This is a genomic window from Psychrobacter sp. D2 (genome assembly GCF_013608135.1).
In the GTDB taxonomy this organism is placed as follows: Bacteria; Pseudomonadota; Gammaproteobacteria; order Pseudomonadales; family Moraxellaceae; genus Psychrobacter; species Psychrobacter cryohalolentis.
Genome location: NZ_JACDXZ010000007.1, coordinates 57,672 through 115,342, shown reverse-complemented (window position 1 = coordinate 115,342; position 57,671 = coordinate 57,672). Strand labels below are relative to the sequence as shown.

The 57,671-nt window shown below is 42.2% G+C and carries 54 protein-coding genes and 1 tRNA gene (2 of these 55 cut by a window edge); 21 read left to right on the top strand and 34 right to left on the bottom strand.

What is annotated here, in order from left to right:
- Together H0262_RS10045 and H0262_RS10040 are read left to right on the top strand one after the other, a co-directional pair.
- Positions 1 to 629, top strand: partial view of a UvrD-helicase domain-containing protein gene (locus H0262_RS10045; protein WP_020444415.1) — the end only. 871 nt of this gene lie to the left of the window's left edge; the window shows 629 of its 1,500 coding nt (coding positions 872-1,500); its start codon lies off the left edge, out of view; it ends in the stop codon at positions 627 to 629.
- A 104-nt stretch (positions 630 to 733) separates the two neighbouring features.
- Positions 734 to 1,756 carry a tRNA-dihydrouridine synthase gene (locus H0262_RS10040; RefSeq protein WP_181210651.1) on the top strand — a complete coding sequence of 341 codons (1,023 nt, stop codon included), beginning with the start codon at positions 734 to 736 and terminating at the stop codon, positions 1,754 to 1,756.
- 49 nt (positions 1,757 to 1,805) lie between these two features.
- On the opposite strand, the gene H0262_RS10035 is transcribed toward H0262_RS10040, so the two are convergent.
- Positions 1,806 to 2,231, bottom strand: coding sequence for an MAPEG family protein (locus tag H0262_RS10035; protein WP_133104915.1), 426 nt, complete (start codon positions 2,229 to 2,231; stop codon positions 1,806 to 1,808).
- A gap of 14 nt (positions 2,232 to 2,245) precedes the next feature.
- A complete protein-coding gene (locus tag H0262_RS10030; protein ID WP_181210650.1) occupies positions 2,246 to 2,659 on the bottom strand; it encodes an OsmC family protein in 414 nt (137 codons plus the stop codon).
- Between the two features lie 489 nt (positions 2,660 to 3,148).
- Between H0262_RS10030 and H0262_RS10025 the strand changes: the two genes are divergently transcribed.
- A complete protein-coding gene (locus tag H0262_RS10025; RefSeq protein ID WP_011514617.1) occupies positions 3,149 to 3,670 on the top strand; it encodes an RNA pyrophosphohydrolase in 522 nt (173 codons plus the stop codon).
- Between the two features lie 97 nt (positions 3,671 to 3,767).
- Here the strand turns inward: H0262_RS10025 and H0262_RS10020 are convergent, their stop codons facing one another.
- Positions 3,768 to 4,592 (bottom strand): NRDE family protein, encoded by an 825-nt coding sequence (locus tag H0262_RS10020; protein WP_181210649.1) that lies wholly within the window; start codon positions 4,590 to 4,592, stop codon positions 3,768 to 3,770.
- 197 nt (positions 4,593 to 4,789) lie between these two features.
- Positions 4,790 to 6,463, bottom strand: a complete 1,674-nt coding sequence (locus tag H0262_RS10015; RefSeq protein ID WP_181210648.1) for a DUF4139 domain-containing protein — start codon at positions 6,461 to 6,463, stop codon at positions 4,790 to 4,792.
- Positions 6,464 to 6,620: 157 nt separating this feature from the next.
- Between H0262_RS10015 and lgt the strand changes: the two genes are divergently transcribed.
- The 3 genes from lgt to H0262_RS10000 all read left to right on the top strand — a co-directional run bounded on the left by lgt (position 6,621) and on the right by H0262_RS10000 (position 9,079).
- The gene (lgt, locus tag H0262_RS10010; RefSeq protein WP_181210647.1) at positions 6,621 to 7,505 is read left to right on the top strand and encodes a prolipoprotein diacylglyceryl transferase; all 885 of its coding nucleotides are present in this window, start codon (positions 6,621 to 6,623) and stop codon (positions 7,503 to 7,505) included.
- Positions 7,506 to 7,578: 73 nt separating this feature from the next.
- Positions 7,579 to 8,451 (top strand): thymidylate synthase, encoded by an 873-nt coding sequence (locus H0262_RS10005; protein WP_020444421.1) that lies wholly within the window; start codon positions 7,579 to 7,581, stop codon positions 8,449 to 8,451.
- 55 nt (positions 8,452 to 8,506) lie between these two features.
- The gene (locus tag H0262_RS10000) at positions 8,507 to 9,079 is read left to right on the top strand and encodes a dihydrofolate reductase (protein ID WP_181210646.1); all 573 of its coding nucleotides are present in this window, start codon (positions 8,507 to 8,509) and stop codon (positions 9,077 to 9,079) included.
- A gap of 117 nt (positions 9,080 to 9,196) precedes the next feature.
- Here the strand turns inward: H0262_RS10000 and uvrC are convergent, their stop codons facing one another.
- Both uvrC and H0262_RS09990 read right to left on the bottom strand, forming a co-directional pair.
- Entirely contained in the window at positions 9,197 to 11,041 is a 1,845-nt protein-coding gene (gene uvrC / locus H0262_RS09995) for an excinuclease ABC subunit UvrC (RefSeq protein WP_020444423.1), read from the bottom strand.
- Between the two features lie 148 nt (positions 11,042 to 11,189).
- The gene (locus H0262_RS09990; RefSeq protein WP_149493089.1) at positions 11,190 to 12,710 is read right to left on the bottom strand and encodes a DUF3360 family protein; all 1,521 of its coding nucleotides are present in this window, start codon (positions 12,708 to 12,710) and stop codon (positions 11,190 to 11,192) included.
- Between the two features lie 452 nt (positions 12,711 to 13,162).
- On the opposite strand from H0262_RS09990, the gene H0262_RS09985 reads away from it, so the two are divergent.
- On the top strand, positions 13,163 to 13,720 hold the full coding sequence (locus H0262_RS09985) for a DUF4442 domain-containing protein (protein WP_149409727.1): 558 nt from the start codon (positions 13,163 to 13,165) through the stop codon (positions 13,718 to 13,720).
- Positions 13,721 to 13,931: 211 nt separating this feature from the next.
- Here H0262_RS09985 and rplS read toward each other — a convergent pair whose 3' ends face one another.
- The 4 genes from rplS to rpsP form a co-directional block, all read right to left on the bottom strand.
- The gene (rplS, locus tag H0262_RS09980; protein ID WP_011514626.1) at positions 13,932 to 14,360 is read right to left on the bottom strand and encodes a 50S ribosomal protein L19; all 429 of its coding nucleotides are present in this window, start codon (positions 14,358 to 14,360) and stop codon (positions 13,932 to 13,934) included.
- A 181-nt stretch (positions 14,361 to 14,541) separates the two neighbouring features.
- The gene (gene trmD, locus H0262_RS09975; RefSeq protein ID WP_011514627.1) at positions 14,542 to 15,306 is read right to left on the bottom strand and encodes a tRNA (guanosine(37)-N1)-methyltransferase TrmD; all 765 of its coding nucleotides are present in this window, start codon (positions 15,304 to 15,306) and stop codon (positions 14,542 to 14,544) included.
- A gap of 87 nt (positions 15,307 to 15,393) precedes the next feature.
- Positions 15,394 to 15,927 (bottom strand): ribosome maturation factor RimM, encoded by a 534-nt coding sequence (gene rimM, locus H0262_RS09970; protein WP_133104946.1) that lies wholly within the window; start codon positions 15,925 to 15,927, stop codon positions 15,394 to 15,396.
- Positions 15,928 to 16,106: 179 nt separating this feature from the next.
- Complete coding sequence (rpsP, locus tag H0262_RS09965) at positions 16,107 to 16,376, bottom strand: 30S ribosomal protein S16 (protein ID WP_011281274.1); 270 nt, start codon at positions 16,374 to 16,376, stop codon at positions 16,107 to 16,109.
- A 296-nt stretch (positions 16,377 to 16,672) separates the two neighbouring features.
- On the opposite strand from rpsP, the gene H0262_RS09960 reads away from it, so the two are divergent.
- On the top strand, positions 16,673 to 18,142 hold the full coding sequence (locus H0262_RS09960; RefSeq protein ID WP_181210645.1) for an ATP-binding protein: 1,470 nt from the start codon (positions 16,673 to 16,675) through the stop codon (positions 18,140 to 18,142).
- 178 nt (positions 18,143 to 18,320) lie between these two features.
- On the opposite strand, the gene H0262_RS09955 is transcribed toward H0262_RS09960, so the two are convergent.
- From H0262_RS09955 to H0262_RS09895, 13 genes are all read right to left on the bottom strand, one after another.
- Complete coding sequence (locus H0262_RS09955; protein WP_181210644.1) at positions 18,321 to 18,497, bottom strand: hypothetical protein; 177 nt, start codon at positions 18,495 to 18,497, stop codon at positions 18,321 to 18,323.
- 178 nt (positions 18,498 to 18,675) lie between these two features.
- Positions 18,676 to 20,361 (bottom strand): ATP-binding protein, encoded by a 1,686-nt coding sequence (locus H0262_RS09950; RefSeq protein ID WP_020444431.1) that lies wholly within the window; start codon positions 20,359 to 20,361, stop codon positions 18,676 to 18,678.
- Positions 20,362 to 20,613: 252 nt separating this feature from the next.
- On the bottom strand, positions 20,614 to 21,330 hold the full coding sequence (locus H0262_RS09945; RefSeq protein WP_011514631.1) for a response regulator: 717 nt from the start codon (positions 21,328 to 21,330) through the stop codon (positions 20,614 to 20,616).
- A 530-nt stretch (positions 21,331 to 21,860) separates the two neighbouring features.
- A complete protein-coding gene (locus tag H0262_RS09940; RefSeq protein WP_149493092.1) occupies positions 21,861 to 22,277 on the bottom strand; it encodes a F0F1 ATP synthase subunit epsilon in 417 nt (138 codons plus the stop codon).
- A 104-nt stretch (positions 22,278 to 22,381) separates the two neighbouring features.
- The gene (gene atpD, locus H0262_RS09935) at positions 22,382 to 23,815 is read right to left on the bottom strand and encodes a F0F1 ATP synthase subunit beta (RefSeq protein WP_011514633.1); all 1,434 of its coding nucleotides are present in this window, start codon (positions 23,813 to 23,815) and stop codon (positions 22,382 to 22,384) included.
- A 50-nt stretch (positions 23,816 to 23,865) separates the two neighbouring features.
- Positions 23,866 to 24,747 (bottom strand): F0F1 ATP synthase subunit gamma, encoded by an 882-nt coding sequence (atpG, locus tag H0262_RS09930; RefSeq protein WP_011514634.1) that lies wholly within the window; start codon positions 24,745 to 24,747, stop codon positions 23,866 to 23,868.
- A gap of 261 nt (positions 24,748 to 25,008) precedes the next feature.
- Positions 25,009 to 26,553, bottom strand: coding sequence for a F0F1 ATP synthase subunit alpha (gene atpA / locus H0262_RS09925; protein ID WP_011514635.1), 1,545 nt, complete (start codon positions 26,551 to 26,553; stop codon positions 25,009 to 25,011).
- Positions 26,554 to 26,644: 91 nt separating this feature from the next.
- The gene (locus tag H0262_RS09920; RefSeq protein WP_020444434.1) at positions 26,645 to 27,268 is read right to left on the bottom strand and encodes a F0F1 ATP synthase subunit delta; all 624 of its coding nucleotides are present in this window, start codon (positions 27,266 to 27,268) and stop codon (positions 26,645 to 26,647) included.
- A gap of 13 nt (positions 27,269 to 27,281) precedes the next feature.
- Positions 27,282 to 27,752 carry a F0F1 ATP synthase subunit B gene (locus H0262_RS09915; RefSeq protein ID WP_011514637.1) on the bottom strand — a complete coding sequence of 157 codons (471 nt, stop codon included), beginning with the start codon at positions 27,750 to 27,752 and terminating at the stop codon, positions 27,282 to 27,284.
- A gap of 117 nt (positions 27,753 to 27,869) precedes the next feature.
- Positions 27,870 to 28,118 (bottom strand): F0F1 ATP synthase subunit C, encoded by a 249-nt coding sequence (gene atpE / locus H0262_RS09910; RefSeq protein ID WP_010197960.1) that lies wholly within the window; start codon positions 28,116 to 28,118, stop codon positions 27,870 to 27,872.
- A gap of 33 nt (positions 28,119 to 28,151) precedes the next feature.
- Entirely contained in the window at positions 28,152 to 29,018 is an 867-nt protein-coding gene (gene atpB, locus H0262_RS09905) for a F0F1 ATP synthase subunit A (RefSeq protein ID WP_181210643.1), read from the bottom strand.
- A 681-nt stretch (positions 29,019 to 29,699) separates the two neighbouring features.
- Complete coding sequence (locus H0262_RS09900; RefSeq protein WP_011514639.1) at positions 29,700 to 30,098, bottom strand: ATP synthase subunit I; 399 nt, start codon at positions 30,096 to 30,098, stop codon at positions 29,700 to 29,702.
- Between the two features lie 294 nt (positions 30,099 to 30,392).
- On the bottom strand, positions 30,393 to 31,322 hold the full coding sequence (locus H0262_RS09895; protein ID WP_181210642.1) for a metal ABC transporter solute-binding protein, Zn/Mn family: 930 nt from the start codon (positions 31,320 to 31,322) through the stop codon (positions 30,393 to 30,395).
- A 287-nt stretch (positions 31,323 to 31,609) separates the two neighbouring features.
- On the opposite strand from H0262_RS09895, the gene H0262_RS09890 reads away from it, so the two are divergent.
- The 6 genes from H0262_RS09890 (at position 31,610) to gluQRS (ending at position 37,195) form a co-directional block, all read left to right on the top strand.
- Entirely contained in the window at positions 31,610 to 32,131 is a 522-nt protein-coding gene (locus tag H0262_RS09890; protein WP_020444437.1) for a Fur family transcriptional regulator, read from the top strand.
- 57 nt (positions 32,132 to 32,188) lie between these two features.
- On the top strand, positions 32,189 to 32,920 hold the full coding sequence (locus H0262_RS09885; RefSeq protein ID WP_259275453.1) for a metal ABC transporter ATP-binding protein: 732 nt from the start codon (positions 32,189 to 32,191) through the stop codon (positions 32,918 to 32,920).
- A gap of 75 nt (positions 32,921 to 32,995) precedes the next feature.
- Entirely contained in the window at positions 32,996 to 33,829 is an 834-nt protein-coding gene (locus tag H0262_RS09880) for a metal ABC transporter permease (protein ID WP_020444438.1), read from the top strand.
- A 309-nt stretch (positions 33,830 to 34,138) separates the two neighbouring features.
- Positions 34,139 to 34,978, top strand: a complete 840-nt coding sequence (locus H0262_RS09875) for a metallophosphoesterase (protein WP_133104953.1) — start codon at positions 34,139 to 34,141, stop codon at positions 34,976 to 34,978.
- 523 nt (positions 34,979 to 35,501) lie between these two features.
- Positions 35,502 to 35,942, top strand: coding sequence for an RNA polymerase-binding protein DksA (gene dksA, locus H0262_RS09870; RefSeq protein WP_011514645.1), 441 nt, complete (start codon positions 35,502 to 35,504; stop codon positions 35,940 to 35,942).
- Positions 35,943 to 36,205: 263 nt separating this feature from the next.
- Positions 36,206 to 37,195 carry a tRNA glutamyl-Q(34) synthetase GluQRS gene (gene gluQRS, locus H0262_RS09865; protein WP_181210640.1) on the top strand — a complete coding sequence of 330 codons (990 nt, stop codon included), beginning with the start codon at positions 36,206 to 36,208 and terminating at the stop codon, positions 37,193 to 37,195.
- A 47-nt stretch (positions 37,196 to 37,242) separates the two neighbouring features.
- Here gluQRS and H0262_RS09860 read toward each other — a convergent pair whose 3' ends face one another.
- Both H0262_RS09860 and murD read right to left on the bottom strand, forming a co-directional pair.
- Positions 37,243 to 38,367: an FtsW/RodA/SpoVE family cell cycle protein gene (locus H0262_RS09860; RefSeq protein WP_181210639.1), complete on the bottom strand. Its 1,125-nt coding sequence runs from the start codon at positions 38,365 to 38,367 to the stop codon at positions 37,243 to 37,245.
- Between the two features lie 441 nt (positions 38,368 to 38,808).
- Complete coding sequence (gene murD / locus H0262_RS09855; protein ID WP_181210638.1) at positions 38,809 to 40,224, bottom strand: UDP-N-acetylmuramoyl-L-alanine--D-glutamate ligase; 1,416 nt, start codon at positions 40,222 to 40,224, stop codon at positions 38,809 to 38,811.
- Positions 40,225 to 40,745: 521 nt separating this feature from the next.
- Here murD and H0262_RS09850 point away from each other — a divergent pair.
- The 4 genes from H0262_RS09850 (at position 40,746) to H0262_RS09835 (ending at position 45,363) form a co-directional block, all read left to right on the top strand.
- Positions 40,746 to 42,245 (top strand): SulP family inorganic anion transporter, encoded by a 1,500-nt coding sequence (locus tag H0262_RS09850; RefSeq protein ID WP_011514649.1) that lies wholly within the window; start codon positions 40,746 to 40,748, stop codon positions 42,243 to 42,245.
- Positions 42,246 to 42,390: 145 nt separating this feature from the next.
- Positions 42,391 to 43,245, top strand: coding sequence for a universal stress protein (locus tag H0262_RS09845; protein ID WP_020444443.1), 855 nt, complete (start codon positions 42,391 to 42,393; stop codon positions 43,243 to 43,245).
- A gap of 439 nt (positions 43,246 to 43,684) precedes the next feature.
- Positions 43,685 to 44,023, top strand: a complete 339-nt coding sequence (locus H0262_RS09840) for a P-II family nitrogen regulator (protein WP_011514651.1) — start codon at positions 43,685 to 43,687, stop codon at positions 44,021 to 44,023.
- 77 nt (positions 44,024 to 44,100) lie between these two features.
- Complete coding sequence (locus tag H0262_RS09835) at positions 44,101 to 45,363, top strand: ammonium transporter (protein WP_149493102.1); 1,263 nt, start codon at positions 44,101 to 44,103, stop codon at positions 45,361 to 45,363.
- A 293-nt stretch (positions 45,364 to 45,656) separates the two neighbouring features.
- On the opposite strand, the gene H0262_RS09830 is transcribed toward H0262_RS09835, so the two are convergent.
- From H0262_RS09830 to H0262_RS09820, 3 genes are all read right to left on the bottom strand, one after another.
- Positions 45,657 to 46,040 carry a DUF2147 domain-containing protein gene (locus H0262_RS09830; RefSeq protein WP_133104958.1) on the bottom strand — a complete coding sequence of 128 codons (384 nt, stop codon included), beginning with the start codon at positions 46,038 to 46,040 and terminating at the stop codon, positions 45,657 to 45,659.
- A gap of 271 nt (positions 46,041 to 46,311) precedes the next feature.
- A complete protein-coding gene (locus tag H0262_RS09825; RefSeq protein WP_181210637.1) occupies positions 46,312 to 46,575 on the bottom strand; it encodes a hypothetical protein in 264 nt (87 codons plus the stop codon).
- Between the two features lie 76 nt (positions 46,576 to 46,651).
- On the bottom strand, positions 46,652 to 47,503 hold the full coding sequence (locus H0262_RS09820) for a DNA/RNA non-specific endonuclease (protein ID WP_259275452.1): 852 nt from the start codon (positions 47,501 to 47,503) through the stop codon (positions 46,652 to 46,654).
- Between the two features lie 265 nt (positions 47,504 to 47,768).
- On the opposite strand from H0262_RS09820, the gene H0262_RS09815 reads away from it, so the two are divergent.
- Positions 47,769 to 47,859: transfer RNA gene (locus H0262_RS09815), tRNA-Ser, on the top strand.
- A gap of 270 nt (positions 47,860 to 48,129) precedes the next feature.
- Here the strand turns inward: H0262_RS09815 and H0262_RS09810 are convergent.
- From H0262_RS09810 to H0262_RS09795, 4 genes are all read right to left on the bottom strand, one after another.
- The gene (locus H0262_RS09810; RefSeq protein WP_181210635.1) at positions 48,130 to 48,900 is read right to left on the bottom strand and encodes a hypothetical protein; all 771 of its coding nucleotides are present in this window, start codon (positions 48,898 to 48,900) and stop codon (positions 48,130 to 48,132) included.
- Positions 48,901 to 48,976: 76 nt separating this feature from the next.
- Positions 48,977 to 52,036: a hypothetical protein gene (locus H0262_RS09805; RefSeq protein WP_181210634.1), complete on the bottom strand. Its 3,060-nt coding sequence runs from the start codon at positions 52,034 to 52,036 to the stop codon at positions 48,977 to 48,979.
- An 85-nt stretch (positions 52,037 to 52,121) separates the two neighbouring features.
- The gene (locus H0262_RS09800) at positions 52,122 to 52,730 is read right to left on the bottom strand and encodes a hypothetical protein (protein WP_181210633.1); all 609 of its coding nucleotides are present in this window, start codon (positions 52,728 to 52,730) and stop codon (positions 52,122 to 52,124) included.
- Positions 52,731 to 52,905: 175 nt separating this feature from the next.
- Positions 52,906 to 53,577, bottom strand: a complete 672-nt coding sequence (locus tag H0262_RS09795; RefSeq protein WP_181210632.1) for a hypothetical protein — start codon at positions 53,575 to 53,577, stop codon at positions 52,906 to 52,908.
- A 608-nt stretch (positions 53,578 to 54,185) separates the two neighbouring features.
- On the opposite strand from H0262_RS09795, the gene H0262_RS09790 reads away from it, so the two are divergent.
- Together H0262_RS09790 and cls are read left to right on the top strand one after the other, a co-directional pair.
- Positions 54,186 to 54,923, top strand: a complete 738-nt coding sequence (locus H0262_RS09790) for a YdcF family protein (protein ID WP_259275451.1) — start codon at positions 54,186 to 54,188, stop codon at positions 54,921 to 54,923.
- Between the two features lie 81 nt (positions 54,924 to 55,004).
- Positions 55,005 to 56,444 carry a cardiolipin synthase gene (gene cls / locus H0262_RS09785; RefSeq protein WP_181210630.1) on the top strand — a complete coding sequence of 480 codons (1,440 nt, stop codon included), beginning with the start codon at positions 55,005 to 55,007 and terminating at the stop codon, positions 56,442 to 56,444.
- A 70-nt stretch (positions 56,445 to 56,514) separates the two neighbouring features.
- On the opposite strand, the gene H0262_RS09780 is transcribed toward cls, so the two are convergent.
- A complete protein-coding gene (locus H0262_RS09780; protein WP_181210629.1) occupies positions 56,515 to 57,456 on the bottom strand; it encodes a putative RNA methyltransferase in 942 nt (313 codons plus the stop codon).
- A 158-nt stretch (positions 57,457 to 57,614) separates the two neighbouring features.
- Positions 57,615 to 57,671 carry the 3' end of a phospho-N-acetylmuramoyl-pentapeptide-transferase gene (gene mraY, locus H0262_RS09775; protein WP_011514680.1) on the bottom strand. The gene runs 1,062 nt beyond the window's last position, so the window shows 57 of its 1,119 coding nt (coding positions 1,063-1,119); its start codon lies off the right edge, out of view — the gene reads right to left on this strand; it ends in the stop codon at positions 57,615 to 57,617.

The following is a 57,671-nucleotide window of genomic DNA, read 5'->3' as shown; positions in this document are numbered from 1 at the left end:
CATTGCAAGAAGATGTCCCGTTAAAAGGCAATCCGAATAAGCAATCCTCTACTGACAAAGGCATGGTACACAGTAAAAAAGACGCCATTCTATGTCGCACCAATGCTGCTGCGATGTCGCAACTATTGACTGGACTCAAGCTCGGTCACCGCGTGGCGCTACAAGCTGATACCGATCGTATGCTTAAATTTTGTCAGGCCGCCGAAAACTTAAAAAATGGCAAGTCTGCTTATGGCGTGCCTGAACTGGCATACTTTTATAATTGGGGCGATGTACAAGAGTACTCTGAAACTAATGAAGGCAGCGATCTAAAAACACTGGTGAAATTGGTCGATGATCATGGCACCAATGTCCTGAGCCAAGCTGTCAATAGTCTTACCAGTATCGAAAATGCTGACTATGTTATCTCCACTGCCCATAAGGCGAAAGGGCTTGAATGGGGAAAGGTACAGTTAGATGATGACTTTTATTATGATGTGACGACCAATGCGGTCAAGATCAGCCCTGAAGAGTTGCGTTTGCTCTACGTTGCTTGTACACGTGCGCAGAGTAATTTGGACATCCATAATATCAAAGACTTGATATCAGGCTTACAAACAGGCAAAAAAGTTATTTTTGGTAATACTTAATCTTTCTAACTTCATCAATCTTTGTATTTGCCACTCTAAACCTCTAGCCTACCTTTCTTTATGTCAACCTTTTAATAGCAACCTTTTAGCAGTGAACAACAAGCATGAATACTAATCAGCAACTTCAAATACGTCAAAACACCATCCATCAGTTATTTGCCAATCCTGTCCGCTTACTTGCGCCAATGGAAGGTTTGACCGACCCGTTAATGCGGCAAATCCTCACGCAAATTGCATCAGACTTGGGTCGCCCTTATGATTGGTCGGTTAGCGAATTTATCCGTGTGACTCAGCATGTCTTGCCCGCGCATGTATTTTATAAATACGTTCCAGAATTGCGTCATGATGCCAAGACTGCCTGTGGCACACTGATTCATGTCCAGTTGCTCGGTAGTGAAGCTCAACTCATGGCAGACAATGCCGCTTATGCTGCCGAGCTTGGTGCACCAGCGATTGACATCAACTTTGGTTGTCCTGCCAAGACTGTCAATAGCCACCGTGGTGGTTCGATATTATTGGATGAACCCGAAACCATGTATCAGATTATAAGCGCGGTGCGTCAAGCGGTACCTGCCGACATTCCAGTCTCAGCCAAAATTCGTTTAGGTTATACCGATACCAGTCTCATGGATGATATTCGCGGCGCGATTAACGACAGTGGTGCTGATTGGCTAACTATTCATGCACGAACCAAAACCCAAGGCTATAAGCCACCAGCCTATTGGGACAAGATTCAAAGTTTTAATGCGCTCGATATTCCAGTCATTGCCAATGGCGAAATATGGAATGCAAAGCATGCGCAAAATTGTATGGTACAAGCAGGTACAGAGCATTTGATGTTGGGTCGCGGCGCAGTCACCCGTCCCGATTTGATTGCGCAGGTTGATAGAGAACATAGTCAGACTTTAAATAATGAAAAAACATTGTTATGGCAAGACCTGATTGCGCATCAGATTAAATTTCTGCAAGGCACGGCAAAAAGCGATATTGTATTGGTCGGTCGTTATAAACAATGGTTAGCGATGCTCACCAAAGGCTATAGCGAGGCGAAGATATTATGGAACAGTATTAAAAGAGAGAAAAATAAAGCAGCTATCATTAGCGCACTACAAATGAGTGCACAGTAACGTTAGCTGCTTTTATCTTATAAGCATTAGTTTTTTCAATCAGCTGCTACTATACACTGACTCGAATAGCTAAATAAAAGAGCATGAGACAGCAGGCAATAGAAAGACCCCAAAGGATAGAGCGGAACATCGCCAAATTAGTGATGTAAGCCACGCAAAAACCGATACGAATCAGCACGTATAGCCAAGCCAATGTATTCACAATCAGCTGTGGCACAAAAAACAGCATCGCTGCCAAGACTGCAGCTAAGAATACCGGTAAAGTCTCATAGCTATTCTGCTGCGCGGCATTAGCACGTGCAGCAGCGCCCGTCGTACCTTGCAAAAAATCACGTGGATGGGCATTGTCAGCCAAATTAAAGCCGCCGAGCATTTTTGCAGTCAATGCCATTGTTAATGGCAATAGACTTGCCACTACCATTGCCCAAATTGCTGACGATGCGGTATCAGAGACCAACCCTAAGAATAAATTCATCAATATACTCGCCTTTATCCTGCGATAACTTCAAAGTCATGCGTCACATTGACCCCGCCTTGTACCAACATACGACTGGCTGAGCAGTATTTTTCTGCGGATAATTTAATGGCTTTTTCTACTTGGCTGTCTTTGACGTCTTGACCGGTCACGACAAAATGCATATGAATATCAGTATAGACAGCCGGTACGGTTTCGGCACGTTGAGCAGTCAGCTCACAACGTACGTCAGTCACATTTTGACGCGATTTCTGCAAAATCGCCACCACATCATAGCTAGCACAACCACCAAGCCCTAGTAGAATCAGCTCCATTGGACTGGCGCCTTTTTCTTTATCAGCATCGATTTGTACATTATGCCCTGATGGCGATATACCCATAAAGGCTTTATTCTCTTGCCATGTAACGCTTGCTTTAGATTCTGACATTTTTAATATTCCTAGTTTTATTTAATAATAGGTTCTTATTTGTTCGATATTATTGGTTCAATATATAAGAATAGCTTTATCGATTTAATGCTTTATCGTTGATTAAGATAAGCAAAATATGACTAGTGTAGCATAAGCTAAAACCCGCATTAATGAATCAAAAACTCGTATTATTACTTATATTATTAAGTAAGCACTTATAACGATAAGACACTAAAGCAAAAACTTTGACAACAAAATAACTTAGCTAAAGAATACACAAAAGTCTGCTTAAATATCTTTATATAACCTCTTGATTTTAAATCATTAAAGCTGTGAAACATTTTATAGCAAAATACTGTTACACATTTTGCTCTTTTCTTGGTTTAATGATGGTAATGAATCTTATTTTGCCAAAGTATCGATAGCAATCACCCTATAATAATTATGATTGCTGTCACTGTGCCTTGTTGAAATAAGCTATTTTTAAACATTTTAAAAGGTTACGTCATGATAGATGCAGACGGCTTTCGCGCCAATGTCGGCATCATCTTGGCAAATACACAAGGGCAAGTTCTGTGGGCAAAACGTATTGGTCACAACGCTTGGCAGTTCCCTCAAGGCGGTATCGACCGTGGGGAGACGCCGATGGATGCGATGTATCGCGAGCTCTGGGAAGAGGTCGGTCTACATCCGCGTCATGTCGATTTGCTAGCGGTTACGCAAGATTGGTTGCGTTATCGTCTGCCAAAACGCTATGTACGTCATGGGCAGTACCCTTTATGTATTGGGCAAAAACAGAAATGGTTTTTGCTACGCTTAGATGAGCCAAATACCCAACACATCCGCTTTGATGAGGGAAAACCAGAGTTTGATAACTGGCAATGGGTCAGCTACTGGTATCCACTTGGACAAGTGATTCACTTTAAACGCAGCGTATATCGTCGCGCCTTGCAAGAATTGGTGCCCGAGCTACCGCTTCAACAAGGGCTTATTATTCCGGAACAAAACAACCATTTGTTGGTGGAATAAAGTCACTAATTTTTAATGCAATTAGCACAATAATGAATACCGTTAGTGATATCTAATATCATTAGCGGTATTTTTTTCACTGGATTTTTATAAAAAGCTAATGAGTACATTCACGGCTGACGATTTCAGCTTGAATGCCTGAATCTTTAATAGTATTTCGCCGTAACGTTAAAATACTTTGTGTCCTTGTACCGTAGCTTGGCACGGCATTATTGGCAGCCTCCTTACTAGCAATGCCAGTAAGATTGGCACCTTCAATATAAATCGAAGACAGCGCTTGCTCTATTTTGATATCGATACCAGTATTTGGTAACTCTTCTTCTGGTGCTTGAGTATTATCGGACAATACCTTAAAAGCAGCGTCTTGCCAGTATTCAAAATCACTATCTTCGCTAATTAATGGCAATATTTCTTGACGTAACCTGCCACGCAAACGCTCTGTCTTAAACCAACCCTCTTCTGGCTGTCCATTAGAGAATACGTGCAAGCCTCCATATAAGGGTGTTGGTGCATGACCACGGTTGTTAACGACAACCGCTTGTTTGCTATCGCCGATAATCAGATTAAACCCAGCATATTCTTGCAGACTGATTTTCCGTGCAAATTCCATCGGGCTTAAGCAACTGGTCAAAAAACCAGCGACCAATTCACCACGTGAGCGCTCATCATTACTTGCCTGCACACCATCGCGAAAGTTCAATACTGCCGCCCAGCGACCATTTTGCTTATAAAAGTCAGCATGCTGCTCTTGGTGAATTCCTAACCACGTACCGCCACTTTGCGCATCACGCCCTGCAAAAATAGGCTTATCTTCCCATTGATGTAGTAGCTCTGTCGGACGCTGTAAAAACTCATCGCGATTGGACAATAAAACCAAAGGCAGCTCATCAAATAACTGCCAAGCAATGGCGACAATACACATAGAATTCCTTTTATATGATTGGTATATAGTCATTTCAATATAAAATAGGCTCGTTCAAAATAGTGTTATGCTGGGATAAATTTTCCTCGCTTGCCGTGCGCTTTACACTCCAGAGGCTTCATAAAATTTATCCCAGCAGCATTCCCATCAGGATTGTATTTTTTAAATTGAATCGATTATATGGTTCTGATTTAACATTAATTCGTGCTTAATTTTTTATCCGCAGGATAGCTAATTTGATAGATTGACTGCACAACTTGAGATTGTTGACTCGGTAAATCGAACTCCCACGCTACCATTCCTTTGTTATCATTCCAATCTTTTTTGCTAATCGCTGGTGTATGCGTCGCGGTTACTTTAATGCTGTCATCGCTACTCAAGGGTTCTGCGCCTAACACTTGCATGCGCATACTACGATTGTGCTGATTGGTAAATTGATACGCCTGAGTGATGGTTTTGGTTTGTTGACGATTAAACACGCCTTTGTCGCCTTTTTTGTTTTCATCAGTCAGCGGTTTCACAAGCAAGCTCGGATCAACACCAAAACCAATCCCCTGCTCTTTTAGACTCTGATAATCATAGCGCGACTGACCAACATAGTTATCGTCGCGATACAGTTGCAATGAACCATCTGCCCAAGCTGGCGTCAAAAATGGCGCAGACGCATACCAGTAAGCGGCAGCTTCTACGCTCGGTGTACTCCGTAGCCACAGCTTACTGATGCCGGATTGTTCATCAATAATAGTGCGTACGCGTCTGCTATCACTTGGAATACTGACGCGCTGCGGTAAGCGATACTCGGTAATACCATTTTTATTTTGACTACTAACCGTAAAGCTCGGTAGCGGCGCCATACCACCTGCACCGCCATAGCTGTCGCTGGCAGAAACAACAACCACTGGAGCAGCTTCCATCATTGGTTGTGCATAACGGCTCAACTTAGCTTGCTCTTCTTCATATAATGACAAACGTTCAACTCTTGGTAGCTGGCTGGTCGTCGTTTGATTGGGATTGACAGTACTCAAAATAACGGGCACGTTGTTCCAATTCTCGCCTGTTTGTTGGGCAATGATGGCAGAGGCGGTGATATTGAGTTGTTTATTATCGGTATTTAAACGCGCTTGATAAGTCGGCTCCCAGCTGGCACCGCGTACTTGATAATGTAATTTAACACTACTAGCAGAACGGCTAGCGGTACGTACACTGACTTGGGTGACATTCCTTTGTACTGAAGAAGTACTGTCAGCGACCAGCTGATTTAAATCGTCTTTAGCACGAGCTTCTCGCTTTTGTAGCTCTACTATTTTTTTGTTAATACTGGCGGCTTGCGTTTCTAAGTCGCGTGCATTATTGGCAAGGGTACCAGTGGTGTTTATTTGCGTGACTTTGGTTAGGTTTTGCAAATAGGCTTTGGTCAGGCGTGCCGCTTCCAATTCGGCACTGATATCCGCTAGATTATTCTGCTGAGTCTGTACATTAGCTGCCCCTTGATACTGGCACTGCGCTGCTTGCTCGCCACTCAAGGTTTGAATACTGACTTCACCGATATTAACATTGCCCAGTGCTTGCACACTAATACTGTCAGGTTCAATCGCAGGCGAAAGACAGGAAAAAACCAGTGTCTGCTCACCTGTGCCACTGATGGGCAGTACACGCGTGACACTGGCTAAGCCTTGATAAATGGTAATTTGTTCGATACTACTGGTTGCTGCTTGCGCCGTCACTGGCACAAAAAAACTGAAGCCTGATGCGACTATACACAATAAAGATAATGGCAATCTGTTTAGCTTAAGGTTTGGCGATTGCACATCAACTGCGGTAGTTAACCGTTTATCGTGCAAAAATGATCGTGATGATACGGTAGCAGACATGATAATTCCTTAAAAGTTGATGCGCTTTTTTTCATCTTATCGGTTTTTTTAGCGCTTTGCTATTCATTCAATAAACCATACATTTATCATAGTGTTCGCAAGGGATGAATTTTGCTATTATAGACAGCATTTAATTACCAATAATGATGATGCCCTTATGATAATTCATCCTCAGTATAATCCTGTAGCGCTGTCCTTGGGTCCAGTAGAAGTACACTGGTATGGCTTGATGTATTTGCTCGCATTTGCTGCAGCTTTTGGTCTGGCTTGGTATCGCAGCAGCAAACGTGACAATTGGACCACCGATATGGTGTCCGATTTGGTCTTTTATGGTGCGCTTGGTGTCATTTTGGGCGGTCGTATCGGCTATGTGCTGTTTTATCAGTTTGGCGAGCTATTACAAAACCCTGCCTATCTATTAAAAGTCTGGGAAGGCGGTATGTCTTTCCACGGCGGTTTTATTGGTGTCATGGTAGGCATGTGGTTCTTTGCCCGTAAGTATAAGAAAACTGCCTTCCAAGTATTCGATTTTATCGTGCCTTGTGTACCAACCGGTTTACTATTTGGTCGCATTGGTAATTATATTAATGGCGAGTTATGGGGACGCGTATCAGACGGTGGCTATAACTGGCTGACTTATTTTCCGCAAGCCGCTGCCTTTGATATGGAGCAATTACAGAGTAATCCACAATTGCAAGAGCTAATGATTGAGGTTAATGGTCAGTATGTGCTGCCCCGTCACCCATCGCAGCTATATGAAGCCTTTGCCGAAGGTCTGCTGCTATTTATCTTCTTATGGTGGTATTCATCAAAGCCGCGTCCACGTATGGCTGCATCTGCTGTGTTCTTACTAGGTTATGGTATCAGCCGCTTTATCATCGAATTCTTCCGCCAGCCCGATGCTGACCAAGGATTTATATTGTTAGGCTGGATGACCAAAGGGCAGCTACTGAGTGCACCGATGATTATTGCTGGCTTGATTATGCTGATTTATGCTTATAAGCGTGGTATTTATGACTGGGGTAAGCAAGCCGCTTATTAAGCTTTATCTTCTTCATGCACCACGTTAAGAACTATATTAAAGATGCGTTTTAATAGCGCAGAAGAGTAATTTTATGACCATGAACAGCTCTATCATTAAAAACGAGCAAGCCTATTTAGACCTGCTACGCCTTGTCCTTAACGAAGGCACGGAAAAAGGTGATCGTACTGGTACTGGTACGCTGAGCCATTTTGGCGCGCAGCTACGTTTTAATTTAGCCGATGGCTTTCCATTGTTAACCACCAAAAAAGTTCATCTTAAGTCTATCACTTATGAGCTCCTATGGTTTTTAAGTGGCAGTACCCACGTTGATTATTTGCAACAAAACGGTGTACGCATTTGGAATGAATGGGCAACTACAGAGCAAACTGCGCGCTTTAATCGACCTGCAGGCGATTTAGGTCCTATTTATGGTCACCAATGGCGTAATTATGGCGCGACCACAACTGCAGATGGGCAGTATAACTCTGACGGTGTCGATCAAATCGCACAAGTGGTTGAACAAATAAAGACTAATCCTAACTCGCGGCGCTTAATCGTTTCTGGTTGGAATCCGGGTGAAGCAGATCAAGTTGCCTTGCCACCTTGTCATACGTTATTCCAGTTTTTTGTTGCGGATAATAAACTCTCCTGCCAACTCTATCAGCGCTCAGCGGATTTATTTTTGGGCGTACCCTTTAATATCGCAAGCTATGCCATGCTTACCCATATGGTGGCACAAGTTTGTAATCTAGAAGTTGGTGAATTTATTTGGACCGGTGGCGATTGCCATATTTATCAAAACCACCGTGAGCAAGTGGAGCTGCAGCTAACTCGCTCGCTTTATACGCTGCCGACATTAGCGCTTAACCCTAATGTAAAAGATATTTTTGCTTTTAATTATGATGATATCAGCGTTGATGGGTATGAGTCGCATCCAGCGATTAAGGCGCAAGTGGCGGTATAGCGCCTGTTTATTCGATTGTATTTAAATATATTTAAACATTAGCAAAGGATAATTTATGAGTTATGCCAACACCGAAGTTGCCCAAATCGCGGCTATCAGTAGCAATCGCTGTATTGGTAAAGATAATGAGCTACCGTGGCATATCTCAGCCGATTTGCAGCATTTTAAAAGTATGACAACCAAACCAAATGACGGTGCGATACAAGGTATCGTGATTATGGGTCGCAAGACGTTTGAATCAATGGGCAGCCGACCTTTGCCAAAACGCGTGAGCTTTATCATCAGCAGCCAGATAGATTATGCTGAGCAAAAGGGCTTGGTAGGTAGTGAAAAAGCTTATGTAATGCATAATTTAGACGATGCCTTAACCCAAGCAGCTAGCCTAGCGCATGGTGCGCATCTTGATACGATTTGGGTAATTGGTGGCGAGCGCGTGTTTAGCGATGCATTGCTGTACACCGACCGTATCGAACTAACTCACGTTGACACTGAAATCGTTGATGGCGATGCCTTTTATCCTGAGCTGCCAAGTGAGTTTGAAGTTGCGGAAGAATCTGAGCAGATGCATGATGAAAAAAGCGCGTTAGATTTTAGATTTGTAACTTATAAAATAAAAAGCGCTGAATAATAGTAAAATTTTAAACAAAACGTAAAAAGAGGCTATCCTAAATAACTCTAGGACAGCCTCTTTTTTCATGTTCAAATTTTATGAACATAAACCTAAATTTGACGAACATTACCTAGACTACTCATGCAGCACTTTATAAACAGTTTTCGCTAATACCGGACCAATTCCCTGCACACCTGCCAATTCTTGCTGCGAGGCACCAAGCAATTGCTGCATGCCGCCAAAGTGATTGAGCAAATCGCGGCGACGCTTTTCACCCAGCCCCGGAATCACTTCTAGCACCGACGATGAACGACGTTTATCACGCTTCTTACGGTGCGCTGTAATCGCAAAACGATGCGCCTCATCGCGGATATGCATTAATAAATGCAGCGCCTTGCTATCCATAGGCAAGTCAAGTGGCTCATGGTCAATAAAGTGCAGAACTTCAAGTCCAGCCTTACGACCTTCACCTTTTGCCACACTGATAAGCAAAGTATCACCAAGGATACCCAACTCAGTCAGCACTTCTTTAGCGATACCGAGCTGCCCTTTACCACCATCAATCAGCAATAAATCAGGCAATGGCTGCTTCTTATAACGCCGTGTTAACACCTGCTTCATCGCTGCATAGTCATCACCGCCGACAATGTCATGGATAGCATACTGACGATAATCACGACGACGCGAGCCACCTTGATCAAAGACCACACAGCTACCAATCGTCGCCTCGCCCATCGTATGTGAGATATCAAAACACTCGATACGGTCAATGGTACGATCCGTGACTTCGGTCAAGACATCTTTTAACGCCCCAAAGCGTGCATGTAACTCTAAATAATCACCAAGTTTGGTTTTTAGTGCATTATTAGTATTGAGTTTTGCTAAGTCTAACCATTCAGCACGGTGCTCACGTACGCTGGTTTTGATAACGACCTTACTACCAAAGTGTGTTGCCAACGCTTCACTCACTGCTAGCTGATCTGGTAATTCATCGCTCAATATAATCTCTGCTGGCAAATCATCCGTCACCTGAAAATAAAATGAGGTGATAAACGCTGATAAATTGTCTGCAAGAGGCTCACTGCTATCGACATCAGGGAAGTAGTTCTTACCGCCAAGCACGCGCCCACCACGTACCGTCAATACGTTGACACAGGTCATGCCTGCTTGACTGGCAATAGCAATCACATCTGCCTCACCCTGCACTGTATAAACGGCTTGCTTGGCTTGTACTTCACGCAGCATAGACAGCTGATCGCGATAAAAAACTGCCTTTTCAAAGTCTAGCTCTTCAGCAGAAGCTTCCATTTTTTCAATCAAAGCAGTATGGATATCACTAGAGTCACCTTTTAAGAAACGAATAGTATTATTGACGTCCTCGCTATATTCTTCTGGCGATACTAAGCCCACACAAGGAGCACGGCAACGCTTAATTTGGTATTCAAGACACGGACGCTTACGTTGCTTAAAAAAGGTATTGGTACATTGGCGCATTTGAAACATTTTTTGCATGAGCACCAGTGTTTCTTTTGCCGCATGCGCAGAAGGAAAAGGACCGAAAAAGCGACCCTTTTGGTGATTGCCTTTACCGCGACCATAAGCCAATCTTGGATAAGGCTTATCTGCTGAAATAAACACATAGAGATAGGATTTATCATCGCGCAGTAGCACGTTATAAGGCGGACGATATTCTTTAATCAGATTTTGCTCAAGTAACAGCGCTTCCGTCTCACTGCGGGTAATGATGGTTTCAATATTATGTATCCGTGCCACCAGTGCTCGTGTCTTAGGATGATCAATGGTTTTCGCAAAGTAGCTGTTCACACGGCTCTTGAGTGATTTAGCTTTGCCGACATATAAAATATCACCATTTTTACCCAGCATTTTATACACTCCCGGCAAGTTTGGCAGGCGCTGGATTAAATGTTTAAGACGGGCTTTCTTGTCATCGATGGGACTCGATTCTGAGACATTGACCATAGAATTTATTGCTCTCAAGATACTGATATACAGATGTTTATGGGGCGATGGTATCGGTTTTACAAGAACCCTTATCAGCTTAGCAATAACCATAAAAAAAGCCAGCACCAAGGCTGACTTTTTGCAGAAAAACAACCCTACAGTGCGACTAGTGACGGAAATTTGGTAATAGTGCTGGGATACCTGGCAACATACCGACGATAGCCATAACCCCGGTCAGTATCACAAAGGTGATCACAGGAATAATCCAGCGGCTCATTTTGGTTAGACTGGCACTACGCTCTTTAGAGCCAATTAATCCTAAATTATCAAGCACCAAAGTAATAGACCAACCGAAGGCGGGATTCACCAACGCAGATGCAAAGACGACAATGGCGGCAGACTGAGTAGTTTTACCCTCACGCGTCATCTCCATCCCAGCCTCAAGTAGCGGTATAAAGACGCCAACGATGAGTGCCACACACATCACTGGCTCCCAGATTGCCAAGTCCATAGGGTAACCCCAAACACCTGCGATAAGGCAAAATAGTCCTGTCAAAATCGCACCAGCTGGAATCGGACGCTTGGCAATTGCTGCAGGTACGATATACGTACCCCATGACGACGCAAAGTTCGCGCCACCGAGCACAGAACCTACGACCTGACGAAACGATGCACTGGTCATCGTATCATCAATATCCATCAGTACACGTTCAGTACGTTTGGGATAGCTGATTTTCTGAAAGACCTGATGACCTAAAAAATCTGGCGACCACATCGCCACTGCTAACACCGCAAAAGGTAATACCACGATAAAGCTCTCAACCGTCGGTAATCCTAACATCCAACCAGTATTTTCGCCCCACCAATACATAGGGCTCATATGCGGTAGACCGGGTGCGGTTTTAAAGGCAAAAGGCGCGCCCATAGCGAACGCCACGCCACCACCTAACAAACAGCTCAGCGGCACAGCCAGCCAGCGCTTTTGAAAATTTTCTAACACAGCATACAAGATAATCGTCAGCAAAATTACCACAAAAGCAATATGCGCCATGCCAATGCCCTCTGCCCATGCAAACAAGTTTTTAACTTGTGATATCGTACCAATAAAGCCCAAGTAGAGCAGCAAACCACCGCACACGCCTTTACTGGTCAAATTTGCTAGTAAGCTGCCCCCTTTACTGATTGCCAATAATAACCCAAAGGCACCGATGAGCAGACCAAAGGCCATCGGGTGACCACCAGCTGCGACCACAATAGGAATAAGCGGAATTAAAGGCCCATGAGTACCCGCAAGGTTGGCGGTCGGTAGTAGAAAACCTGAGAATAAAATGACAAAAAACGAAACAATCAATAATTCATAACGGACGTTTTCTAAGATAAAAGCATCACCCAAACCGAGTGGCCCTGCAAAAGTCGCCGCAATAGCACCCACCATCACAACTTTACCAATGGTCGCAGCCATTGCTGGAATGGTATCTTCGTACTCAAAACGATAATCACGGAACGGTAGGTTGGCGCGCCAGCGTTTCGGCTGCATGATTTGCAGTTCATGATTGAGATAGGCATCACGATTTTTAAAACTTGAATAGGGCTTATGTAATTCTACATAACTACTTTGAACATCATTATCAGAAGGGGTTGGCTGCTGCGGATTGGCATCTAAAGGGGGAAGCTGCGTGTTACTCATCACATTTCCTTGTGTCGACCGACGTTTTAGTGACTGCTTATTCACTTACTACTCTTACGATAAGTGTTCAGCCACTGAAGAAAAAATGCAGTCATTGTATGTCATGAGACTTTAGAACGCGAATGTATAACGATTCGAATAAACTATAAATATAGCGGCCATTAATAACATAAAGTTTCCTTTTAAAATAAATACAAACTTATTAACTACTTAGTTGCTAATAAAATAGTAGATTGTAGTCATTATGATGATGGTTCCTATAATTAATAATGCGTTATGGTACATAAACCATCGACAATCACGCATAGTCAAAAACAAAGCGCTAAGATGTGAATGAAGTTACGCTTTAGCTCTAGCGCCTTTATAAGTTTTTCACTATGATAAATACCTTTTTACCCATAACGATTGAATAATAGCAGTCTAAAAATCAAGAAGTACCCTAGGATAAGTTTATGAGTTTACTACCCAAAAATCTTGAGACGCTAAAACGTAATGCTAAAAAAAATATTATGCCATTGCTCACGCCTTATCTGCTCAAGCTACGTATCAACACTTATGCACCTTATATCGGTGCCGGCATCAAGATTGAGCACATAAACCTTGACCAAGGTTTATGTGTGGTCAATATGGGACTAAATAGTCTAAATAAGAACATTGTAGGGACACAGTTTGGCGGCAGCTTATATTCAATGGTTGATCCATTTTATATGCTCATGCTCATGCATCAACTGGGTAGCAGTTACGTCGTTTGGGATAAAAGCTCACATATTGAATTTATCGCGCCGGGTAATAGCAAAGTCACTGCTCGCATGAAAATCCCTAGCAGTGAGATTAAAGCTATTCAAGAGCTGGCAAAAGAGGGTGAACCCGTCTTTCGTGAATACCAAGTAGATATCGTGGACGATCAGCAAAAGACCATCGCTATCGTCACCAAGACGCTATACATACGCTTGCGTAAGTACAGCAAATCTAAAGACCAAAACAGCCGTATTGAAAATCTCGATGATTAAAGGCAACGTTTAAAGCCTTAATTTAATTCTGTGATTTAAAGTGCCAGAAACAAAAACCCCAATCTGGCATTCGCACAGATTGGGGTTTTGTCTTTTTTGGTATGACCCGCTTATTTATATGATAAACCTATGAATAAGGGTTTGTATCTACTATCGCCTTACTTTAATCGACTGTAAATCATACAGCTAACTAAAGATGGCAAACTTTTGCTTAAATACCAGGTGCAGTTTCAACTGCATCAGGAACGCGAGCATCAGTTTTTGCCTTAACAACTTTAGGCGCACGCGGAGCAAGCTTCTCGCGGATACGTGCTGATTTACCAGAGCGTTCACGTAAGTAGTATAGTTTCGCACGGCGAACAGCGCCACGGCGTTTCACTTCGATGCTATCGATAATTGGTGAATGCAATTGGAATGCACGCTCAACACCAACGCCACTTGAGATTTTACGTACGGTAAACGCTGAGTTTAAACCGCGGTTACGCTTAGCAATTACAACGCCTTCAAAAGCCTGTAAACGCTCACGCTCACCTTCACGTACTTTTACTTGAACCACAACGGTATCGCCGGGTGCAAAGCTTGGGCGCTCAATCAATTGAGCATTTTCGATGACCTGAACCAATGGATGCTTGTTGCTCATGAGAGTTATCTCCTCACATTAGATAATAGAGGCTTGACGCATATCACCTGTTTGTAATAATTAATTATATCTCTTTTTAATAAGACACAACGTAAGTAGGTTATGACAAACGGCCATTATGCTATGACTCGTTTTGTTATTGCTCAAAATTTTATTACTTAACTGTTTATCTTTTTAACCGCTATTTTTTATCAGCTTTTGCTAATGCCTTTAGCCACTTTGCTTGCTCTACCGTTGGCGTAAACGCCTGCCATAAGTCTGGACGACGCGCTTGCGTACGTTCGACTTGCTGACTAAAGCGCCACTTCGCGATATTGGCATGGTGACCTGAAAGTAACACTTCAGGCACTGCCATACCCGCAAACTCATGCGGCTTAGTATAATGTGGACAATCAAGCAAGCCATCGACGAACGAGTCTTGCTCAGCTGACTTATCATCACCCATAATATCAGGCAAACGACGTATCACACTATCCATTAGCACCATTGCCGGTAGCTCACCACCAGTAAGCACGTAATCACCAAGCGATATTTCCATATCGACATACTGCGACAGTAAGCGCTCGTCAATGCCTTCGTAACGACCGCATAATATAATCATGCCGTCATACTCGGTCATATCGACCACACTACTCTCACTCAGCGTCTGTCCTTGTGGCGACATATAAATCACCGGACAGTGCGCTTTGTCGACACGGCAGCCATGCTGACTTGCTCGTAGGCGCGCATCCTCAATCGCTTGGGATAATGGCTCAGCCATCATCACCATGCCAGGACCGCCACCATACGGACGTTCATCAATACGGCGATAGTTATCACTGGTAAAATCACGCGGGTTAATGCATTCTATCGTTACTTGCTTCTGAGTAACTGCCCGACCTGTGATTCCAAACTCACGAATCGTGGCAAACATTTCAGGAAAAATACTAATAACGGCAAAATACATCAGATGTCTACTTGCGCAGTGGCTAATATTGGCTAAATAAATCGGTGTTATTACTGATAAAGCTTAACCGCAAAGTTAAGATTATTATCAATAATCACTCGGCCATGCAACCAGCACTGTCTTTTCAGTCAGATCGACTTTCACTACAGTTTGCTTGTGCCATGGAATCAGGCGCTCATCGGCATCTAAGCTGTCTGTCGTTGCCGCAACCCGCATGATAGCGTGAGCGCCAGTTTCAAACATCTCAGTAATATCGCCTAGATATTCATCCTGCTCGTTCATTACGCGCAGGCTGACCAAATCCGACCAATAGTATTCATCTTCAGCAGGTTCTGGCAAGATGTCTTGCTCGACCCAAAGAGTTACCCCATTCATGGTCTCAGCAACATTGCGATCAGGAATCTGCTCAAACTGAGCCACAATTCCTGTGCCTTGCTCACGCCAAGCCTTTACTGTCAAAGGTTTCATACCGGTAGCGGTTTTCATCCACCAAGGCTTGATGTCAAATATCGCCGTACGATCGTCTGTTTCACTAAATACCCAAAGCCAACCTTTGATGCCATAAGGCTTTTTGAGCTGACCAATTTTCATAAGGGCACTAGCGTTTGGAGCAGACGACATAACGGCTAACCTAACAATGATAAAAACAGCGATGATAAATAAAAAGCCATTAAAAACGATAAACGTCGTTAAAAGCGATAAACAGTTAATGGCGTACCCTGGTTAGACCAGTTACGCTAGGTATTCTTAAGCCAACTGATGGATGCATAAATGCACTATCAGTCTATTGCAGCCAAAACTTAAGCAGTAGCTTCAGTTTGAGCAGCAGACTTATTATAAGCTTTTGCTAATGAAGCAACGCGATCAGAAGGTTGTGCACCTTTTGCGACCCACGCATTATACGCTTCCATGTTCAAGCGCACTGCTTCTTCAGAATCTTTAGCGAGTGGGTTAAAAAAGCCGATGTTTTCAATATAGCGACCGTCACGCGCGCGGCGTTGATCAGCAACAACTACTTGATAAAATGGGCGTTTCTTGGCACCGCCCCGTGCTAAACGAATAACAACCATGTGAATTCTCTCTTTCGCAGGTATACCAAAAAGGGCATAATTATACCACAGTCTTATTTTATTGAAAACATAAACTGTGCTTATTTAATTATTTATTAACAATAGCTTAAATCGTTCTGACTGTAAATAAGATTCATCATTCACGCTGCTAATATGATGGATACTCCTCTATCATATGCCTTTATCTTAAGCGGATGATATTGCCAGCGTTGTCGATGAAAGCTGGCAGCGTTATTAATGGGTTATGCTATCCTAACAATAGCATCTGTCACTGCCTCATTATAATTTGGATTCCTATGACCACGCCAAACCCACCATTGCCTCATAAAAGCTGGTTACCCCGCTCTTACTCTAATAGTCTGCTAACCACTCTAATGGTGGCTTTTATTGTTCTCATTAGCGTCGGGGTATCAATTTTGTTTTTTTGGCGCAGTCTATATTTACCCGAGCTCAAAAGCCATGCGCGCTATTTGACCAGCGAGCTTCGGCTGATGAACAGCGCCAATCGAGATTGGCGGGACAATCCTGAAGTCCGTCAGTGGATTTACCAGCACTCACATGTAGTAGTGGTGGATAATCCAAGTGACTTTCCAGAGGTTGCGGACAAAGCTTTTGTCAGTGTTTTTACGAATGTATTACAGCGAGAAATCAGTGCACAATTGGGGCGACCAGTTGAAGTATATTTTAAATTTAAACCAACCCCTCAGCTTTGGGTACAAGACAGTCGTGATAGCAGTTTTTGGATACGCGAACCTGTGGTCTATTACTCGCAGTACAGCCCTAGTTTATTGATCTTGTTTTTGTTTGGGCTACCCATTTTGACACTGTTGACGATTATTTTATTAGCCCGTCAATTAAATCGTCCTCTACGTTATCTTCAACGTGCTGCTACCAACTATATTCAGTTGGGTCATGCAACAACGCTACCGACCCGTCATGGTCCTACCGAGATTCGCCAAGTAAATATGGCTTTTAACCGTCTGTTTACTACTCTCAACCAAGCGCAAAAAGAGCGCACGATAATGTTAGCCGGCATCTCACACGATTTGCGTACCCCGCTGACTCGTATGCGCTTAACTGCTGAAATGCTGCCCGATGATTTTTTTCGTGAAGGATTGATTTACGATATCGAAGATATGGATGCTATTTTAGAGCAATTTATCTCATTTATGAAAGATGGCTCCGATGAGCCTGTACGCCTTACCAATTTAGATACCATATTTAATGAGATTATGGTGCAATTTGCGCCACTAGAGTTTATTTATCAGTCAGAATGCAGCAAGCTTGTGCCCGTACGTCCTATGTCGATTAAGCGCCTGATTATCAATCTGGTGAATAATGCCAAGCGTTATGGTGAGCCGCCTATTTATCTGTCTGCTGTTGTCATGCCAACCTTTGTAGAAAAAGAGGTGATAGAATACAGCGATGTCGTGACCGAAAATACAGTCAATAAAGAAGCAAAAGAGCAGTTGATTATATGTGTGCGAGACTGCGGCGATGGGGTGGCAGAAGACCAACTCGAGCGTGTCATGCAGCCGTTTGAGCGTGGCGAATCAGCGCGTACCACTCAGGGTAGTGGACTCGGCTTGGCGATTGTTGACCGTATCGCGCGCTTGCATCATGGAACAGTTGAGGCTATTAATCATCCAGATGGTGGTCTACAAGTCTGTATTCGCATCCCTCTCATCTCAGAAGTTGCCGGAGAGCAACCTTTGGATGTCGATCCCGCTACAAAGTCATTTATTGAGAAAGTTGATACTAAATAAAATAGATACGTGATTTTATGGGGCGAGACTGGGACGAATTTTTCTCGCTTAATCATTTTTATATTGAACTGATCATAATAGTGTCAATCAATAATATTAAAAAAGCAACGACTGGCTATCGTTGCTTTTTTAGTACTATTTTTTTTAGATATAAAAACTTCAACGGTTATAAAACTTATTACTTGTTGCCAATAGCAGGCGGAATATACTCAGCACTGTTAGTGAACGCTAAAGGCTGGGTAATCTCATCCTGCGCTACCTTTAGCGTCTGAGTAGTACTCGGCTGCTGTAAGAATAAATAATATCCTAGTGTCACAGCATTTAATACCACCAAACCCCCAAATAAATACGGCATCCGTTGCCCTCCTCCATTAAAGACTGAATAACTGATCATAAATAACTTGTTAGCGTCATTTATGATCAGTTAAAAATAACATAGCTACAAGTAAAATAGTATTTCGATAAGCGTTTTGATACCTTTATAAAAGTCATCTTAACAGCACTGTTTTATTTCAAAAGTATATTGATGATGCTTATGCATCAAACTCACGCTCACTCTTATCTTGGGTTAATTCATCGGCTGCTAGAATTTGTGTCAGTGGCTTGATAGGCCATGTCATCACAAACCGCGCGCCACCAAGATCTCGGCTCTCATCAACCTTCATACGACCATTAAACCAAAAAGCAATGCGTGATACGATAGACAAGCCCAAACCGTAGCCACCTGAGGCACGCGTCCGACTATCGTCTAAGCGGGAGAATGGAATAAAGACCTTTTCGCGATCTGCTTCTGGAATACCGTGACCATCATCTTCAACGCTGACAAAGGCATTGCCCTTTTTGACCCCAGCACTAATGATAATCGTAGTCTCCGCATAACGCAGAGCATTACCAGCCAAATTCTGAATCACGCGATGTAAGTAGCGTCTATCTGCTATCGCCTCTACTTTAGCATTTGGCAGTTTGGTGACAATTTTAATCGGTTTACCCAAGGCATTGGTTTCACGCTCAATCTGCTCAAGCAGCTCTCGAAGATTGACTGGTTCCAAATCTAGTTTGGGCGAGCCTTCTTCAAGTTTCGCATAGGTGAGAATTTCATCAATCAAGCCATTAAGCGCTTCGATATCTTCATCAATAAAGTCACGCTGCATAAAACGCGAGTCTTCATCATCAGTATCTGCCAGCATATCAACAGCAAAGCGAATACGGGCAACGGGCGTACGTAGCTCATGTGACACCGCTCGCGTCAGCTCTCGCTGCGACTCAATCAAACGCTTAATATGAGAAGTCATGGCATTAAAGGTCGCAGCTAAACGGGCAATTTCATCTTGACCAATCACCTGTACTTGACTTTCAAGATTACCTTTACTGACCTCATTCACCCCGACCTGTATCAGTTGTAACTTGCGCTCAAGCGGGAAAATCAGTGCATACACACCCAAACTAATTAAAAACATACTGATCAAAATCATACTGACGATCAAGTTTAGTGGAAACCAATTAAATAAAGGTACTGGACCGATCAAAATTGCCATATCACTAATTTCAGACGGCACAATGACTTTGATAGACGAGTTACTTTTACTGGTATTGGTATCTTGCAATAAGATAACCACCTCATCACGGCGCAAGCGTGCCATCTGATCAGGATCCAAATTGAGCGCCGCTACTGCTTTAAATGCTAAAGGAAATGAAAACTTTTCTTCTAACTGTGCCAAACGTGCACGTTTATCAGACAAAGTAATATAATAGGACAAATCATCTAGCAAAAATACGGCGATAGCTCTGACTTGCTGCTCAGTCACTTGTGAGATACGCGCAGTCAAAACACCTTGATTGTCTGGTAGGCGATAATAGACATCGGCAGTGGTCAGTTGGCTGATATAGCGTACGACCGTGTTTTCTTTCTCAAAACGGCGCAGCTCGCTGGCATTAAAATCAACTTCATCGATAGACACGATCTTAAATTCTGAGCCAAACAAACTACTGGCATCAGACAACCAATAATCACGTTGCGCCTCGTTTTCTTGGTGAGCCAAACCCTCACTCACGATATGAAACGCCCCTGTCGCCATATTTTCACGATAAGATTGGACACGCTCTTTATTGATAGTATCCATCAATAGCTGGGCAAATAGTGCCACACACAAGCAGACTATCAATAGCCCTGCATAAATACGAACAAAAATACTGTGTTTAAGAGAAGAGACTAATGACATACGTGCCGTGACCAACCTGATGAATAAGCGTTATTAATAGATATAATATCTATTATAACCACTATAGGATAATATTTGCTGTGATATATATTTATATGATAATTAAACTGGTACATAAAATTATCGCTTAATTAAACCACATAACGCAGCAATTAAGGTTAAAAACTTAATATTTAAACCCTAAAAAACCAGCTTTACGCTGGTTTCTTATTGCATAACGGAACAATCAAGACTTATAGCAAAAGTCGGCGATTAGTTGCCTTCTTTTACGAACAGATAGCCTTTACTACGTACGGTTTTAATACGTTTTGGGTTTTCTGGATCATCACCGATTTTTGGACGGATACGTGAGATACGGACGTCAATAGAGCGATCTTGACCATCATACTCAATACCACGTAGACGCTCAAAGATATCTTCACGTGACAAGATACGTCCAGCATTAGAAGCAAGCAACCATAGTAGATCGTATTCTGCACTGGTGAAATCTACTAACTCATCACCTAGATTCACTGAACGACCACCATTATCGATAACCAATTCACCAAACTCTAGACGCTGTGGCACATCTTCTGACGGGGCGTTTTCTGAACGGCGTAATAATGCACGAATACGCGCTAATAAAACACGTGGTTGAGCAGGCTTAGCAACATAATCGTCGGCGCCCATCTCAAGACCCAATACTTGATCCATATCTTCTGTGCGTGCAGTCAGCATCAAGATAGGGTTTTGGTAATGTGGACGTACTTCACGGCAGACTGTCAAGCCATCGCTACCTGGAAGCATGACATCAAGTACAACCAAATCTGGCTGCTCACTGACAATACGACGAATGGCGCGATTACCATCCGTTTCAATCGCCACTTCTAGACCGTTTTTGACCAAATAATCTTGGGTCAACATGGCCAGACGCTCATCGTCCTCAACAATCAAAATTCGGGGGGTGTTGTCATCATCATTCGTTGTCATTGTTATATCCTCTAATACATCTCATTTAAAAGTAGTCAAAATAAGAGCAGTAAAATGAATAGCACTACAAAATAGTGCAACTGCTGTTTATATAGCTGTTACAAACTTGGCAGCACAGTATACTATTAATCCTGCAGCTTCCTATACTATAGCTTATAGTCGTTAACAAAACCTATAAACTACGACCATTAAAACTTTATTTTACGTGCAAAAATCATACCGTTTATCGTATTCAAAAAGCGTCAAATAACTTTATTTACTCATAACCGTTCCGCTATGTCTAAAGCTTTCGATCATAAGCCTGATCATTAAGTAAAGCGCATAAAACAGCTCAACTCTATAAGTTAGCAAACTATTTTTCAACCCTTAATATAACCATATATTGCCATTGTTGCTAGTAGCTTTTTGGCTAAAAGCTAAAAACCATCACTATCCAATAAAACCAACAACCATAAAAAAACAGCCCATAAAGGACTGTTTTTTTATTATTGCTTACAAGAGTAAATATTTACTCTTACAAACAAAAAATATTAAGCACGGTTTTTGTACTTACGGATGGTCTGTAGCTGTGCAACAGATTCCGCCAATGACGCCAAGGCAGCATTAGTTTGTACGGTATCCGACTGGTTGACCAGCATTTGCTCCGCTTTCTTACGTGCTTCAACGATTTTACTTTCGTCAAGGTTATGTGCACGCATGGCAGTATCAGCAAGTACGGTGACCATTTTTGGCTGTACTTCTAGTACGCCACCTGAGACGTAAATCACTTCTTCTTCGCCATTTGGCGTTTGTACGCGCATTGCACCTGGCTTTAGCAAAGTAATAAGCGGAGTGTGACCTGGCAATATACCAATCTCGCCTTCGGTACCACTAGCTATTAACATGCTAATTTCGCCTGAATACAACTCTTCACGAGCACTTACGACGCGACATTGTAACGTTGCCATACTTAATTCCTTACTATCAAAGCGCGATCAAAAACGCAACACGTTACTAAAGAGTAGATATAAAGTTTATATTACACCTACTTTTTAGCGAATACTAATACCACTTACGCAGCAGAAGACTTCATTTTTTCAGCTTTAGCAACGACTTCGTCGATACCGCCAGCCATATAGAAGGCTTGCTCTGGTAAGCTGTCATATTCACCTGCGATGATTGCTTTGAAGCTAGCAATGGTATCGCGTAATGGTACATATTTACCAGGTGCGCCAGTGAAGACTTCAGCGACATGGAATGGCTGTGATAAGAAGCGCTGAATTTTACGAGCACGATAAACAACCAGTTTATCTTCTTCTGATAACTCATCCATACCCAAAATCGCGATGATGTCTTTTAATTCTTTATAGCGCTGTAGAACTTCCTGAACACCACGAGCAACGTTGTAATGCTCTTCACCGATAACCAATGGATCAAGCTGACGTGACGTTGAATCTAGTGGATCAACCGCAGGGTAGATACCTTGTGAGGCGATATCACGGCTTAGTACTACTGTCGCATCTAAGTGAGCAAAAGTAGTAGCAGGTGATGGATCGGTCAAGTCATCCGCAGGTACATATACCGCTTGTACAGAAGTAATAGAGCCTGATTGCGTAGAAGTAATACGCTCTTGCAGCATACCCATCTCTTCAGCAAGTGTCGGCTGATAACCAACCGCTGATGGCATACGACCTAGCAGTGCTGATACTTCAGTACCGGCTAGTGTATAACGGTAGATGTTATCAACAAACAACAATACGTCACGACCTTTGCCAGTAGCAGGATCTTTCGTATCACGGAAGTATTCAGCCATGGTCAAACCAGACAGTGCAACACGTAGACGGTTACCCGGTGGCTCATTCATCTGACCGTATACCATTGCTACTTTAGATTTGCTAAAGTCTTCGGTGTTTACAACGCCAGCTTCTTGCATTTCGTGATAGAAATCGTTACCTTCACGCGTACGCTCACCAACACCCGCAAATACTGACAAACCTTCATGCTTAAGCGCGATGTTATTGATTAATTCCATCATGTTGACGGTTTTACCAACACCAGCACCACCAAACAGACCAACTTTACCACCTTTAGCAAATGGGCAAAGTAAATCGATTACTTTAATACCAGTCTCTAACAGCTCAGTACTGTTTGATTGTTCTGCATAGCTTGGCGCTTCACGGTGAATTGACCAACGCTCATCTGCTTGTACTGGGCCTTCTTCATCGATAGGACGACCAAGAACATCCATGATGCGACCTAGCGTACCGATACCAACTGGCACAGAAATTGGGCCACCAGTATTGGTAACTGGAAGGTTACGCTTGAGTCCTTCAGTAGAACCCATAGCAATCGTACGTACGATGCCATCACCCAGCTGTTGCTGTACTTCTAAAGTAGTTTCGGTGCCATCAACTAGCAAAGCATCAAAAATCTTAGGTACTTCATTACGGTTGAACTCAACGTCAAGAACCGCGCCAATAATCTGTACAATACGACCGCTACTCATTGCGTTCTCCTGGAAATTCTGTATATATTGGGTTTTATAAAGGGTTTCAATTATGAAACAGCAGCAGCACCGCCAACGATTTCCGATATTTCTCGGGTAATCGCCGCTTGACGCAGCTTGTTATAAACCAACTGTAAATCGTTAATTAGGTCGCCAGCATTATCTGTCGCCGCTTTCATCGCAACCATACGTGAGGACTGCTCAGAGGCAATGTTTTCCATTACCGCTTGATAGACGATAGACTCAATGTAACGTCCAAGCAATTCATCAATCAATGTTTTGATATCAGGCTCGTAGATATAATCCCAGCTAAGTTCAGTCTGAATGCCGCTCTCTTCTTCACCAAACGCACTCTCTGGTAAAGGCACCAACTGATTGACCGTTGGCTTTTGGGTCATTGCATTGACAAACTTATTATAAACCACATAAATGCGGTCTATTTTACCGTTAGTATAATCGTCAAGCATCGCTTGAACTGGTGCATTTATCTGCTCAAAAGTAGGTTTATCACCATAATCAGTTACGGCTGAGGTGACTTTACCACCAAAGCTTTTAAAGAAGCTGACACCTTTAGCGCCAATGACAGCAAATTCAGCTTGCACAGACTGCTCTTGGTATTTCTGGATATTCTTAGATAAGGCTTTGAATAAGTTAATATTCAAACCACCCGCTAGACCACGGTCAGATGTGATGACAATATAGCCAACTCTATTGACTGGACGGCTTACCATATACGGATGTTTATAATCGGATGAGGCATGCACCAAATGCGAAATAACCCGGCGCATACTATCAGCATACGGGCGACCCACTTCCATGCGCTCTTGGGCACGGCGCATTTTACTGGCGGCTACCATTTGCATAGCGCGAGTAATTTTCTGGGTGCTTTGAATACTGGTGACTTTGGCACGTATTTCTTTTAAGTTTGCCATAATGATTCCAATATAAGAGGGTTAAAAAAGCATTGGCGCATGCAACAATATTTCAATATAAAACGGTATTCTCATTAACAATGTACCATTTAGCATTGCATCATTGTTTAAATGTTTTAATATCTTGTGGCATGACGCAACCATATACCATGAGTTGTGACTAAAGTGGCGCTGCTGTCTTAATAAAAAGCTTATCAGACAACGCGCCACTCCATAAGCTCTAACACTAAAGCCACAACAAAACTGGCTTAACCCGTTAAATTAATAACTGTGATTTTGTTTAAAAGTCTCTAAAGAAGACTTTAAACGACCTGCGATATCATCGTTATAATTCGCAGTGTCATCAATCTCTTTCATTAAGTCAGCTTGCTCATCATGCATATAGCGTAAGTAAGCTTCTTCAAAAGAACCGATTTTTTCAACTGGTACGTCTGCTAAGAAACCTTCGTTTGACGCATAGATAACAGCGGCTTGCTCAGAGATTGACATTGGCTGATACTGCTTTTGCTTCATCAATTCAGTCACACGCTCACCGTGGTCAAGCTGTTCACGAGTTACATCATCAAGATCTGATGCAAACTGAGCAAATGCTGCAAGTTCACGATACTGAGCCAGTGCGGTACGGATACCACCCGATAGCTTTTTAATAATCTTAGTCTGAGCCGCACCACCAACACGTGATACCGAAATACCAGCGTTCACAGCCGGACGGATACCTGAGTTGAATAGGCTTGACTCTAAGAAAATCTGACCATCAGTGATTGAAATCACGTTAGTCGGTACAAATGCAGATACGTCACCTGCTTGGGTTTCAATGATAGGTAGCGCAGTTAAAGAACCCGTTTTACCAACCACTTCACCATTGGTGAACTTTTCTACGTACGCAGCGTTTACGCGTGATGCACGCTCAAGTAAACGTGAGTGTAAGTAGAATACGTCACCAGGATACGCTTCACGACCTGGCGGACGACGTAATAGTAGTGAGATTTGACGATACGCTACTGCTTGTTTTGATAAATCATCAAATACAATCAGTGCATCTTCGCCGCGGTCACGGAAGTATTCACCCATCGTACAACCTGAGTACGGTGCGATATATTGTAGTGCTGCTGGCTCTGATGCTGACGCTACTACAACAGTAGTATATTCAAGGGCGCCAGTTTGCTCAAGCTTACGTACGACGTTGGCAATGGTAGAACGTTTCTGACCGATTGCAACATATACACACTTAATACCAGATGATTTCTGTGCAATGATCGCATCGATAGCCATCGCGGTTTTACCCGTCTGACGATCACCAATGATAAGCTCACGCTGACCACGACCGATTGGAATCATAGTATCAACAGACTTATAACCTGTCATTACTGGCTGATCAACTGACTGACGATCGATAACGCCTGGGGCGATCTTCTCAACTTTATCAGTCATTTTGGCATTAATAGGACCTTTGCCATCAATAGGGTTACCTAAAGCATCAACAACACGGCCTAGCAACTCAGGACCTACCGGAACTTCAAGGATACGACCAGTACAATAGGCTTTTTGACCTTCTTGTAGTTTTAGGAAGTCACCCAGTACTACTGCGCCAACAGAATCACGCTCTAAGTTGAGCGCCATTCCGTAGACTTCACCTTCAAACTCAATCATTTCGCCGTACATGGCATCTTCAAGACCATGAATCTGCACGATACCGTCAGATACTTTGACAATCGTGCCTTCATTCTTTGCAGTTGCACCCGCATCAAGGTCTTGAATGCGCTGCTTAATCAGGTTACTGATTTCCGCTGGATTCAATTGTTGCATTGCCTTGTTTCCTTTAATTTATGATAACCCGCCACTGACGTAAATGCTCTTATATCACGCATGCTTAATTAAGCTACGTTAATGATTGGCATTAGGCCGTTAGCTGTGTTTTTAACTGTTGTAACTTGCCGCGCATCGAATCATCGATGACTTTGTCACCGACTTTGATCGTAACGCCTGCCAAAAGACTGGCATCCACCGATTCATGAATCACTACGCTAGCATTTAGCGAAGCAGCAAGACGTGCTTGTAGCATATCACGCTGATCATCGGTTAATGGATAAGCAGAGGTCACATAAGCGTCAAGCTGCTTTAAGCTTACTGCCTTGTGACGGCGATAATGCTCATAAACTTCAGGAAGCAGCGCCAGACGCTCTTGTTCTGATAACTGTTTAACGAAGTTACTAAATGCTACTGATACTTTTGGATAGCTGGCGTTGCTGTCAGGGCGAACCCCTTTATTTGCATCTAACAACTGCTTAAAAGCAGAATCATTAGCGCTAGCTACTTGCGTATCATAAAGATCGACCAAAGCAGCTGACTTATGCTCAGCAGAAACAGCTGGATTGTCTAGCCAAGTACTGAACGACTTGTCATTGACAACGGTGGCGGCAACAAATAAGAAGTCTTCCCACTCATTTACTGCCCCGTTTTCATTGGCATAGTCAAACGCGGCTTTAGCGTACGGTCGTGCTAAGGTTGATAAGTCAGCCATTATATCCTCACAATTACAGCTTCGCCGCCAGTTGGTCTAACATGCTGGCATGTTTTTGCACATCGACTTTGTCTTGCAAAATCTTTTCTGCACCAAGTACCGCCAATTCAGCAACTTGGGCACGTAATGATTCACGTGCTTGATTGATTTCTTGGTCGATAGAGGCTTGCGCTTGTTGACGAATGCGCTCGCCTTCCACTTGGGCTTGCGATTTTGCATCTTCAACAAGTTGATTGGCGCTTTTATTTGCTTGCTCGATCAGAGCAGCAGCTTTAGTCTTTGCAAGATCAAGCTCCTGCTGTACATCTCGCTCCGCGGTCGCCAAATCTGCTTTTGCTTTTTCTGCGGCATTTAAGCCTTCAGCAATTTTACGCTGACGGTCATTAATTGCGCCGATAAGTGGTGGCCACACGAATTTCATGCAGAACATCACAAAGATTGCAAAAGCAATGGCTTGACCGATGAGGGTAGAATTGATATTCACGTGATCACCTCTTTGTTAATGAAAAATCAGTTTCATTGATCATATTTGATAGCCAAACTTTGGCTATGGTTAAGATACAAAATTTGACTACCAAACATTTACAACTGAGCTTTCTGATTAACCTGCTAGAGGGTTAGCGAACAACAATAGCATAGCAATACCAACACCGATCATCGGAATAGCATCAAGAAGACCTGCTACGATGAACATACGAGTTTGCAACTGTGAACCAAGTTCTGGCTGACGTGCAACGCCTTCTAGGAATTTACCACCTAGAATAGCAAAACCAATACCTGTACCTAGTGCACCTAAACCGATAAGTAGTGCTACTGCGATAACTGTGTAACCACCTAATACTGGATCCATGGATGTATCCTCATTTACCTATTGAATGTCTAATTAATGTTCAGTTGATGATGCAAGTGACATATAAACTATCGTCAGCATCATAAATACGAACGCTTGAAGTGTAATAATTAAGATGTGGAAAATAGCCCACGGTACTGATAACGCCCATTGAATCCAAAACGGCATTAAGGCAATCAGTATGAAAATCAACTCACCAGCATACATGTTACCGAATAGTCGTAAACCTAAAGAGATAGGTTTCGCTATCAAAGTAACAAACTCTAAGATAAAGTTGATGGGTATTAAAATAATTTGTACGATAGGGTTTTTGGCACTAAACGGATGCAGTGTTAGCTCGCCAACAAAGCCGCCCAAACCTTTTTCTTTGATACTATAAAATAGAATCAGTATAAAGACAGAAAAAGACATGCCAAGCGTGATATTAGGATCCGTGGTTGGAACAATCTTAAAGTACACATGATGTGGATCATGTCCCATCATTGCGCCGATTTGACCAGCAATCATAGGGATAAAGTCGACGGGTAGTAAATCCATCAAGTTCATTAAGAATATCCATACAAAGATAGTCAACGCCAAGGGCGCAATCAACTTTGAGGTACCACTATACGAATCACGAACGTTGTTATCAACGAACTCAACGATCATCTCAACTGCAGCCTGAGTTTTACCCGGCACGCCTGAAGTGACTTTTCTAGCGACCATCCAAAAGATGGCGCAGAAAACAATGCCTAGACCAATTGACCAAAGCATAGAATCAAGGTGGATAGCTTTAAAGCCCATTGCACTAGCTTCTTCAGCATTATAGGCAACTTTCCAACCTTCGCCCGGCAGATAGCCGTACGTCCAGTTCGTTAAGTGGTGAGAGATATATTCTGTTGTTGTTTGCTCGCCTGCCATAATGTCAGCTTCTTATTAATCAACGATTTAATCAACTACCAAAAATATGGTTGTCATCTGATGAGATTTTAGTATGTTTATCTGCCTTACAACAAAGCAAGCAAATGACTCATGCTAACACGCTCATGTAACCAATAACATCCAACCCATAGTTCTATGACTCATGCTGATTTGATAGCGTAAGATAAATTTTAGCTATCAAAAAAGGGCTTATGATAGTTCAGTAATAGCCCTTTACATGTGTACGCAAAATTCTTATGTATATGTTTACTTATTATCACTGTGTTTTGACAGTTGACGCTTAATACAGCGCTGTTAAGTAAAATATTTAGCTGCATATATTAATGCAGGGTTGTATTCGTGTAAAGTCAATTGTGACTTTTTTATCCGCTGTATGAATAAGTTAGCTGCTAGTGACGTTTAATACCGTTGCTTCGCATCTATAATTAAATTGTAAGAATTTAATTATAGATAGTAGTAGACGCTCATTTCGCGCTCCCCTACCCGCACATTACTGCACGCTACCTTATATCAAACGCTCATATCACGATAGTTGGTACTGTCCTAAGACAATTATTATGCTTCGACTTTCTAAAATCAGTCATAGAGAAGCTGGACGGCAGGGTGACTTGCTAAGCGCAATGAATACTGTAACTATGTATATAGTTATCATTTATTACACTAGCGTATATGCCACAACATCCAACTGTGACTAATTTGCATTACCATAAAACCGATAAACAGCGCAGGCGCTGATAGGGGTTGTACGGTAATAAAAATTAGTGCGAAACCAAACACAGTCAATAGCCATTTGGCCATCTGACCCCGATAAAGCTGGCTAACAATATGTAAGCGCGCGCGATAACCGGTATACCAAAAGATAAAAAAGGCAAAGACCGCTTGCGTGGCAAAACTTAGCAAGGCACCAATAGCGGTGCTTTTTGCAACGGTTAGCGCACTGTGCAGCCACATCGTATCTACAAGCCAAGCAATAATAATAAGGATAAACAGTATCCATGCTTGACGTTTGATATAAATACCAATCTTATCTTTCTGTGTGCGTTTGGCAGGCTTGGTCATGGTATTTCTATAGCCTTAAACATTTGGATTATATCGCTATCTAATATCATCGCGACACTATTATCCGTAAATGGCTCACTCTACAGATGTTACCTTTTAACCAAAATTAAACGCCACTTATTATAGGGAGCGAGCCCCTTTTAAGCAAGTAAAATATACCTTTTATCAGTCACCTAGCTCAATCATCAAGAATTCAGATACTTAAGCGTAGATAACTAGTCTTTGACCGGCACTATATCACAGTCTTTAGGGATTCTTAATTAACAGTTTCAATCACTTATTCTAATAAGTCCATTATGATATACATTGGCGAATTTGCTGTGCCATCGTTTGCCACCCACTGACAAAGTCCTTACTATTACTCATATCTTCTGCCTGAACGGTTTCTTGAACGGGCTGTAACTTGGCAAGTAAACCTTTGGCAGGCGCACTTGGACTGACCAGACACATTTTCTTAGCGGGGCGCTGCTCGTTAAGCCAGCGTAATTGACTGGCTTTTGGTGCTAAATGATCGTCAGTACTTAAGCTGCCAATGAGCTGTAGGTTGATGCTGTTTTCCATATATTGATAAGCATCATGATAAGCCCAATACGGCAAAGGTTTTTGTTTAGCACTACTGTTTGCCACTGCTGCATCCATACGTTGGGCAAATTTTTGTGCATTGGCATGATAAAGTTTTTTATATTGCGGATTGGCATGACTATGTATGACGGCAAGCGCACGGGTAATGGCTTTGGCGTTGTTAGGATCCAACCAAATATGTGGATCAAGCGTGCCAGCGATAGGCTTGCCTTTGATATCACGCAAAGGATGGCGATTAAAAGCATCAAACTTAAATAAAGCGATAGAGTTAGGCGCGTCGTTTAAATTTGCTGCCAAGTTATTTTCTAGTGACTCACCAAACCAAACCACAAAGGTACTGTCTTTAATTGCCTTAATATCACCCGGGCTGATACTGCCATGATGCCCAACCTCCCCTGCTTGTAGCAATTGCTTGGCAGGGGGTGCGCCTTCAGTAACTGCTTGGCTTAACAAAAATAATGCATAATTACTCACACTCACCGTTGCCGCTTGAGCTGGTAACGCCAAAAACCCTAACATCAACAAGCTAGCTATTAAGAAGTACTGCTGTGTTAATTGCTGCACCTTATGCAAAAGTTTCTTTTCTTGAACGTTTAAGCTGTTATCTACAATCGGCGTGGCTTTATGAGCATTGGCAATCATGCGTTATTGATCCTATTAAGTCATTGAACTGCGATATCTTTAATATATTAAGTTTCCAATCATTATGTTATACTATAACATAATGAAATCCCACTTTTATTTTGCATTTCAGCTATCCTGTTTTTGCTAACCGCAGTCCAACCTACAAAAGCGATGTTGATTAAAAGTAATAGTAAGGTTTGGCAAATCTACGTATTGATATAGCCATTTACCGTTATACTGTGCGGAATTTAATTAAAACCGAATGCTTTCTGCATTTATTGAAAATGCTTTTGGGAGTTTGTGCTATGCCGACCACTTCATCGAACTGTGAGCATGCTCATGACGTGCAAGATTTTACGCCACAGGATGTGACCGAGCGTTTAGAAGCAGCAAAAGAGCAGTCTCGTATGCGAGGTGTGCGTTTTACCCCCTTACGGCAGCAGATATATACGCTGGTATTGCAAGCCAATAAACCAGTGGGCGCTTATGATTTAATCACTCAGTTACAGCAAATGCGACTCTTAGATAATGATAGTGAGCTTGAGGGCAAGAAAAATGTCGCACCGCCAACTGTATATCGCAGTTTAGAGTTTTTATTGAGCGAAGGCTTGATTCATCAGCTGACCTCTATCAATGCTTATGTACCTTGCTGTCATCCACGCGCTCATCATACGGCAGCCTTTTTAATTTGTGAGCAGTGTCAACGCGTACAAGAGTGTAGCAGCTTACCTGTGCAAGAGATGATGAGCTTTGCTGAAGAAGATATCGGCTTTACCGTTGCTCGTAGTGTGATTGAGCTGAGCGGTCGTTGCCAAGCCTGTCAGTAAAAATTTAGATTACTGTTATATTTAAACCTATTCCCTATCCATATGCGCGGTCATCTGATGAATAATACAAGTAAGCTGCTGAACTTAAGCAATGTCAGCTACTATATTGGTCAACAACGTTTACTGTCTAATATTAATATTGACATTGCAGTCAATGAGACGGTAAGCGTTATTGGTCCCAATGGTGCGGGCAAGTCGACGCTGGTTAAGCTTGTTTTGGGACTGATTGTACCAACATCTGGACAGGTCACGCCTTCTGAACCTTTACAGATAGGCTATGTGCCGCAAAGATTTTCTGTGCCACCAATACTGCCATTACGTGTCAGCGACCTTTTATCGCAAGCCCGTAAAAAACGCCTTACGGCAGAGCAGCGGCAGTTTATATTTGATAAATTATCATTGACCCATTTGCTCTCGCGGCAGATGCTGCACCTCTCTGGAGGTGAAACTCAACGGGTATTATTGGCACGGGCGTTATTAGATAAGCCCAACTTATTGATTTTAGATGAGCCGATGCAAGGTCTTGATCCTGAAACGGAGGTTTGGTTGTATCAATTTATTGATGAACTACCGGAATTTTTACGCTGTGCTATGTTAGTAGTCTCGCATGATTTGCACTGGGTCATGAAAGGCAGTCGAAGAGTGATTTGCTTGAATAAGCATATTTGCTGTGAAGGTCAACCGAGCGAGCTTGCCATCAGCAGTGAGTTTCAAAAGCTATTCGGTCATCATTACGAGCAACCGTATGTCCATCAGCCGCATGCCTGCGAGCATCACGCACCAAGCTAGATATAATAAAAATCAAATGACTTAAATCAAAAACGACCTGATTACCTTTTTTATAAAAATTTACGGATATGTACTATGAGTGCTTGGTTAGCCATTATTGCGCCTGCTTGGATTGCCGGTAGTATTTTAGCATTGCTTTCAGCACCTTTAGGATGCTTGGTGTTGTGGCGACGTATGGCTTTTTTCGCTGATGCATTAGCACATGGGACATTACTAGGTGTGGCACTGGCGGTATGGTGGCAGATGCCAATGGGTATCGGTATTGCGTTGGTAAGCGTGATGGTGGTATTGGGACTGGTATTTATGGATGATGAGCGCTTACCAGCCGATGCTGTACTAGCAGTGGTTGCCGTATCCTTACTGTGTCTGGGATTATTAACTTTAACCCAACTAACCGATCAGCAAGCAAACGTCTTAGGGTTCTTGTTTGGTAACTTGCTTGAGCTTGATTGGGCAGATTTGCCCTTAATTGCTGGCAGCGTACTAGTCGGATTAGCATTACTCATTTATATATGGCCTGCCCAAATTAAATTGGCAACCCATGAAGCTTTGGCACGTATACAAGGCATTAACCCTACTCGCCAACGTCTGTTTTTTATGGGCGTATTAGCAGGGTTCTGTGCCATCGCTTTGCAAGCTGTTGGCAGCTTATTGATCAGCGGCTTATTGGTATTGCCAGCTCTTACTGCCCGCCTGTGGTCAGCATCACCAAAACAGATGGTGATTATCGCCTTATTTACAGCACAACTTGGTGTGACACTCGGTGTATGGGGTAGTATTTGGCTTGATATCCAAACTGGACTCTCTATCGTCTTGGTCTTAGCCAGTTTATTCTTTACCGCTTTAATCATCTCAAAACTGACCACATCAAAATCCATATTGGCAAAGTTTTGGTCGCCACGCCGTTAGAAGGTAGGCTATTTGCCATAACACACTATAGCCATTAGTAATGCTCTCAAATATCTCTTTCCCTTGCACAACTTTATTTCATTAAAATTGATAAAGCTTTCATACGTTTAATGTTGTAAAATTTCACTAGTGCTATCAATATGATAGTTAATAGCGCTTTACGCAAGAGGGAACACCCTTCTTATCAGCAGTCTAAAATGCGCTCTATAAAAACGACATTAAGAAATCAGATGAGCTGCCATAGTGCATTTAATTATCTGAATATCCTAAAAGTGTTCATTGTTAGTCTTCGATAAGGGACAAAATTTAATGCCAAGCTATCCTGTGAGTGCCGTCAGCACGCCAGACGGACAGGTGAATGTATTGCAAATCACTGATTTGCATCTATCATCACATGTGCCGGCTTCTGCTGATGAAACCAGTAGTGAAGTCGCTGTTTGCCAATATAGTTTTGAGGCAATTATCAAGCAAGCATTGAGCAAAGAGATACGGTGTGATTTAATTATTGTAACAGGCGATTTGGTCAATAAAGTAGAGCCTGCTATATATGACCATATTTTTACAGTATTGAAGGAGACGGGCATTCCCTTTGCCTGTATTGCTGGCAATCATGACGTGACTGATGAAATGGATGAGGATTTACCTTTTTACCAACGGACGCTGATTGCGAGGGCTTCTGACCCACGTCTGCTTAGCCGTCATTTGATTGAATCTGAGCATTGGCAGCTGCTTTTACTAGACTCGTCGATCACTGGCAAAGTAGAAGGCGAGATTACGGCGACCGACATTGATTGGGTACGTGAGCAGCTAGCATCTTGTGCTAAGCCCGCGCTCATCGCGCTCCATCATCATGTATTGCCCGTAGATTCCGAATGGATTGATAGCCATATGGCAGAGAATGCAAAGGAGTTCTGGCAGCATATAACCCCTTTTGAAAATCTTAGCGTTATTATCAATGGGCATACCCATCAAGAGCAAACACGCCATCATCAAGGTGTTACTGTATATAGTACTCCTTCTACCTGCTATCAATTTAAGCCGTTTGAAGACAATTTTGCCTACGATAAAAATATGCGCCCAGGGTATCGTTGGTTGCAATTAGCCAACAATGGAAAGGTTGCAAGCTGGGTTGAAAGACTAGATACTTGACGACCAGTTTTATTGACTAGAATTGATTACTTGTCTGGCTATAATGGTGCTTTGAGGCTGTCGGCTATATTGCTCGCTGATTTTGCTTGATTCATTATAGAATGGCTGGCACAGTATAGGTTGATATCAATATAACTAATCGCATTTTTGTCTTGAGAGCTATATTTTGAAGACAGCATTACAAACGATAAATAGTGATAAAAATCACAACAGTTTAATATATCATTAGGCAATATTATAATAGCTAGGATGGCTACATCGACCACAATTTAAGTGTTCACAGTCAGTGACTTATTATTTTATTTAGGCATAACCATTTAAATAAAAATATTTATGACAATATACTTGACTATTGATACGTCATTATCAGCATATTGAGACAAACATTTTAATCAGATCAGCTGTGTTACTAAGTGGTAAAACGTTTTATAAAGGGAAAATTTATAGCGTTTGGTAAATTGATAACGTCTGGTCTTTTGACAGCACGTTTTATTGAATTAATTTGAAAAAGTAGGATACCCATATGAGCACCCTGACCACGAATCCAAGTGATGTTAAGTTTACGCCTTATGCACCTGCCAAAGACGAAGAGTATATGTCTGATGAGCAGTTGGCACATTTTAAGGCAATGTTATTAGACTGGAAGCATCAGCTTATCGGTGAAGCGGATCGCACTAAGACTTATATTCAAGATGAGTCGAGCGCCATGCCAGACATCAATGATCGCGCCACTCAAGAAGAAGAGTTTGCGCTGACTTTGCGTACGCGTGACCGCGAACGTAAGCTTATTCGCAAAATCGACAAGTCTATCTCAGAAATAGAAAATGATGATTATGGTTTTTGTGAAACCTGTGGCGTAGAGATTGGTTTGCGTCGTCTTGAAGCACGTCCAACAGCAACTCAGTGTATTGATTGCAAAACATTGTCTGAGATTAAAGAACGCCAAAACCAAGGTCATACCTAAAAGCGCTTAGGTTTGCTAAATACAAGATATAGTGAACTGAAGCGGTTTTGATTCAGCATGACAATAACGACGAGCGACCATTGATTGGTCGCTCGTTGCGTTTTATAAATAGGCTTTACGCAGGTTGACGAGTCACCAACAAAATAAGCGTATTTGTTAAATATCTTTTTATAGTGGGATTGTTTATTCTATTTATCTCTCCAGTCATTTTACAATAACTGTCTATGTTGAAAACGTCTACCCCGTCTAAGTTAGAAAAACCTATGCCAACCAATATTGAATTGACGCAGCCTATCGGCCGTTTTGCGCCTTCACCTACAGGCGAGCTGCATCTAGGTTCGTTAACGACCGCGCTTGCCAGCTTTTGTCATATCAAATCACTCGGTGGCAAATGGTTATTACGTATTGAAGATACGGACACCGAACGTTGTGACAGACAGTTTACCGAGCAAATTTTGATAGATTTAGAGGCGCTTGGGCTCAACTGGGATGACGATGTTATTTTTCAATCTGAGCGCATTGATATTTATAATGATTATGTCTCTTCAATATTGAGTCCTTTGACTTATGGCTGTCAGTGCTCACGTAAGCGTTTAGAGCATTATTGGACACAGCAAGAGCAGCAAATAGCGCTTAATGATGTAAAATTATCTACTGACTTAACTATTAACGATGATAGAAAAACAGATAGCGATCTACAGCCTAATAGGCAACGCTATCCACGTTTTTGTATTGAGGAGGATTTAAGTCCTACACAACATAAACTGCGTATACAGCTGCCAGATTACTGTATTGGATTTAATGATGGTATTCAGGGCATACAGTGGGATAATCCGCAGCAAACCTTAGGGGACATGGTGGCTCGACGTCAAGATGGCATGATTAATTATATTTTGGCGGCAAGTCTTGATGATGGACTACAGCAAGTCACCCATATCATGCGTGGTTTGGACATCTTACCGATGACGACTGCTCAAATCAGTATCATGCAAGCAGCACGCTTACCGACGATCAGTCATTGGTATCATCTGCCCTTGATATGCAATTCAGATGGTCAAAAACTTTCCAAGCAAAATCTTGCGCAGCCTATCGATACTCGTCATCCAAGTAAATTACTTGCGTATGCGTTAAAGCTATTAGGGCAGTTACCAGTCGAGCATGACTCGCCAGAGCGTATGCTAAATCAAGCAATTGCTCAATGGGATAATATGCCATTACAAGGTAGGCAGTCTTTAAATATGCCCGCTATTTAACAAAAAACGCCGCTATAAGCGACGCTTCTCTAAATCAAAAACACCAATTAGTAATAGCGACATTGGCTCTTTTCAATCTCAGGGCTTTCTTTATAAATCTTTAGTAGCACCGCCACCATCACTAAGCTAATCAGCATTGATGAGCCACCATAACTAAAGAAAGGCATTGTTAAACCTTTAGTCGGAATTGCACCCATATTCATTGCAGCATTGATAATGGTCTGCGCAATAAACACGACTGCAATGCCAAAAGCAGTATAGCTCATGCGCATCTGCCGACGCTTTAGAGCGGTATAACTAATACGCATGGCACTACCGATAATCAGCGCTTCAAGTATTAGAATCATCGTCACCCCAACGAAACCCAATTCTTCACCCGTAATGGCTAATAAAAAATCAGTATGCGCTTCTGGCAAATGCGACAGTTTTTGCACGCTTTCACCATAACCAACGCCGGTAAACTGTCCACGACCAAAGGCAATTAAACTGCGTGCCAACTGATAATCCGTATCTTGCACATCATCAAATGGATCTAGAAAAGACATCACTCGTATCAATCGGTACTGTACTGTCGCAACCATTAATACTGCGCCGCCAACAGCGACCGCACCCAAGGCGATGAACTGTTTGTAGGGAGCACCAGCGATATAAAAAATCGCAAAGACCATACCAATAATAACCACAAAGGAGCCAAAATCTGGCTGCGCTAATAATAGGAAGGTTATCATCCCAACCACCAACGCAATCCTTAAAAAGCCATCCCAACCGTTACGAACTTCGAATGAGCGCCGTACGACAAAATCTGAGACAAATATAATCATTACAAGCTTTGCAAGTTCTGCTACTTGGAAGTTAAATCCCGCTAAGGTTAACCAGCGCTTCGAGCCATTAATGGGCGTGCTAAATAAGGTCGCAAATAGCAAGGCTCCCGTAATGGCTAAGAGTATAAATTGGGTTTCGGTCTTATATAAGGTCTTTAAGGACACAATCCGATAAGAAATCGCTGCGATAGCCAGTCCAATGCCCATGTATAGAAGCTGATTATAAAAAAACTTTAGCTCTGTCATGCCGCGACTGAGCGCAAAAGGAATAGACGCCGAAGCCACCATTAATAGGCTCAGAACCAACATACAGCCAACGCTAGATAATAAAATCGCACGCGCAGATGGCATAGATAAAACGCCATCTGAACCGTTAGGTTGTCGAGATTGAAAAGAAGAACGAAAGAGAGAAGAGAGCGCCATAATTTTATATACACTAGCAAACGAAAAAACACGGCGTTTATGCAACGCCACCGTTTAAAAATTAAAAAGAGATATTGGTGAATAGACTTGACTAAAAAGTTGTGCATAAGCAACACAGTGACGATTAGAAAACCTTCAATGAATACTCATCAAAGTATTCACTGTCTCTGCTACAGCCTGTAATTCTTGACCGTAATGCTTGTCTTTGACAGTAGCAGCAATTTATAAGCAAAACAATCATTTATCCAGAAAATGCTTGTTGTGTTTACGATTATAAAGCGCAGGTCACATAATATTGTAACAAGGCGCTTTATAAGACTAAATACGACGATATAGATGCTTGGGTTTTGCCGTTCATGATAGAAGCCTTTAAGACACAACATCCAATTGTTTAACGAGCTGGCTAAAGTGCTCGCCGCGCGCGACAAACCCATCAAACTGATCGAAGCTTGCACAAGCAGGTGACAATAACACTGCCTGTACTTGCGACAAACTACTTGCTGTTACTTGCTCAATCGTCGCAAAAGCATTTTCTAATGTCTGACACTGATGCAGGCTGATCTCATCACTGAGACCCGCTGCGCGTAAATGCTGCTCAATCTGCTTACCATCTTCACCAATAAACAGCACTTGACTCACATATTGATTGATAAAGGGCGAAAGTTCACCGAACTGCTGACCTTTACCTTGACCACCCAATATTAATAGCAGCTTACCGTCTTTTGGCGCATAAACTGCACCTAAACCTTCAACAGCCGCCATAGTTGAGCCAATATTAGTGCCTTTAGAGTCATTAAAATAATCAATGCCAGCGACTGTAGAGACATATTGGCAGCGATGCTCAAGCCCTGCAAACTGCTGCAAAGTAATGAGCATACTTTCAAGCGGCAAACCAGCAAGCTCGCCCAATGCCAACGCTGCTTGGGCATTGAGCAGGTTATGACGCCCTTTTATCTTAAGTTTGTCTGCCGATATTAGACGCTCTGTGCCGCGTGCCAAATAAGTCTGTCCGGCGGTATCCGTAATAAGTCCATAATGTCCCTTGTTAGGCGCATGGATACCAGTACTCAATCTTGGCAAACTGTCTGATACCAGTGGCCGCGTCAAGGCATCTTCTCGATTAATCACTACTGATTTGGCGCCTTGAAAGATACGATGTTTGGCTTGGTGATAGCCGAGCATATCGCCATGACGATCTAAGTGATCAGGCGACATATTGAGGACTGTCGCGACCTGCGCTCCTAAGTTGGTGACCGTTTCTAACTGAAAGCTGGATAACTCTATAACCGCCAGCTCCATCTCTTTATTACTCAGTAGGCTCAGCGCTGGCACACCAATATTACCGCCTACGCCAACATTGATACCTGCATCTGCCGCCATCTGTCCGACCAGTGTCGTAACAGTGCTCTTGGCATTTGAACCTGTAATCGCAACGATTGGTACCGTACAAGCCTCACAAAATAGCTGAATATCACTGACCACTGGAATATTTGCAGCTCGTGCAGCAGCAATGGCGACATTATCTAAAGAGATACCAGGGCTGATAATAATCCGTGCCGCTTGTTGTAATAATTCGGCATCGATCGCACCAAACTGCCTGATATCAATAGTAGCAGGTAGCTTATCTGCTAACGCAGGATTTTCCTGATTGTCAGTGACGGCAACTTGGTAGCCTTGCTCGGCCAAATAATGCGCGACCGATAGCCCCGACTGCCCCAAACCGACCACGACTTGTAAACCACTGCCTTTATGAAGTAAGGTTTCTGTTGCGGTGCTAGCGGTCATGGCTTTTCCTTTTATAAAACGAACAAATAAACGAACAAAATGATATCAAGAAAACAGACAATCAATGTACTGCACATATCGCCTGAACCATTTGATTAAAATGAATAGCATGATAACGGTATCAACCATATTTCGGTACTGATTTTTCAATACTTTATACAATGAGACGGCGGTTTTTATATTGAGTGGCTAATGCTATAATAGCGACCTTAGTAAGAGCGACTATATTGACGACAACTTCAGCATAGCATTTTAGTTTAGCATGTTGTCACGATTATCGTGCGACTGTCGCCTCTTATTGGCAATGTTTCATATTACGCTAATAGTATGATAGGCATGTTCTCCCTTATTTTTCATCATATGTATTTTTATAATTTTTCTGACGGTTTATCTGTCTTCTTCTACCGCAGACCATGATTGCGGACACAGTTTTATCATTCTAGAAATGCTCATCACAATGCAATCATTCTGTCACTGAGTAATGATTGCTTTTTTTGTCCCCAACTATATGCAGTTTACTTATGACATCTTTTTTTGGTAATTTACGTGAAGAGTGGTTTTCCAATATTCGTGGCGATACCTTATCGGGTTTAGTCGTTGCTCTGGCACTGATTCCAGAGGCCATTGCCTTTTCTATCATCGCCGGTGTCGACCCAAAAGTTGGTTTATATGCCTCATTTTGCATCGCAGTAGTCATCAGTTTCGTTGGTGGACGTCCGGGTATGATTTCGGCAGCTACAGGAGCCATGGCACTGGTCATGGTTGACTTGGTTGCCGACCACGGTCTGCAATACCTACTTGCTGCAACCTTGTTGTGCGGTGGTATTCAAGTCGTTATGGGCATCTTAAAGCTGGGTAATCTGATGCGTTTTGTATCGCGCTCAGTCGTTATCGGTTTTGTGAATGCGCTGGCAATTTTGATATTTGCCGCGCAGTTGCCTGAGCTCAACCCTGCCACTGAACGCGTTGGTCTGACGGTTTATATAATGACTGCCGCAGGTTTGGCGATTATTTATTTATTTCCCCTCATTCCTAAAATTGGTCGCGTTATTCCATCGCCACTGATTTGTATTGTAGGTTTGACAGCTGTTGCCATGTATATGAATCTTGATATTCGTAACGTTGGTAGTATGGGCGACTTGCCAGATTCATTACCGATGTTTTTGCTTCCTGATATTCCCCTAAACTTGACTACCTTACTTATTATCGCGCCTTATTCTATCGCGCTTGCCATCGTAGGTTTGTTGGAATCTATGATGACAGCAACCATTGTCGATGAGCTGACCGATACGCCAAGCGATAAAAACCGCGAATGCCGTGGTCAAGGTATCGCTAACGTCGTATCGGGATTCTTCGGCGGTATGGCTGGCTGTGCAATGATTGGGCAATCAATGATTAACGTAAAATCTGGTGGGCGTACCCGTTTATCATCGCTCATCGCTGGTGTCGTACTACTGATTATGGTGGTGTTTTTAAATGATTGGGTCAGCTTGATACCGATGGCGGCGCTGGTAGCTGTGATGATTATGGTATCTATTGGTACGTTTAACTGGCAGTCTATTCGTGAATTTAAGACCCATCCTATGTCATTTAATATCGTCATGCTAGCGACAGTTTTGACCACCGTTTTTACTCACAACTTAGCATATGGCGTCGGTGTTGGCGTACTATTATCTGCTTTAGCTTTTGCTAACAAAATTGGTCAATTCTTAACCGTATTTAGCGAATATGATGACAGTAGCAACACGCGTTATTATTACGTTCAAGGGCAAGTGTTCTTTGCATCTACCACGCAGTTTTTGCAAAGCTTTGATACCAAAGAGGCATTAGATAATGTTCACATCGATGTGAGCCAAGCGCATTTTTGGGATATCAGCGCAGTAGATACTTTAGATAAGCTGGTGATACGCTTGCAGCGCGAAGGTATTGAGGTAAAAGTCGTTGGGTTGAACAGTGCCAGCCGTACGCTTATCGATCGTTTTTCGATTCATGATCGCCGAGATATTGGCTTATTAGATTAGCACCGTATGTGTGTTATCAAGCTGATATAAACGAGTGGTTTATTGATCAGTAATTATATTGGTATATAAATCAGGTTGGGCAGTTGAGCGCCATATCTCGACTGCCCAGCTTGCATTTAAGTTATTGAAATGATGTGATGCCTTTATGAGTAATTTGAAGCCAGATAGCGTGATTGCCTGCTTAGACTGCCCAAACCATGTGCAAGCTGTATTGGAAGCAAGCATGTGGGCGTCTATCCGCTTGCAAGCCCCGATTGGACTACTGTATTCGGTACCAAGCTTACAGCAAAAGGCAGCCGTTGATTATTCAGGCTGCCTCAATATTGATGATGAAAATACCTTACTAGATCAATTCACTACAAAAGAGCACTTGAGTAATTGCGAGTTAAAAGCGCAAGGTAAGCTTCTTTTACATCAAGCAAGCAGCTATTGCGAGCAGCAACGTCACAAAATCAAGACTTATACGCTGCATCGGCATGAAAAGCTCGATGACAGTATTAATTATGTTGATGACCAAGCCCAACTTATCGTGATTGGTCATCATGTCACTTGTAAATCGACTCTAAGCCAGCTTATCCGCTCAAGTCACTGCCCCATTTTGGTGACTCATGCACCATTTTTGCCCCCTACCAGTGCTTTATTTGCGTTTGATAATAGTCCTACTTCGCACAAAATGCTGAATTGGCTCTGTAAAACACCTTTAGTGCGCGCCTTGATGATCCATATCGTCATGGTCGGCAAAGAGAACTCTGAAAACTGCGATGCATTACGTGAAGCCTACGCGCGCCTAAAACAAGCTGGTATTAAATGCAAAAAAACCTTGCTCGACTGCCGTGATGTCACTGCAGCGCTAACCTACTATCAACGTGACAACGATATCGGTCTACTGATGACAGGTGCCTTTGCCCAGCCCCGCTTAATTGAGCTGCTCAAAGGCAGTGACACCAAAAAGCTATTAGGTAGCACCACTACTCCGTACTTATTGTTCCCCAAGGCCTAAAGACAGCCTCTTAGCTTATTCTTTTTGACACTTAGGCTACCTGTTTATCGATATAGAGACTACTCTTTATATCGATAAACAGGTAGCCTTTGTCTTTTCTAGCTGTTTTTATATCCTACAATCATTTAGCAAATCATCACAGGAAATAAAGCCATATCCTCCCCCAAGTGATTAAAAAGTTAGTTATAATAAAGTTTGTATTCATGTAACGTTACAGGTTAATTGTCTATTTATACACAGTAAAATGAGGATTATATTTGCTGTATAGACGCCATTTTTGTCATTGTGCTAATGATTTTGAGTAAATGCGCCTTATTTTACCTTCCCCCTTGAGTAAGTTTGGCACAATTCTTGAATCATTTAATATAAGCATGATCATAATATGTTGCATCAAATGGCATCTATTGACCTGCGACATCACCCATATAAGGATTTTTTTATGAAGCTAATCACTGCGATCTTAAAACCGTTTAAGCTCGATGATGTGCGTGAAGCGCTTTCTGACATTGGTGTAAAAGGCGTTACCGTCACTGAAGTCAAAGGTTTCGGTCGTCAAAAAGGTCATACTGAGCTCTATCGCGGCGCCGAGTACGTGGTGGATTTTTTGCCTAAAGTAAAAGTGGAAGTAGCGGTGATGGATGAGATGGTTGAGCCAGCTATTGAAGCTATCACGCGTATCGCTAGTACCGGTAAAATCGGAGACGGTAAGATATTTGTGACCAATCTCGAGCAAGTCATTCGTATTCGTACGGGTGAGACAGGTCCTGACGCTATCTAAGCGCAAGACTTACCTATAAATATCTCTTTATAGGTCATACCGATCTCTGTATTGCATATATTCAAGGGGGAATTAACATGCAAAATCAAATCTTTGAGCTCCAGTACGCGCTAGATACGTTTTACTTTTTAATGTGTGGCGCGCTTGTCATGTGGATGGCTGCGGGCTTCACAATGTTAGAGGCAGGGCTGGTTCGCTCAAAAAATACCGTCGAAATCCTAACAAAAAATATCGCGCTTTTTGCGACTGCCTGTACCATGTATATGATATGCGGTTATGCCATCATGTATGACGGCAATCTGTTTTTGAGTGGTATTGCAGGCACCGAAAGTTTGGTCACTGATGCATTAGCTACCTCAGCTGAAAATGGCTTTAATGGCGATGCCGTTTACTCCAGCGCGTCCGACTTTTTCTTTCAAGTAGTTTTTGTAGCCACCTGTATGTCTATCGTCTCAGGCGCGGTCGCTGAACGTATGAAACTATGGGCATTCTTACTGTTTGCCGTGGTGATGACTGGTGTCATTTATCCATTAGAAGGCAGCTGGACATGGGGTGGCAAGGAAGTCTTTGGCTTATATAGTCTAGGCGACTTAGGTTTCTCTGATTTTGCAGGCTCTGGCATCGTACATATGGCAGGTGCGGCGGCGGCGTTATCAGGTGTATTACTCTTAGGAGCGCGCCTAGGTAAATACGGCGTTAAAGGCGAGATACGCGCTATTCCTGGTGCAAACTTACCACTGGCAGCGCTTGGTACCTTAATCTTATGGATGGGCTGGTTTGGCTTTAACGGTGGTTCTGTATTAAAACTGGGTGATATCGCTAGCGCCAATTCTGTCGCTGTCGTGTTTTTGAATACCAATGCCGCCGCTGCTGGTGGAGCGATTGGTGCGTTGCTCATCGCACGCCTTATATTTGGTAAAGCCGATTTAACCATGCTCTTAAACGGTGCATTGGCAGGTTTGGTTGCCATCACTGCAGAACCTTTAACGCCGTCAGCACTACAAGCCACTTTATTTGGTATGACTGCTGGTGTCATCGTTGTCTTATCAATTTTACTACTAGACAAAATAAAAATTGACGATCCGGTAGGCGCTATTTCTGTCCATGGTGTGGTGGGTTTATTTGGTCTGCTTATTGTACCGCTGACCAATCCGGCAGCGTCATTGCTTGGTCAACTAGTCGGTGCTGTGACTATTTTTGCATGGGTCTTTATAAGCAGCTTAATCGTTTGGAGCATTATCAAGTTTGTCATCGGTCTGCGTATCTCTGAAGAAGAAGAATATCAAGGTGCTGATATTGCCGAATGTGGTATGGAAGCCTATCCAGAATTTATAAGATAGGGGATATATTAATAACTCTGCTTTAAGAATGCTGTAGTGCTGCTAGCAGAGATTTCAAAGTCTCTGCCACGCATTGCTCACAGTTTACGATGAACATCTATCCTAGCAAAGCTATAGTTAGCTTATAGCGCTTTTGTTTTGAGTTGAATATCTAATCAGGATCTTAATTTTACTTTAAACAGAAATATAACAACAGACACCACTAAAAATCCCGCAAAACCTTTCGGCAATGCGGGATTTTTTTATCCTTTATTAAGACTTAGCTTAATAAAGAGAGTTACAGTAACTCAGACTTATTTCTTTTTCCACGTTTGACTACGTGAGAATGGCCCTAAATGACCTTTTAGATCAAGATTGCTACCATTCAAGTTAGCAGTCAATTTATAGGTCTTGTTCTTTTCAGGGTCAGTAATCTTACCACCACTGTATTTACCATTACCATCAGCTTTTAGTCCAGAGATAATCGTCATACCAACGTGCTTCTGACCTTTCTCTGACACGGTGCTGATAAGCTTACCAGTCAACACGCCATTTGACTCGGTGATTTTAACCACGCCTTTTGGCTTGCCTTCGTCATAAGTCTGCCAAGTAGTATTGGCTAATGGATCAGCAGCGAATGCCATGCTTGCTAAACTGATACCAGCAATTGCTAATGTAGTTTTTGCGAATAGTTTCATAAATAGACTCCCTTCATTCAATGATTATTAGAAACGATATGTTTCTATGTCCTAAGCTCATCCTTTGCCAACAATTTTTTATTACAGCTCAATAGTACTATATTCAGTTTTCGCTCATTAGTACAGCAAATACCAAATGACCAATTTACTCTTTATAAAAAATCTGGACAGCATAAGCGTTGTCTTGACCCATTATAAGCAATTTTAAGAATTTGCCTAGTAATTTTTTTATAGTTTATTATTTCTATAAAATCAAAACTATATCAATAAGTTACAAGAAAGGATTGTCTATAATTTTGCCCGATTGGTCATCTTTTTCTTTTGACTTAGCCTCATCATTAATATAAAGACTTTTACTTTCGAAGGCGCCTAAAATTTTACCGCTAAGCTCATGCAGCTGTTTTGCCTGCTCATATCCAGTGTCATTTAAGACCAGATTAATGTCTCCATAAATAATAATTTTATCTTCTTGATTTTCGATTACCAGCTCACCAATTTGCATGCTTTGGTGGTTGTTAGCAAATGGGTCAATCATTTAATCCCCCTTTTTTCATGAGTAGCATATTACAGGATGTATCAGAATCACACAGGTTTAGCAATATTTAAACGATCTATGTTTGCAATTGTGCCATGAGCCATTCAAAAATTGCTACTACGAATAGTATCCAAGCAGGCTCTTCTACCTCTGTGGTTGGTAGATCTATCGCTTCGCCAGCCTTTAGCGGTAAATCCAGAGCTTGTACTTTAGTTTTTGCATCAAGTACCGGCAAGACGTCAATACCAATTTTAGACGTCAATTCGTCAATACTAATTATTTCTATACGCTCAGATTCGTCGTTTGGCGCATAGTAAACACCTGCTTGATTGATCGCTGGGATATAAACGGCTTTAAATAAATGACTGGGCACCAGTACCCGCCCTGCTAGTTGCTTAGCTTTTTTATCAGTAAATGCAACCCCTGTGACAGTATAGACTTCACCATATTGCTGCGTTAAATAGCGAGTCGCCGATTCAATATTGCGCCAGATATAGCGATTATTACGTGGTGATTGCGGGGCTATATTAGCAAGGCTAAAGCTATCATACTGCTGACTTCGATTGGCCATATCACCATTAGGGGCTAAATGTCCGCGGTCATAACCTGAGCCTGAATAGTCAGAGAGTTTGGCACGCATGGACTGTGGCAATCGGCTTTCTTCATGAAAGCTGTCTTCACGGTCGATTTGTTTGGCCTGCTGTAAACGCTTACGATCTAGATATTCTGCTGACCATAATGGCGTGCGTGATACACCAGAATACATGACAGCGAAACCGTCCATACATAGTGCTTGGGTATTATTACTGAGCTTCGTATTGCTGAATTCAGGATAGACACCGCCATAAAATGATTGGCTGCATTGTGTGAAATCATCAGCATGTGCCGCTGATATACTCAGAATAGTAGCGGTTACTATCATTATCATGGTATTTTTCAGATTAAATCTATGTTTGAAAATACTTCTCATGCAACTTTCACCCATTTATGCTTAACGTTAGGTATGCTCTATCCTAGCAGGCGCCTAAGAATAAAGAAAGATACCGCGGACACCGTGACATTTTAAATGCTATCCGCTATACTAGGTCCTGCAAAAATCAGTGCCTGTATATCATATACAGTATTTAAAAGCTTGGAGTCCTAATCAGATTATCAATGGTCTGTGCAGTATTTAAGTGAGTATGACTCAAAACGGTGAAGTGGGTGAGTGGCTGAAACCGCACGCCTGGAAAGTGTGTATACGTTAATAGCGTATCGAGGGTTCGAATCCCTCCTTCACCGCCAATCTTATTCCGCTTAATCAAAGCCCTAGCTTTCTTGTCCTCTCTTAACCAACAATAAAGTTCTTTATGTATGAGGCTTACAGCTTCTATTCAGCTTGTCTTATTTCGCCAGTTTATCCTACAAAATCAATAGTAGTATTGGTATATAAAATTATGGCAACCTATCTATCATAAAGTACTGAGTGTTATTTTTTAGACTCTATTCAGACACAAGAGCTATAAACACTTTTAATCTTATTTACTCAAAATTAAATATTTTTTGCATTTATAACTACTGAGGTTGAATTCCTATTTGTAAGTTATAGTCGCCAGCATATTTTAGATTACTATTATTAGGATTTATGCGTACTCTAGTGCCTACTCCAACCCAACAGTAGCGTACTCTTCCATTAGTGAAATACTGCCCTCTTCTACCAGCATTTGCATGATATAAAGAAATATCAGCTACAAACTCTTTTGCTGGATCAATGTCAGACTTCAGTTTTGCACCAGTAATCTTGGCAATATTAGATCCAGATGTATCTGAAGTAGCAGATCTGGATAGAGGGATTGTTTGAAAAACACTGGGATTGCTTCTAAGGTAATTTAGTATTGACTGATGTTGACCCCCGCTACCACCGCAATCGTCATTATTATTTGTTTTTGTATAAAAGTTAAATAAGCTTGGCGACCCGAACTGTCCATCTGTATTAGGGAAATTTGCGGATATGTTATTAAAGCTCAAATCGATTAGATCAAATCCTGCAAGGTTGATACTTCCCCCTAACGCTGCAGTCTGAATAGTATTACCTTTTGAGATAACTTGGCTACCTCCAGATATTAAGTCTGTTGCACTGGGTTTAAATATCAAAGCTGTATCCGGAAATTCTTGCTTGCAAAAGTAGATAGTTTTGGCTGTATTAACAGTATTAGCTTCAATATTAATACCAGCCGTATCAGGACACGCCGCGAATGCTGACTGTCCAAGCAAACTAGCCAGCGTCACTATGCCGATTTTTAACACATATTTGTGATAGTGAGTAGTGAAAAGAGCTTTAGGCATAAGGATCTCTGGTTTAAATTTTTTATTATTTTGAATATAACATTGAGCAGCTGATTAGCAAAGTTACGTCTAATATTTATAGTGCTTTTTGCAACTGTAATGGCTGTAATAACAGCTGCATCACAAAATTGTCAGTGACCTCTATAGATACAGCTTCGTAACCTTTAGCTTTAAGCCTATAAGTATTCGGTGCCAGACCAAATGTCTGAAAATATCCATAGCTACCAGTAGTGACACTTTGTATAAGGGTTGCGCCTTGATAAATGTCAATCACAACCCCTTCTTTGGCATCAGCAAGCTTGCCTGAAACACCGTAAGATTTTTCAAGCTGAATTGGCACCGAGGTAGGCGCATAATTGCTGACTCTTATGCGCGGGGTTAGCAGCTTGCCAGTACTGTACTCTAGCGGCAGATTTTCAGCATCCATGGTCAAGGTATAATCACCCGCCTTGATATTACTGATCAAGTATTGACTATGGGTTGCTTGCGTACCCAGTAAGCTGGCTTTTACTTGTTGATTGTCCAGCTCAAAGCGCATGCTTTCATGATCTATGGGTGAGTCAGCATGATGGTCAATATCTACCACCACACTTCCTGCGTTTTGGCGCGGATAATTACCAAATTGTAACCGTTGTTTGGGTGCTTTAAACATATCAAAAGACAACTTGGCGTATAGATAATTATTCTGCGTCCACGCTGGCAGTAGGCCATCACCTATTATTGATTCACCAATGATTAAGTCATCATAGCGACTGCTGGGTATCGCATCTACATAACGATGCTTATAACCCAAACTAAAGCTGACCCCGTTACGATGCGTCAGTTGCCAATCGGCTAGCCAGCCCACTTGATTGTCATATAAACTATAACCGATATTAATTAAATTATCGGTTGCTTGAGCCCCTATCGTACTACTACCAAACAAATCGTTTGCATCAAAGCGATAGCTGACATCACCTTGGTATAGCCATTTGCTATATCCGTGCAGCAGACTGGTCGATTGTTCCAAACTGGTATTATTATTAAGCTGATGGCGTATGGATAGCGTATCGCTAAGGTTGTCACCAGATAACCCTATGGTATTGCGCGTGCCCGTACCGTAAGAATCTTCTGTATTAGCACGCTGTCTATAAACATCTTGCCACAACAAGCGATAGCCATAGCGATCACCACGGCTGTCCCAATTAATGCCGCCATTTAGCGCATCATTGAAACGGTGATTGATACTGGTATAAGCGTAGTAGTTATCCGAGTCAACTGTAGTATAGGACAGCTCATCATAATATTGATTCAGGTTAACGGTGGTTTTATCGCTAGGCTGATAGTTAAGCAGTAATTGATGACGTTGGTCACTCAATGACGCTGTTGGTGCATTTTGATCTACTTGATTGCCGTTCTGCGAATAGGTATCCCTACTAATGCCCTCGTACTGTCGGGCTTGGTACTGATAGTTCGCCCACAGTTTTTTATGCTGATACTGTAGCTGACCCTGCCATAGATCTTGGACGGGCGTGCGTGCATAGCTAATGTCAGCATTGGTATAAACGGATGGGCTAAAGTTTGCGCCAGCGTGCCAAGATACCGAAGCATCATCATCTTGCAAATTTTGGATATTATTATTGACGCCGCCGCGCACTGCTAAGCGGTTATTGATACCATATTCTGCATAGAGATGCGCTGCCGTCTGGCTATTATCTTCATTGCCACTTCTATTATAGCTGTACCTTGTCTCACTATTAATCAGATTGCCCGTACGCCCAATACCTGCTTCTATTATTAGCTCATCAGTGGCGGCATTGGTACGACGTTTGCCAAGTAAAATAGGTCGTATCTCAAGAGGCTGACGGGCCAATGGATAAGCATAGATTGCCATCTCAACCAAGGTATCTGTCAGCACCAATTGACTGACGTCAAGGTTCAAAAATTCATAGCGCCCATCTAGCCCAATCTGTACCCGCGCAATAGCCCGCCCATTAATCCGTAGCTCTGCAACGCCGCCAGCCTCGCCTATGCCAGTCAGATGCTGATAATCTTGGCTGGTATTCTGTAATAGACTGCGACTGTCATCATCAAATTGGGATAAATGACGTGCAATATTACGATTACTATAGGCAAGCAGCGCGCCGGTAAATTCAGCGCCTGACGTCTGTACGCCTTGACCTAAAGAGTTAGGCTGGTTAATACCAAGGCGTGTGGCTAGGCGTTCCCCAGATTTTGCCCAGTATAAATTATCTATATCCCAACCATCCCAATCTGAGGGCAGATAAGTGAAGCCATCCAAGGCAGTCTGCCCAAAGCCATCATTATTAGAGAATTTTTCTTCGTTGATATTTATATACTCGTCAGCATTACTGTCATCATAGCCTATGGCTTTGATACCCCACACGCCCCCTAACCCATAACCATAAGCACCAATATCGGCATACATTTGGCGACTAATCGTTCGCACATTATTTTGACTGGTACTGTTTTGACTAGCATTGCTCTCGCTGGCACTTAGCGTACCATTAAAAGATAACCCCAGCAGACCAGCTCGACTAGGACGATAGTCGATAGGCAAAGTATCAGCAGCATTATTATTGGTTTTTGGAGCGGGATTTTGTGATGGACGCCACCCCATGTTAAGTTTGATGGCTGAGTCTTGCCGACTGTATTCTGCGGTAATACCCAACTGCTTTAACGTATCAAGTGCTAAATATTGTTGCCCTTGATAAGATAATACTTGGTTGGCAGCCAGCTGGGTATCACCTATAGGGGTGTTAACTTGATAGCCATGATTGTTAGTATTGTTACCTTTACTGTTAGGTAAAAAGCTAACGGTAGTTAAGCGACTTAAATCATCGGTAGACAGAAAGTACTGAGCGTTTTTATTATTGATTGCAGTATCAATATTGGGATCATATAACACATCTAGACTGTCAAGCTCCTGCCCATTGATGAACACACCAACTAAAGCAGGAAGCAAAGTCTGGCTATCGGTAGCAGGTAATGCCAGTGATTTTAGGCTGGACGTTATATCAGCATTCGTGTTTGTTGCTATAACAGATACTTCAGCGAATGCTAGTGAGCAATAGCTGCCTACACATGGCAAAGATGCCAAAATCATCAGACGTAAGGGTGAATATCTCTTGATCATAACTGCTGCACACAACCCATGTTATTAGCGTAGATAGTCGTATTAATGTTATCTAAATTGAGCTTACTAGACATTAAGTGCCGGCTTATTGAACATTAATGGCTATCGGTAACCCGTAACGAGAGCCTATCTCCAAAGTAACTCCTTTACCATCAGCATCATAAGTAAGCGATTTATCAATTTGTTGTTCAATGGACAACATAGCGAGGCGCTTACCATTAGCAAAACCCATTGGCAGACGTATCGACATGCGTACTGTCTGATAGCCACCAGCAGGAATAGTAAATTGAGTCGGATTAATCAAAGTCCACGGCTTTAGCGTACTCTCACTAGGGTCGATCGGTTTGCCTGACTCATCCATATCTATCAAGCTTAGTTTGATACTCTTAGGCCTGCTGCCATAGTTATATAAGGTTAAAGTTTGATTGAGCTTGCCCAAGTTTTTATTTTGCGTTAAAGAGACAGTCTCATTAATCCTTGAAGGTGAAATCCCCAATTGTGCAGGTGGCAACTCCTTTTGACGGTCATCAGTGACGACCATCTTGACTTGACCTTTACCATCTACAGAGTTATGGATAACCAGTTCAGCTTGAGCAGACTGTGAAAAAATCAATGCTGTCAATACAGCCGCAGTAACTACCAAACTAGGTAGCAACATGGTCAATTTCTGGTTTGGATAGATGGATATTGTCATCTGTTCACCTTATTATCTTAGATTACTGACGATTAGTTTGGTAGCGCACAAGGCAGGCTTCTAAAAGCAGTTTTGGAATGGGCTTTCGATACAAAAATACCAGCAATTTCAGCTGGTATTTTATCGCTCGTTTTGTATCAAGCTTATATTAACTAATACGAAATCCAACCATTGATTAGCTTGCAGAAAGACCCGTCAACGTTAGTAAGAAAGTGTCAGTAGCGTTAGCTGACTCACCTGCCGCACCAGCTATGCCACGGGTGTTATATTCACCAGAATTATTGGCCTTTGTTAAATCTAAGGTAAAATTAATATCTCCTTGCATACCCTGCCAGCCTGAAGGAATGGTCATGGCTGTAGCACTACCACCAATACCTGTACCCGTAGAAGCTAGTCCTGCTTTACTAACAGTAATAGTAGAGTTCTGATTATTTACATTCTTGAGGGTATCTTGTTGTACCGATAAGCCAAGGGTAACATCACCACTAGATATACTGCGTACTGCCCAAGAATTCTTCAAAGTAACATTTGCTGAGGCGCTAGAAACGAAAACATCAGGAATACTAGAGTTAACAGCAGTACCTTCAACTGTATAAGCACTTTTCCCTAGAACATCCGTTAAGTTGCGAGTAGTAGTATCACTAATTTCACGAGCATCGCTATCATTGGCAGCTGTAGGAGTGACGATATCCGTTAATGTTAGATGCGCATCATCCCAATGGTAAAGTACCAAGACCTCAGGGAGGGTTACGCGAAAATCAGTAGAACCACTAACTGATGCTGCTGATGCCACTGAAGCGACAGATAAAACCAAACCAGACAAAGCTAATTTTCCGAAAATATTCATGATGTAAACCCTATAATTAAAACTGATTTATTTTTGATGTCTACTAGAGTAAATTCTTAGGAATTCAGCAAAAAACAAGAGCTATCTAGCGACGTATAAGCTAGTAATATTCACAGAAGCCAGGCTTCTTATTACCCAATAAACGCAGTCTATTACAGTAACGACACCTAATCAAAAGCAAACAGATGATCGGTCTATTTATAGGGATGACTGGTCATATCACTGTATTGACTTGAAATATGAAAATATTTTATTTAGTTTTAGTAAACATTTTTTTATTATTTAATATATATTTATTTAAAAATCATCTCATAATCAAATTCACTTTATCAAACCTTCGCTCTAATTCTTATTACTCATACTTACCCTCTAAAGCTCGATATTAATCTACTATCGATCCATATCTATTAGTAACAACAATGAGACGTTATCTCAAAACAGGGTGCGTTATGATGGGATCAAACAGTCTCTTATCAAACACGCTATAGCGTCCAAACTAATATCCCATAGAAGATCCATTGAATATATTGCCTTTAAACAATCGTATACCCCTGCCAAAAAACTTCATGATGCCAGTGCGAGTTATATTAACCATTATCGGTAGCCTTATGATCGTTGACTGTACGATTTTGATGGCTGTAGGTAAGGTAAATTTTGGTTCTGTTGTACCCTTTTTAGTAGGTATGGTGTTTGTTGCTCATGGTATTTTTTGGCGTAACATAATAAGATTTATCTACCAAAATCGTTGGTTAAATCGTTTGTGGTATGGGCTATGGATGGCGTTTTTTATCTGGTTGATCAGTTTTGGTATTTTTGCTTATGCATTACAGCAGCAGATTAAAAAAAGTGCTAAACCTATACCTGAAGTCGCTGCCATCATTGTGCTAGGGTCAGGTACGGTCGCAGGCAAACCCACACCAACACTTGCCAAACGCTTAGATACTGCTGCGCCCCTTATCGATTCACAAAAAAGCGCGCTAGTTATCACTAGCGGTGGTATAGGTTTTGGTCAGACACGTAGCGAAGCCTATATTATGGCAACCTACTTGTACGATACATATGACATTCCTCCTAAGCATATTTTTCAAGAAGGTCAGAGCACGAGTACAGCAGAAAACCTTATTTATAGCCAAGAGATATTAGCGGCAAAAGGCATTTCTATCAAAGCGCCCATCGCTATCGTGACCAGTGATTTTCATATTATTCGCGCCGCAAACATCGCTCGGCATCAAGGCTACGTGCAACCTATTATGCTTGCCAGCCCTACTCCGTTATCCATCCGCTATAACGCGTGGTTTAGAGAGTACTTTGCCTTTGTCAGCGGTTGGCTTTTTGGAGAATACTAGACGGTTTTCATAGTACTTCTCTTTTTGATTAGTTAAAGCGATTGATACTTTTTAGATAAAATAATAATAAGGGACGCTGTTATGATCGTAGATATTTTGTTGACGATACATTTTATCCTACTGATACTGATTTCTTTACGGGTCTTATCTCGCCATGATTTGACCTCGCCTGCCAGATTAGCATGGATTGTCATCCTGTTTATTTTGCCTTATTTTGGCGTGCTGATTTACTGGATGTTTGGTGAAGTGCATTTGGGTCATGACTTTGGGCAAAAACGCGACGATATCATTAAGCGATTAAATACTCATAGTCCAAGCGTTCTTGGTCATGAGACGACGTTAGAGAAGATGATCAAGCCCGCTTATCAAGCTTCCTTTGCTTATGCAGCAAAAGCCACCGGTTTTCATACTATGGAGGGTAATCAGGCAGAGCTCATGGCAGATGCAAGCGAAACACGCAGACGCATGATTGCTGATTTTGATGCTGCAACAGACCATATACATGTGCTGTATTATATTTGGCTCGTCGATGGCATGGGTATTGATACGGCGCAAGCTCTCATCCGAGCAGCAAAGCGCGGCGTTACTTGTCGAGCAATGGTTGATGGCATGGGCTCACGGAAGATGGTGAGCTCAAAGATATGGCAAGAAATGCAAGATGCTGGCGTACAAGTCAGTGTAGCTCTCCCACTGACCAACTTTGTAAAAGTAATGCTGTTTAGCCGTATTGATCTGCGTAATCACCGCAAAATTACCGTTATTGATGGCAAAATTGGTTACTCTGGTAGTCGTAACTGTGCTGATCCTGAATTTATGGTAAAGCCAAAATATGCGCCGTGGGTCGATATTATGCTGCGTATCGAAGGACCTGTGGTCGCGCAGAATCAGATGTTATTTGCCAGTGATTGGTTGATTGAAAATCCAGACACTCCGCTTGATAGCTTTTATTATAATAGCACGCCAAAGCCTAATGGCTTTCCTGCCCAAGTTTTTTCAGATGGTCCTACTCAGCGGCACGGTACCACGCCACAGTTTTTAGGTGCTTTGATTAGCCAAGCGCAAGAGACGCTGATTATCTCTACGCCTTATTTCGTGCCCGATTATTCACTCGTCAGTATTTTATGCGCTACCGCCTATCGCGGGGTTGAAGTGACGATGGTTTTTCCAAAAAATAACGATTCCTTTATCGTCGCCGCGACCAGTCGCAGTTATTATTGGCAATTGCTTGAAGCGGGGGTAAAAATTTATGAATATAAACCAGGCTTGTTACACGCAAAGACCTTGACGATTGATGGTGAAATTAGCTTGATTGGCTCGACCAATTTAGACTTGCGTAGCTTTGATTTGAATTATGAGAATAACGTTGTCTTTAGCGATAAAAAGCTGACGGCGGATATTATCGAGCGCCAATACCAATATATCGCTGACTCAGACGAAGTAACACGTGAAGAGGTCAAAAACTGGCCACTATCTTCTAGGATTTGGAACAACATCATTGCTACCATGGGGCCTGTTTTATAAGCCTCTTACTTTAAGCCCATCAGGTTATTTTTTGAAGTGTCTTGATAAGAGGACATAGCGATAAGTAAACTTATAAGTTTATTGTCTTCTGTAAAATATAAACGATAAATTTGGCTTCAGTTGCAAATGTTTCGGTTGCAACTAAAGCTAGTAGCGCTTGTCTTTTTTCGCTATGCGCACGATATGCATAAGGAGTCATAGTCAGCAAATCGGCCAAATCATCTGCTGATAATTTTAACTCAGTACTGACATTATAAGTATTAAGCAGCGTAAAATATGGTGCTAATTCCTGCAAAAACTTGTCAGAATCGTGCTCACGGACATCGTCAAACAAAGCCTCACGCATCGTTGCTAAATGACCGATATCTGGCTTAGCAATGATTAAATAACCCTCATCGCTTAATACTTCATTGAACGCTGCTGGCAGAATGGGACTAAAAATACTGCTAATCCCATTGATACTTTGCGCACGTAAGGGCAAATGAGCAGCACTGGTTACTAATGGATAAATCACTGCCGTTTCAATACCATCGTTCTTATCTTGCTGATTCCAAAGAAAACTTGCTGCCTTGCTCGCTTTTGCAAGCTCTACTATGGCAGGTTTACTAATATCCGCCGCAATAAGTGTATCCATGCCTGTCTGAGCCATCGCTTGGGTATAGTAGCCTTCGCCGCAGCCGATATCCAGCCAATTGACTGGTTTACCAGTTTGTTCAGATGGCAACTCGTTTTTTGCTAACAATTCCACTATTTTTTGACAAATAAGCGCTTGTAATGGCTGATAATGCCCTGCATTTAAAAACCGTTTACGTGCCTCGATGGATGCTTGACTATCACCCGGTGCTTTAGATTTTTTTTGTTGGACAGGTAGCAGATTAACGTAACCCTGACGTGCCACATCAAAAGGATGCGCAGTTTGTTTTGGGTGCAAGCTACCATCACAGCGCCATGTATCGATTGCGGGCTGCAGTGGCGACTGACAAAGGGGACAAATAAATAAAGACACAGGCATCTCAAATCATAGCAATATGGCTGTTATTTTACCAAAATTCAGCCATGCTAAGTATTAAAAGGTATGAGAAAAGATAGTATGGGAAACAAAAAAGCCATCTCAAACTTGTTGAGATGGCTTTTTAACGAAGAATATCGAGATTAATCTGAGTTACTGTTCTAACGCAGCTTTAACGTCATCAATCCAAGGATAACCAAGATAATGGCGATAATCCA

What these genes read in the sequence shown, in the direction of transcription:
- H0262_RS10040 (WP_181210651.1), top strand. Translation starts at nt 734, where the DNA reads ATGAATACTAATCAGCAACTTCAAATACGTCAAAACACCATCCATCAG.
- H0262_RS10035 (WP_133104915.1), bottom strand. Translation starts at nt 2,231, where the DNA reads ATGAATTTATTCTTAGGGTTGGTCTCTGATACCGCATCGTCAGCAATT.
- H0262_RS10030 (WP_181210650.1), bottom strand. Translation starts at nt 2,659, where the DNA reads ATGTCAGAATCTAAAGCAAGCGTTACATGGCAAGAGAATAAAGCCTTT.
- H0262_RS10025 (WP_011514617.1), top strand. Translation starts at nt 3,149, where the DNA reads ATGATAGATGCAGACGGCTTTCGCGCCAATGTCGGCATCATCTTGGCA.
- H0262_RS10020 (WP_181210649.1), bottom strand. Translation starts at nt 4,592, where the DNA reads ATGTGTATTGTCGCCATTGCTTGGCAGTTATTTGATGAGCTGCCTTTG.
- H0262_RS10015 (WP_181210648.1), bottom strand. Translation starts at nt 6,463, where the DNA reads ATGTCTGCTACCGTATCATCACGATCATTTTTGCACGATAAACGGTTA.
- lgt (WP_181210647.1), top strand. Translation starts at nt 6,621, where the DNA reads ATGATAATTCATCCTCAGTATAATCCTGTAGCGCTGTCCTTGGGTCCA.
- H0262_RS10005 (WP_020444421.1), top strand. Translation starts at nt 7,579, where the DNA reads ATGACCATGAACAGCTCTATCATTAAAAACGAGCAAGCCTATTTAGAC.
- H0262_RS10000 (WP_181210646.1), top strand. Translation starts at nt 8,507, where the DNA reads ATGAGTTATGCCAACACCGAAGTTGCCCAAATCGCGGCTATCAGTAGC.
- uvrC (WP_020444423.1), bottom strand. Translation starts at nt 11,041, where the DNA reads ATGGTCAATGTCTCAGAATCGAGTCCCATCGATGACAAGAAAGCCCGT.
- H0262_RS09990 (WP_149493089.1), bottom strand. Translation starts at nt 12,710, where the DNA reads ATGAGTAACACGCAGCTTCCCCCTTTAGATGCCAATCCGCAGCAGCCA.
- H0262_RS09985 (WP_149409727.1), top strand. Translation starts at nt 13,163, where the DNA reads ATGAGTTTACTACCCAAAAATCTTGAGACGCTAAAACGTAATGCTAAA.
- rplS (WP_011514626.1), bottom strand. Translation starts at nt 14,360, where the DNA reads ATGAGCAACAAGCATCCATTGGTTCAGGTCATCGAAAATGCTCAATTG.
- trmD (WP_011514627.1), bottom strand. Translation starts at nt 15,306, where the DNA reads ATGTATTTTGCCGTTATTAGTATTTTTCCTGAAATGTTTGCCACGATT.
- rimM (WP_133104946.1), bottom strand. Translation starts at nt 15,927, where the DNA reads ATGTCGTCTGCTCCAAACGCTAGTGCCCTTATGAAAATTGGTCAGCTC.
- rpsP (WP_011281274.1), bottom strand. Translation starts at nt 16,376, where the DNA reads ATGGTTGTTATTCGTTTAGCACGGGGCGGTGCCAAGAAACGCCCATTT.
- H0262_RS09960 (WP_181210645.1), top strand. Translation starts at nt 16,673, where the DNA reads ATGACCACGCCAAACCCACCATTGCCTCATAAAAGCTGGTTACCCCGC.
- H0262_RS09955 (WP_181210644.1), bottom strand. Translation starts at nt 18,497, where the DNA reads ATGCCGTATTTATTTGGGGGTTTGGTGGTATTAAATGCTGTGACACTA.
- H0262_RS09950 (WP_020444431.1), bottom strand. Translation starts at nt 20,361, where the DNA reads ATGTCATTAGTCTCTTCTCTTAAACACAGTATTTTTGTTCGTATTTAT.
- H0262_RS09945 (WP_011514631.1), bottom strand. Translation starts at nt 21,330, where the DNA reads ATGACAACGAATGATGATGACAACACCCCCCGAATTTTGATTGTTGAG.
- H0262_RS09940 (WP_149493092.1), bottom strand. Translation starts at nt 22,277, where the DNA reads ATGGCAACGTTACAATGTCGCGTCGTAAGTGCTCGTGAAGAGTTGTAT.
- atpD (WP_011514633.1), bottom strand. Translation starts at nt 23,815, where the DNA reads ATGAGTAGCGGTCGTATTGTACAGATTATTGGCGCGGTTCTTGACGTT.
- atpG (WP_011514634.1), bottom strand. Translation starts at nt 24,747, where the DNA reads ATGGCAAACTTAAAAGAAATACGTGCCAAAGTCACCAGTATTCAAAGC.
- atpA (WP_011514635.1), bottom strand. Translation starts at nt 26,553, where the DNA reads ATGCAACAATTGAATCCAGCGGAAATCAGTAACCTGATTAAGCAGCGC.
- H0262_RS09920 (WP_020444434.1), bottom strand. Translation starts at nt 27,268, where the DNA reads ATGGCTGACTTATCAACCTTAGCACGACCGTACGCTAAAGCCGCGTTT.
- atpE (WP_010197960.1), bottom strand. Translation starts at nt 28,118, where the DNA reads ATGGATCCAGTATTAGGTGGTTACACAGTTATCGCAGTAGCACTACTT.
- atpB (WP_181210643.1), bottom strand. Translation starts at nt 29,018, where the DNA reads ATGGCAGGCGAGCAAACAACAACAGAATATATCTCTCACCACTTAACG.
- H0262_RS09900 (WP_011514639.1), bottom strand. Translation starts at nt 30,098, where the DNA reads ATGACCAAGCCTGCCAAACGCACACAGAAAGATAAGATTGGTATTTAT.
- H0262_RS09895 (WP_181210642.1), bottom strand. Translation starts at nt 31,322, where the DNA reads ATGATTGCCAATGCTCATAAAGCCACGCCGATTGTAGATAACAGCTTA.
- H0262_RS09890 (WP_020444437.1), top strand. Translation starts at nt 31,610, where the DNA reads ATGCCGACCACTTCATCGAACTGTGAGCATGCTCATGACGTGCAAGAT.
- H0262_RS09885 (WP_259275453.1), top strand. Translation starts at nt 32,189, where the DNA reads ATGAATAATACAAGTAAGCTGCTGAACTTAAGCAATGTCAGCTACTAT.
- H0262_RS09880 (WP_020444438.1), top strand. Translation starts at nt 32,996, where the DNA reads ATGAGTGCTTGGTTAGCCATTATTGCGCCTGCTTGGATTGCCGGTAGT.
- H0262_RS09875 (WP_133104953.1), top strand. Translation starts at nt 34,139, where the DNA reads ATGCCAAGCTATCCTGTGAGTGCCGTCAGCACGCCAGACGGACAGGTG.
- dksA (WP_011514645.1), top strand. Translation starts at nt 35,502, where the DNA reads ATGAGCACCCTGACCACGAATCCAAGTGATGTTAAGTTTACGCCTTAT.
- gluQRS (WP_181210640.1), top strand. Translation starts at nt 36,206, where the DNA reads ATGCCAACCAATATTGAATTGACGCAGCCTATCGGCCGTTTTGCGCCT.
- H0262_RS09860 (WP_181210639.1), bottom strand. Translation starts at nt 38,367, where the DNA reads ATGCCATCTGCGCGTGCGATTTTATTATCTAGCGTTGGCTGTATGTTG.
- murD (WP_181210638.1), bottom strand. Translation starts at nt 40,224, where the DNA reads ATGACCGCTAGCACCGCAACAGAAACCTTACTTCATAAAGGCAGTGGT.
- H0262_RS09850 (WP_011514649.1), top strand. Translation starts at nt 40,746, where the DNA reads ATGACATCTTTTTTTGGTAATTTACGTGAAGAGTGGTTTTCCAATATT.
- H0262_RS09845 (WP_020444443.1), top strand. Translation starts at nt 42,391, where the DNA reads ATGAGTAATTTGAAGCCAGATAGCGTGATTGCCTGCTTAGACTGCCCA.
- H0262_RS09840 (WP_011514651.1), top strand. Translation starts at nt 43,685, where the DNA reads ATGAAGCTAATCACTGCGATCTTAAAACCGTTTAAGCTCGATGATGTG.
- H0262_RS09835 (WP_149493102.1), top strand. Translation starts at nt 44,101, where the DNA reads ATGCAAAATCAAATCTTTGAGCTCCAGTACGCGCTAGATACGTTTTAC.
- H0262_RS09830 (WP_133104958.1), bottom strand. Translation starts at nt 46,040, where the DNA reads ATGAAACTATTCGCAAAAACTACATTAGCAATTGCTGGTATCAGTTTA.
- H0262_RS09825 (WP_181210637.1), bottom strand. Translation starts at nt 46,575, where the DNA reads ATGATTGACCCATTTGCTAACAACCACCAAAGCATGCAAATTGGTGAG.
- H0262_RS09820 (WP_259275452.1), bottom strand. Translation starts at nt 47,503, where the DNA reads ATGATAATGATAGTAACCGCTACTATTCTGAGTATATCAGCGGCACAT.
- H0262_RS09810 (WP_181210635.1), bottom strand. Translation starts at nt 48,900, where the DNA reads ATGCCTAAAGCTCTTTTCACTACTCACTATCACAAATATGTGTTAAAA.
- H0262_RS09805 (WP_181210634.1), bottom strand. Translation starts at nt 52,036, where the DNA reads ATGATCAAGAGATATTCACCCTTACGTCTGATGATTTTGGCATCTTTG.
- H0262_RS09800 (WP_181210633.1), bottom strand. Translation starts at nt 52,730, where the DNA reads ATGACAATATCCATCTATCCAAACCAGAAATTGACCATGTTGCTACCT.
- H0262_RS09795 (WP_181210632.1), bottom strand. Translation starts at nt 53,577, where the DNA reads ATGAATATTTTCGGAAAATTAGCTTTGTCTGGTTTGGTTTTATCTGTC.
- H0262_RS09790 (WP_259275451.1), top strand. Translation starts at nt 54,186, where the DNA reads ATGATCGTTGACTGTACGATTTTGATGGCTGTAGGTAAGGTAAATTTT.
- cls (WP_181210630.1), top strand. Translation starts at nt 55,005, where the DNA reads ATGATCGTAGATATTTTGTTGACGATACATTTTATCCTACTGATACTG.
- H0262_RS09780 (WP_181210629.1), bottom strand. Translation starts at nt 57,456, where the DNA reads ATGCCTGTGTCTTTATTTATTTGTCCCCTTTGTCAGTCGCCACTGCAG.